General features: G+C 61.4%; 62 protein-coding genes (1 of these 62 running past the window's edge). 27 read left to right on the top strand and 35 right to left on the bottom strand.

The features are described 5' to 3' along the window. The 5 genes from NE584_RS09890 to NE584_RS09870 form a co-directional block, all read right to left on the bottom strand. Positions 1–258: the 5' portion of an ABC transporter ATP-binding protein gene (locus NE584_RS09890; protein ID WP_050625509.1), read on the bottom strand. 444 nt of this gene lie to the left of the window's left edge; the window shows 258 of its 702 coding nt (coding positions 1–258); the start codon lies at positions 256–258; its stop codon lies beyond the left edge, outside the window. Positions 259–268: 10 nt separating this feature from the next. Further along, positions 269–1126 (bottom strand): ABC transporter ATP-binding protein, encoded by an 858-nt coding sequence (locus NE584_RS09885; protein WP_050625144.1) that lies wholly within the window; start codon positions 1124–1126, stop codon positions 269–271. Beyond that, positions 1119–2195: a branched-chain amino acid ABC transporter permease gene (locus tag NE584_RS09880; protein ID WP_108981485.1), complete on the bottom strand. Its 1077-nt coding sequence runs from the start codon at positions 2193–2195 to the stop codon at positions 1119–1121. The genes NE584_RS09885 and NE584_RS09880 overlap by 8 nt, the downstream gene beginning before the upstream one ends. 10 nt (positions 2196–2205) lie before the next feature. Continuing rightward, complete coding sequence (locus NE584_RS09875) at positions 2206–3120, bottom strand: branched-chain amino acid ABC transporter permease (protein ID WP_256182710.1); 915 nt, start codon at positions 3118–3120, stop codon at positions 2206–2208. Between the two features lie 189 nt (positions 3121–3309). Continuing rightward, on the bottom strand, positions 3310–4518 hold the full coding sequence (locus NE584_RS09870; RefSeq protein WP_050625141.1) for an ABC transporter substrate-binding protein: 1209 nt from the start codon (positions 4516–4518) through the stop codon (positions 3310–3312). A gap of 97 nt (positions 4519–4615) precedes the next feature. On the opposite strand from NE584_RS09870, the gene NE584_RS09865 reads away from it, so the two are divergent. Beyond that, positions 4616–4867: a hypothetical protein gene (locus NE584_RS09865; RefSeq protein ID WP_133248247.1), complete on the top strand. Its 252-nt coding sequence runs from the start codon at positions 4616–4618 to the stop codon at positions 4865–4867. A gap of 96 nt (positions 4868–4963) precedes the next feature. Here the strand turns inward: NE584_RS09865 and acrA are convergent, their stop codons facing one another. The 3 genes from acrA to NE584_RS09850 are packed head-to-tail and all read right to left on the bottom strand — an operon-like array spanning position 4964 to position 8056. Further along, positions 4964–6073, bottom strand: coding sequence for an acryloyl-CoA reductase electron transfer subunit beta (gene acrA, locus NE584_RS09860; protein ID WP_050625140.1), 1110 nt, complete (start codon positions 6071–6073; stop codon positions 4964–4966). A 20-nt stretch (positions 6074–6093) separates the two neighbouring features. After that, positions 6094–6894: an acryloyl-CoA reductase electron transfer subunit gamma gene (acrB, locus tag NE584_RS09855; RefSeq protein WP_050625139.1), complete on the bottom strand. Its 801-nt coding sequence runs from the start codon at positions 6892–6894 to the stop codon at positions 6094–6096. A gap of 19 nt (positions 6895–6913) precedes the next feature. Next, on the bottom strand, positions 6914–8056 hold the full coding sequence (locus tag NE584_RS09850) for an acyl-CoA dehydrogenase (RefSeq protein ID WP_050625138.1): 1143 nt from the start codon (positions 8054–8056) through the stop codon (positions 6914–6916). Between the two features lie 552 nt (positions 8057–8608). Between NE584_RS09850 and NE584_RS09845 the strand changes: the two genes are divergently transcribed. Then, positions 8609–8800: a hypothetical protein gene (locus tag NE584_RS09845; RefSeq protein WP_256182709.1), complete on the top strand. Its 192-nt coding sequence runs from the start codon at positions 8609–8611 to the stop codon at positions 8798–8800. Positions 8801–8853: 53 nt separating this feature from the next. Here NE584_RS09845 and NE584_RS09840 read toward each other — a convergent pair whose 3' ends face one another. Both NE584_RS09840 and NE584_RS09835 read right to left on the bottom strand, forming a co-directional pair. Beyond that, positions 8854–9702 (bottom strand): 3-hydroxybutyryl-CoA dehydrogenase, encoded by an 849-nt coding sequence (locus NE584_RS09840; protein ID WP_050625137.1) that lies wholly within the window; start codon positions 9700–9702, stop codon positions 8854–8856. A 72-nt stretch (positions 9703–9774) separates the two neighbouring features. Next, on the bottom strand, positions 9775–10551 hold the full coding sequence (locus NE584_RS09835; protein WP_050625136.1) for an enoyl-CoA hydratase-related protein: 777 nt from the start codon (positions 10549–10551) through the stop codon (positions 9775–9777). Positions 10552–10841: 290 nt separating this feature from the next. Between NE584_RS09835 and NE584_RS09830 the strand changes: the two genes are divergently transcribed. Then, positions 10842–12377, top strand: a complete 1536-nt coding sequence (locus NE584_RS09830; RefSeq protein WP_077138788.1) for a polysaccharide biosynthesis C-terminal domain-containing protein — start codon at positions 10842–10844, stop codon at positions 12375–12377. Positions 12378–12419: 42 nt separating this feature from the next. Here NE584_RS09830 and NE584_RS09825 read toward each other — a convergent pair whose 3' ends face one another. The 8 genes from NE584_RS09825 to rpmG form a co-directional block, all read right to left on the bottom strand. Further along, positions 12420–12980: a flavin reductase family protein gene (locus NE584_RS09825; protein WP_050625135.1), complete on the bottom strand. Its 561-nt coding sequence runs from the start codon at positions 12978–12980 to the stop codon at positions 12420–12422. 150 nt (positions 12981–13130) lie between these two features. After that, positions 13131–13511 carry a 50S ribosomal protein L7/L12 gene (gene rplL, locus NE584_RS09820; protein ID WP_050625134.1) on the bottom strand — a complete coding sequence of 127 codons (381 nt, stop codon included), beginning with the start codon at positions 13509–13511 and terminating at the stop codon, positions 13131–13133. Between the two features lie 55 nt (positions 13512–13566). Continuing rightward, complete coding sequence (gene rplJ, locus NE584_RS09815) at positions 13567–14112, bottom strand: 50S ribosomal protein L10 (protein ID WP_050625133.1); 546 nt, start codon at positions 14110–14112, stop codon at positions 13567–13569. 282 nt (positions 14113–14394) lie between these two features. Further along, a complete protein-coding gene (rplA, locus tag NE584_RS09810) occupies positions 14395–15087 on the bottom strand; it encodes a 50S ribosomal protein L1 (RefSeq protein WP_050625132.1) in 693 nt (230 codons plus the stop codon). 14 nt (positions 15088–15101) lie between these two features. Further along, positions 15102–15527: a 50S ribosomal protein L11 gene (gene rplK / locus NE584_RS09805; protein WP_050625131.1), complete on the bottom strand. Its 426-nt coding sequence runs from the start codon at positions 15525–15527 to the stop codon at positions 15102–15104. A gap of 139 nt (positions 15528–15666) precedes the next feature. Continuing rightward, on the bottom strand, positions 15667–16191 hold the full coding sequence (nusG, locus tag NE584_RS09800; RefSeq protein WP_050625130.1) for a transcription termination/antitermination protein NusG: 525 nt from the start codon (positions 16189–16191) through the stop codon (positions 15667–15669). 12 nt (positions 16192–16203) lie between these two features. Next, positions 16204–16506, bottom strand: a complete 303-nt coding sequence (secE, locus tag NE584_RS09795) for a preprotein translocase subunit SecE (RefSeq protein ID WP_050625129.1) — start codon at positions 16504–16506, stop codon at positions 16204–16206. Between the two features lie 39 nt (positions 16507–16545). Next, positions 16546–16713 (bottom strand): 50S ribosomal protein L33, encoded by a 168-nt coding sequence (gene rpmG, locus NE584_RS09790; protein WP_008980220.1) that lies wholly within the window; start codon positions 16711–16713, stop codon positions 16546–16548. A gap of 378 nt (positions 16714–17091) precedes the next feature. Here rpmG and ruvX point away from each other — a divergent pair, with 378 nt between their 5' ends. Genes ruvX through NE584_RS09775 form a run of 3 tightly spaced genes read left to right on the top strand, consistent with a single transcriptional unit; the run spans position 17092 to position 18730 of the window. Then, positions 17092–17511, top strand: a complete 420-nt coding sequence (gene ruvX, locus NE584_RS09785) for a Holliday junction resolvase RuvX (protein WP_050625128.1) — start codon at positions 17092–17094, stop codon at positions 17509–17511. A 51-nt stretch (positions 17512–17562) separates the two neighbouring features. Continuing rightward, positions 17563–17850 carry a putative quinol monooxygenase gene (locus NE584_RS09780; RefSeq protein ID WP_187120357.1) on the top strand — a complete coding sequence of 96 codons (288 nt, stop codon included), beginning with the start codon at positions 17563–17565 and terminating at the stop codon, positions 17848–17850. A gap of 43 nt (positions 17851–17893) precedes the next feature. Next, positions 17894–18730, top strand: coding sequence for an EFR1 family ferrodoxin (locus NE584_RS09775; protein ID WP_108979474.1), 837 nt, complete (start codon positions 17894–17896; stop codon positions 18728–18730). Between the two features lie 766 nt (positions 18731–19496). On the opposite strand, the gene NE584_RS09770 is transcribed toward NE584_RS09775, so the two are convergent. Then, complete coding sequence (locus NE584_RS09770; protein WP_108979473.1) at positions 19497–20177, bottom strand: DUF2461 domain-containing protein; 681 nt, start codon at positions 20175–20177, stop codon at positions 19497–19499. Positions 20178–20213: 36 nt separating this feature from the next. After that, positions 20214–22154 (bottom strand): VanW family protein, encoded by a 1941-nt coding sequence (locus NE584_RS09765; protein WP_256182708.1) that lies wholly within the window; start codon positions 22152–22154, stop codon positions 20214–20216. Between the two features lie 327 nt (positions 22155–22481). On the opposite strand from NE584_RS09765, the gene NE584_RS09760 reads away from it, so the two are divergent. Then, positions 22482–23735, top strand: coding sequence for a 5-bromo-4-chloroindolyl phosphate hydrolysis family protein (locus tag NE584_RS09760; protein ID WP_256182707.1), 1254 nt, complete (start codon positions 22482–22484; stop codon positions 23733–23735). A gap of 36 nt (positions 23736–23771) precedes the next feature. On the opposite strand, the gene NE584_RS09755 is transcribed toward NE584_RS09760, so the two are convergent. From NE584_RS09755 to NE584_RS09740, 4 genes are all read right to left on the bottom strand, one after another. Next, positions 23772–24152: a sulfite exporter TauE/SafE family protein gene (locus NE584_RS09755; protein WP_256182706.1), complete on the bottom strand. Its 381-nt coding sequence runs from the start codon at positions 24150–24152 to the stop codon at positions 23772–23774. Next, positions 24140–24499 (bottom strand): sulfite exporter TauE/SafE family protein, encoded by a 360-nt coding sequence (locus tag NE584_RS09750; RefSeq protein WP_256182705.1) that lies wholly within the window; start codon positions 24497–24499, stop codon positions 24140–24142. The genes NE584_RS09755 and NE584_RS09750 overlap by 13 nt, the downstream gene beginning before the upstream one ends. Before the next feature lie 77 nt (positions 24500–24576). Beyond that, complete coding sequence (locus NE584_RS09745) at positions 24577–24840, bottom strand: metal-sensing transcriptional repressor (protein WP_050625120.1); 264 nt, start codon at positions 24838–24840, stop codon at positions 24577–24579. Then, positions 24837–27449, bottom strand: coding sequence for a heavy metal translocating P-type ATPase (locus NE584_RS09740; protein WP_256182704.1), 2613 nt, complete (start codon positions 27447–27449; stop codon positions 24837–24839). Before NE584_RS09740 ends, NE584_RS09745 begins: the two co-directional genes overlap by 4 nt. A gap of 453 nt (positions 27450–27902) precedes the next feature. Between NE584_RS09740 and NE584_RS09735 the strand changes: the two genes are divergently transcribed. The 3 genes from NE584_RS09735 to NE584_RS09725 are packed head-to-tail and all read left to right on the top strand — an operon-like array spanning position 27903 to position 29412. Further along, positions 27903–28250 carry an STAS domain-containing protein gene (locus tag NE584_RS09735; protein WP_050625118.1) on the top strand — a complete coding sequence of 116 codons (348 nt, stop codon included), beginning with the start codon at positions 27903–27905 and terminating at the stop codon, positions 28248–28250. Further along, positions 28247–28687, top strand: coding sequence for an anti-sigma F factor (spoIIAB, locus tag NE584_RS09730; RefSeq protein ID WP_050625117.1), 441 nt, complete (start codon positions 28247–28249; stop codon positions 28685–28687). Before NE584_RS09735 ends, spoIIAB begins: the two co-directional genes overlap by 4 nt. Beyond that, a complete protein-coding gene (locus NE584_RS09725) occupies positions 28684–29412 on the top strand; it encodes a sigma-70 family RNA polymerase sigma factor (RefSeq protein WP_050625116.1) in 729 nt (242 codons plus the stop codon). The genes spoIIAB and NE584_RS09725 overlap by 4 nt, the downstream gene beginning before the upstream one ends. A gap of 168 nt (positions 29413–29580) precedes the next feature. On the opposite strand, the gene NE584_RS09720 is transcribed toward NE584_RS09725, so the two are convergent. The 5 genes from NE584_RS09720 to NE584_RS09700 all read right to left on the bottom strand — a co-directional run bounded on the left by NE584_RS09720 (position 29581) and on the right by NE584_RS09700 (position 34107). Then, entirely contained in the window at positions 29581–30132 is a 552-nt protein-coding gene (locus NE584_RS09720; protein WP_256182703.1) for a hypothetical protein, read from the bottom strand. A 307-nt stretch (positions 30133–30439) separates the two neighbouring features. Next, the gene (locus NE584_RS09715; RefSeq protein ID WP_050625114.1) at positions 30440–31000 is read right to left on the bottom strand and encodes a hypothetical protein; all 561 of its coding nucleotides are present in this window, start codon (positions 30998–31000) and stop codon (positions 30440–30442) included. A gap of 174 nt (positions 31001–31174) precedes the next feature. Then, positions 31175–31882 (bottom strand): response regulator transcription factor, encoded by a 708-nt coding sequence (locus NE584_RS09710; protein ID WP_050625113.1) that lies wholly within the window; start codon positions 31880–31882, stop codon positions 31175–31177. Further along, positions 31875–33035: a DUF4118 domain-containing protein gene (locus NE584_RS09705; protein WP_050625112.1), complete on the bottom strand. Its 1161-nt coding sequence runs from the start codon at positions 33033–33035 to the stop codon at positions 31875–31877. Before NE584_RS09705 ends, NE584_RS09710 begins: the two co-directional genes overlap by 8 nt. Positions 33036–33147: 112 nt before the next feature. Further along, positions 33148–34107, bottom strand: a complete 960-nt coding sequence (locus NE584_RS09700) for an AEC family transporter (protein WP_256182702.1) — start codon at positions 34105–34107, stop codon at positions 33148–33150. 317 nt (positions 34108–34424) lie between these two features. On the opposite strand from NE584_RS09700, the gene pyrE reads away from it, so the two are divergent. The 7 genes from pyrE to NE584_RS09665 all read left to right on the top strand — a co-directional run bounded on the left by pyrE (position 34425) and on the right by NE584_RS09665 (position 40061). Then, positions 34425–35099, top strand: coding sequence for an orotate phosphoribosyltransferase (gene pyrE, locus NE584_RS09695; protein ID WP_108979466.1), 675 nt, complete (start codon positions 34425–34427; stop codon positions 35097–35099). A 198-nt stretch (positions 35100–35297) separates the two neighbouring features. Then, positions 35298–35987 carry a RadC family protein gene (locus tag NE584_RS09690; protein WP_050625109.1) on the top strand — a complete coding sequence of 230 codons (690 nt, stop codon included), beginning with the start codon at positions 35298–35300 and terminating at the stop codon, positions 35985–35987. Between the two features lie 104 nt (positions 35988–36091). Then, positions 36092–38065 (top strand): excinuclease ABC subunit UvrB, encoded by a 1974-nt coding sequence (gene uvrB, locus NE584_RS09685; protein WP_108979465.1) that lies wholly within the window; start codon positions 36092–36094, stop codon positions 38063–38065. A gap of 346 nt (positions 38066–38411) precedes the next feature. Continuing rightward, on the top strand, positions 38412–38579 hold the full coding sequence (locus NE584_RS09680; protein ID WP_256182701.1) for a hypothetical protein: 168 nt from the start codon (positions 38412–38414) through the stop codon (positions 38577–38579). A gap of 5 nt (positions 38580–38584) precedes the next feature. Then, entirely contained in the window at positions 38585–39028 is a 444-nt protein-coding gene (locus tag NE584_RS09675; RefSeq protein ID WP_256182700.1) for a hypothetical protein, read from the top strand. After that, positions 39028–39516 (top strand): Cys-tRNA(Pro) deacylase, encoded by a 489-nt coding sequence (ybaK, locus tag NE584_RS09670; protein ID WP_256182699.1) that lies wholly within the window; start codon positions 39028–39030, stop codon positions 39514–39516. Before NE584_RS09675 ends, ybaK begins: the two co-directional genes overlap by 1 nt. Before the next feature lie 71 nt (positions 39517–39587). Then, positions 39588–40061 (top strand): CPCC family cysteine-rich protein, encoded by a 474-nt coding sequence (locus tag NE584_RS09665; RefSeq protein WP_256182698.1) that lies wholly within the window; start codon positions 39588–39590, stop codon positions 40059–40061. On the opposite strand, the gene NE584_RS09660 is transcribed toward NE584_RS09665, so the two are convergent. Continuing rightward, the gene (locus tag NE584_RS09660; RefSeq protein WP_256182697.1) at positions 39994–40266 is read right to left on the bottom strand and encodes a hypothetical protein; all 273 of its coding nucleotides are present in this window, start codon (positions 40264–40266) and stop codon (positions 39994–39996) included. The genes NE584_RS09665 and NE584_RS09660 overlap by 68 nt on opposite strands. Before the next feature lie 83 nt (positions 40267–40349). Between NE584_RS09660 and NE584_RS09655 the strand changes: the two genes are divergently transcribed. From NE584_RS09655 to NE584_RS09645, 3 genes are all read left to right on the top strand, one after another. Further along, entirely contained in the window at positions 40350–40577 is a 228-nt protein-coding gene (locus tag NE584_RS09655) for a helix-turn-helix domain-containing protein (RefSeq protein ID WP_187120356.1), read from the top strand. 173 nt (positions 40578–40750) lie between these two features. Next, entirely contained in the window at positions 40751–43579 is a 2829-nt protein-coding gene (gene uvrA / locus NE584_RS09650; protein ID WP_256182696.1) for an excinuclease ABC subunit UvrA, read from the top strand. A gap of 204 nt (positions 43580–43783) precedes the next feature. Next, positions 43784–44329, top strand: a complete 546-nt coding sequence (locus NE584_RS09645; RefSeq protein WP_256182695.1) for a GNAT family N-acetyltransferase — start codon at positions 43784–43786, stop codon at positions 44327–44329. On the opposite strand, the gene NE584_RS09640 is transcribed toward NE584_RS09645, so the two are convergent. After that, complete coding sequence (locus NE584_RS09640) at positions 44292–44555, bottom strand: hypothetical protein (RefSeq protein WP_147577124.1); 264 nt, start codon at positions 44553–44555, stop codon at positions 44292–44294. The two genes, NE584_RS09645 and NE584_RS09640, sit on opposite strands and share 38 nt — an antisense overlap. 83 nt (positions 44556–44638) lie before the next feature. Between NE584_RS09640 and NE584_RS09635 the strand changes: the two genes are divergently transcribed. The 4 genes from NE584_RS09635 (at position 44639) to NE584_RS09620 (ending at position 48039) form a co-directional block, all read left to right on the top strand. Then, positions 44639–44854 carry a helix-turn-helix domain-containing protein gene (locus NE584_RS09635; protein ID WP_050625102.1) on the top strand — a complete coding sequence of 72 codons (216 nt, stop codon included), beginning with the start codon at positions 44639–44641 and terminating at the stop codon, positions 44852–44854. 77 nt (positions 44855–44931) lie between these two features. After that, the gene (locus NE584_RS09630) at positions 44932–45420 is read left to right on the top strand and encodes a small multi-drug export protein (protein ID WP_077138786.1); all 489 of its coding nucleotides are present in this window, start codon (positions 44932–44934) and stop codon (positions 45418–45420) included. Between the two features lie 46 nt (positions 45421–45466). Continuing rightward, a complete protein-coding gene (locus tag NE584_RS09625; protein ID WP_256182694.1) occupies positions 45467–45790 on the top strand; it encodes a hypothetical protein in 324 nt (107 codons plus the stop codon). A gap of 23 nt (positions 45791–45813) precedes the next feature. Beyond that, positions 45814–48039: an ATP-dependent RecD-like DNA helicase gene (locus NE584_RS09620; protein WP_256182693.1), complete on the top strand. Its 2226-nt coding sequence runs from the start codon at positions 45814–45816 to the stop codon at positions 48037–48039. 62 nt (positions 48040–48101) lie between these two features. Here the strand turns inward: NE584_RS09620 and NE584_RS09615 are convergent, their stop codons facing one another. The 4 genes from NE584_RS09615 to NE584_RS09600 all read right to left on the bottom strand — a co-directional run bounded on the left by NE584_RS09615 (position 48102) and on the right by NE584_RS09600 (position 50723). Next, entirely contained in the window at positions 48102–48359 is a 258-nt protein-coding gene (locus tag NE584_RS09615) for a hypothetical protein (protein ID WP_256182692.1), read from the bottom strand. A gap of 79 nt (positions 48360–48438) precedes the next feature. Continuing rightward, complete coding sequence (locus NE584_RS09610) at positions 48439–49092, bottom strand: TetR/AcrR family transcriptional regulator (RefSeq protein WP_256182691.1); 654 nt, start codon at positions 49090–49092, stop codon at positions 48439–48441. Between the two features lie 139 nt (positions 49093–49231). After that, positions 49232–49978: a hemolysin III family protein gene (locus NE584_RS09605; RefSeq protein WP_256182690.1), complete on the bottom strand. Its 747-nt coding sequence runs from the start codon at positions 49976–49978 to the stop codon at positions 49232–49234. 265 nt (positions 49979–50243) lie between these two features. Then, a complete protein-coding gene (locus NE584_RS09600) occupies positions 50244–50723 on the bottom strand; it encodes a TspO/MBR family protein (protein ID WP_077138784.1) in 480 nt (159 codons plus the stop codon). Between the two features lie 524 nt (positions 50724–51247). On the opposite strand from NE584_RS09600, the gene NE584_RS09595 reads away from it, so the two are divergent. The 3 genes from NE584_RS09595 to NE584_RS09585 all read left to right on the top strand — a co-directional run bounded on the left by NE584_RS09595 (position 51248) and on the right by NE584_RS09585 (position 54079). After that, entirely contained in the window at positions 51248–52300 is a 1053-nt protein-coding gene (locus NE584_RS09595) for an ABC transporter substrate-binding protein (RefSeq protein ID WP_050625504.1), read from the top strand. 80 nt (positions 52301–52380) lie between these two features. Next, positions 52381–53280: an ABC transporter permease gene (locus NE584_RS09590; protein ID WP_256182689.1), complete on the top strand. Its 900-nt coding sequence runs from the start codon at positions 52381–52383 to the stop codon at positions 53278–53280. Between the two features lies 1 nt (position 53281). Then, positions 53282–54079: an ABC transporter ATP-binding protein gene (locus tag NE584_RS09585; RefSeq protein ID WP_256182688.1), complete on the top strand. Its 798-nt coding sequence runs from the start codon at positions 53282–53284 to the stop codon at positions 54077–54079. Positions 54080–54119 lie beyond the last annotated feature (40 nt).

Raw genomic sequence — 54119 nt, 5'->3', positions numbered from 1 at the left:
CTGCCGGCCCTCCGGCACCAGAGCCAGGCCCTTGGTGATGATCTTATGGGCCGGGGTGCCCCCCAGGCGCTGGCCCAGGAACTCGATGGAGCCGGTATGGGAGGTGAGCAGACCTGCGATGGTCTTCAGGATGGTGGACTTTCCGGCACCGTTGGCGCCGATGAGGGTGACTACCTCCCCCTCATTTACCTGAAAGGAGACGTCTTTGATGGCATGGATGGCGCCGTAATAGACGTTGATGCCCTCTACCTTCAGCATGGCGTCCATATCAGGCCCCTCCTTTCTTTTTCTGACTGCCCAGATAGGCCTCGATGACCTTTGGATTGGCCTGGATGTCCTCCGCGGTGCCCTTGGCGATGATCTGTCCGAAGTTGAGGACACAGATGCCCTCGCAGATGCCCATGACCAGGTTCATGTCGTGCTCGATGAGCATAACGGCGATCTGGAAGGTGTCCCGGATCTTGACGATGTTCTCCATCAGCTCGGCGGTCTCGGAGGGGTTCATGCCGGCGGCGGGCTCGTCCAGCAGAAGCAGGGAGGGGTTGGTGGCCAGGGCCCGGACGATCTCCAGGCGGCGCTGTGCGCCGTAAGGCAGGGAGCCGGCCTGGTGGTGGGCCAGGTCCTGCATGTCGAAGATGGAGAGCAGCTCCATAGCGCTCTCTCGGGCCAGCTTCTCCTGCTTCCAGAACTTGGGGAGGCGGAGCACGCCGTCCCACATGGGGTAGCGGATCTGGTTGTGCAGGCCGATCTTCACGTTGTCCTCCACACTCAGGTTGGAAAACAGGCGGATGTTCTGGAAGGTGCGGGCGATGCCGGCCCGGTTGACTTGGGCAGTGCTCATGCCGTGGGTGTCCTTGCCATTGAGCAGGATGGTGCCCCGGGTGGGCTGATACACCTTGGTGAGCAGGTTGAACACCGTGGTCTTGCCCGCGCCGTTGGGGCCGATAAGGCCGGCAATCTCTGTGCGGCCGATGGTGAGGTTGAACTCATTGACAGCGGTCAGGCCGCCGAAGTCGATGCCCAGGTGCTGGCACTCCAGAACGGGGAGCTTGTTCACATCCCGCTCAGGAACGATGGAGTGGCTGGGGACGGGGACCATCTTGCCTTTCTTAAATTCCTTAGCCATTCTGAGCGCCTCCTTTCTCGGTGCCGCGGCCCAATATCTTCCGGCGCAGGGAGGAGAAAAACTCCTTGGAGCGCTCGTTGTTGGTGGCCAGCATGACCAGGATGAGCACGATGGCGTAGATCAGCATCCGGTAGTCATAGAAATCACGCAGTAGCTCGGGCAGGACATAGAGCAGGGCGGCAGCAATGACCGAGCCCCGGATGTTGCCCAGTCCACCCAGCACCACGTAGACCAGGATCAGGATAGAGGTATTGAAGTCAAACTTCTTGGCGGCGATGGAGGAGTAGTTCATGGCATAGAGGGCGCCGGCGGCTCCAGCCAGCACGGCGGAGGTGACAAAGGCCATCAGCTTGTATTTGGTGGCGCTGATGCCCACGCTCTCGGCGGCGATGCGGTTGTCCCGCAGGGCCATGATGGCCCGGCCGGAACGGCTGTTCACCAGGTTGAGGACCACGATGAGGGCTACCATCACCAGCAGAAAGCCTGCGGTGAAGGAGGAGAGCTTCACGTTGGCCGTGACTCCCATGGGTCCCTTCAGGATGGCCTTGCCGGTCTCAGACAGGTTGAGGGCCGCCTCACTGGAGGTGGAGAAGTGGAGGCCGTTCTCGTCTACGCCCACATAGAGGATGTTGATAATGTTCTTGATGATCTCGCCGAAAGCCAGGGTGACGATGGCCAGATAGTCGCCCCGCAGGCGCAGGACGGGGACGCCCACGATGACGCCGGCGATGCCGGCAAAGAAGGCGCCGATGAGCATGGAGACCAGCAGGCGCAGGGGGCCCATGGGGATCAGCTCCTGGAGGGAGATGGAGGCCACCACGCCGGAGAAAGCACCCACGCTCATAAAGCCGGCGTGGCCCAGGCTCAGCTCGCCGGAGATGCCCACCACCAGGTTCAGTGCCACAGCCATGGTGACATAGGCACAGATGGGGACCAACTGCCCCTGAAGGGAGGGGGAGAGCATCCCGCCGGCATTGAGAAGCTGAAGGATCACAAAGGCGGCAGCAACGATACAGTAGGTGAGGAGATTGCCGAAAAGGCGCTTGCGGCGGAGGGAACGTGTTTTCATATCGGTCACCTCACACTTTCTCGGGCACATACTTGCCCAGCAGTCCGGAGGGCTTGACCAGCAGCACCACGATCAGGACGGCAAAGACCACCGCGTCGGAGATGTTGGTGTTGAAGGCCTTGGCAAAGATCTCGATGATGCCCAGCAGGATGCCGCCCAGCATGGCCCCAGGGATGGAGCCGATGCCGCCGAAGACGGCGGCGGTAAAGGCCTTGATGCCGGGCAGGGCGCCGGTGGTGGGCATGAGGGAGGGGTAGGTGGAGCAGAGCAGCACACCGGCGATGGCTGCCAGGGCGGAGCCGATGGCAAAGGTCATGGAGATGGTGCTGTTCACGTTGATACCCATGAGCTGGGCAGCCGCCTTGTCTTCCGAACAGGCCCGCATGGCCTTGCCCATGCGGGTATGTCCGGTGAACCAGGTGAGCCCCAGCATAATGACGATGCAGGCGGCCACCGTCACCAGGGCCACGTGGGTGATGGTGAGCTGGCCGTCCAGCAGTTTGATAGAGCCGGTGCCCACTACGGAGGAGAAGGACTTGGGATTGGAGGTCCAGAGCAGCAGCGCGCTGTTCTGGAGGAAATAGCTCACGCCGATAGCGGTGATGAGCACGGCCAGGGAGGGCGCCTGGCGCAGCGGCTTATAGGCCAGCCGTTCGATGACCATGCCCAGGATGGTGCACACTACCATGGCCAGCAGCACGCCGGCCAGAGCAGGGACCACGGCGCCGGCCAGAGAGCCCTCCTCAAAGCTGCCGGACAGGCCGCTCATGGTGAAAAAACAGATATATGCCCCCACCATAATGACGTCTCCGTGGGCAAAGTTCAACATTTTGGCAATACCGTAGACCATCGTATAGCCCAGGGCAATGATGGCGTACACGCTGCCCAGACTGATGCCGTTGATGAGATTGTTGAGAATACTCAAGACCAGTCACCTCTTTTTCTTTTGCTGCGCAGATGCGCGCGAAAAACTGGACAGCATGGCGAAAACCTCTGCGGCAACGTCTGCCGCAGACGTTTTCGCCATGCGTGCAAGAATAAGGGACACGGGCTGCCGAGGGGACCCCGGCAGCCCGTTCCATGGATTTCCCGGGAAAAAGGGGAGTTCGGAAAATCAGCGGGCGACGTAGACGCCGTCCTGCACCTCGAAGACCAGGGGAGCCTTGGAGATCTCACCGGTGGCGGCCCAGGTCATACCGGAGCCAGTGAGTCCGTCTACGCTGAAGTCGGAGGAGGTGAAGGTGGAGATCAGGGCGGCGCAGATATCCTCGTGGCTCATGTCGGCGGTGACACCGGCCTTCTGGCAGGCCTCGTAGATGGCGTAGATGCAGTCATAGCCGTCAGCGGCGAACTGGTTGGGGATCTCATTGTAGCGCGTCTGGTACTCGGAGACGAAGCTGGCAGTGCGCTCGTCAGTGGCGGAGGCGTTGAAGGGGGTCATCAGCAGCAGGCCCTCCGCCAGGGAGGTGTCGAAGCCCTCGATGGCCAGGATGCCGTCCATGCCGTCGCCGCCCATGAAAGTCGGCTCATAACCCATGCTCTTGGCCTGATTCAGGATCAGGGAAGCGGGGGTGTAGTAAATGGGCATGAACACCAGCTCAGCGCCCCCGTCCTTGGCGGCGTTCAGCTGCACGGTGAAGTCGGTGTTGGTGTCATCGGGGAAGGTCTGCTCAGCCACGACCTCCAGGCCCACCTCGGCGGCCTGGGAGATGAAGCCCTGGGCGATGCCGGTGGAGTAGGCGTCGCCGTTGTTGTAGATCACAGCCACCTTGGTAGCCAGGCCATTTTCCGCCACATAGTTGGCAGCGGTGACGCCCTGGTCGGGGTCAGTGAAGCACATCTGGAAGACGTTATCCTTGCCGGCAGTGACGTCGGTGGAGGAAGCGGAGGGAGTCAGCTGAAAGTAGCGCTCGTTGAAGGTCTCAGCAGCCACGGAGACGCAGGGAGTGGTGGTGGTGCAGCCATAGACGATCTGCATGCCGTTGCCCTTCAGGGCGTTGTAGGCGTTGATGGCCTTCTCAGCGTCACCCTCGTCATCCTGAAACTCCAGGGAGAGCTGGATACCGCCCAGGGCGTTGATCTCGTCCACCGCGATCTCAGCCCCCTGCTTGGTGGCGATGCCATAGGTGGCGGCGGAGCCAGTCAGGGGGCCGATGCCGCCGATCTTGATTGCACCATCCGCACCGGCGGTGCTGGAAGCCGGGCTGGAAGCGGAGGAGCCGCCGGAAGGGGCGCTGGTGGTGCCGGAAGAGCCGTTGGAGCAGCCGGCCAGCAGGCCGACACACATCGCGCCGGTCAGGGCCATGGCAAGAAACTTTTTCATCTTCATAACCTCCTGTCAAATGGAAACAGAGGCGGGTCTGGAGCGGCCCGCAGACCTGAATAAAATAAGGGAATTTTCAGGTTTGGAGCCCATTATATTGGCAGGAAGGACAACTGTCAATGGGGAAAATACACAAGGCGGGGAGCGGATGGGATGGCTTCAAATGGTGATGGGGCGAAAAAAAGGAAGAAAAAGAAAAAATTTTTCAAAAAAAGCCCTGCACTTTGCGGAAAAACTGCAAATTTGCCGTCATGGAACAGGGAGAGGAGAGAAAGAATATAAAGTATGTTACATTTGGAACGGAAATTTCTTTGAAATCTATGGCGTCTCCCAAAGCTGTGCAAAATGACGGAAGAAAAAACGAAACATGCAAAAAAATAAGGCGAAATCGAAAAAGCGGGCTGCTCTCTTTAGAGAGCAGCCCGCAGAACGGTCAGAAAAGATATTACTTCGCAGCCTTGGCAGCCTTGATGGCATCGATGAGCAGGGGAGTGACCTTGAACAGGTCGCCGCAGATGCCGTAGTCCGCGACCTCGAAAATGGGGGCGGTGTCGTTCTTATTGACGGCAATGATGCACTCGGAATCCTGCATGCCGGCCTTGTGCTGGATGGCGCCGGAGATGCCCAGAGCAACATAGATCTTGGGGTGCACGGTCTTGCCGGTCTGGCCGACCTGGTGGTCAGCAGACATCCAGCCGGAGTCTACAACAGCACGGGAGGCACCCACGACGCCGCCGAGGACCTCGGCCAGCTCCTCGGCCAGCTTGATGCCGCCCTCCACATCCTTGCTGATGCCGCGGCCCACGGAGACGACCACGTCGGCACCGATCAGGTCCACCAGCTTCTTGGCGGCCTTGACCACCTCCACCACCTGGGTGTCCAGGTCGTCGGCGGACAGGGCAAAGCTGGGCTTAATGATCTCGCAGGCGTCAGCCTTGGCCTGGTCGAAAGCGGCCTTCTTCATTACGCCGGGACGGACGGTAGCCATGCAGGGACGGAAGCGGGGGCAGATGATGGTCGCCATCAGATGACCGCCGAAAGCGGGACGGGTCATCTTCAGGTTGGTGTCTTCCATGTCAAACTTGATTTTGTCCACGTCCAAGGTGGAGCTGTTGCGCAGGAAGTCCACATAGGTGTCCATGTCGATGTCCAGGTGGGTGCAGTCGGCGGTCAGGCCGGTGTGCAGGCGGGCCGCGCAGCGGGGACCCAGGTCACGGCCGATGTTGGTGGCGCCGATCAGCAGCACCTCGGGCTTGAACTCCTCCACCACGTCGCAGATGACCTTGGTGTAGGCGTCGGTGGTGTACTCCTTCAGCAGGGGGTGGTCACAGACATACACGCCGTCAGCGCCGTAGCCGCCCAGCTCCTTGGCGATGCCCTCGATGCCGTCGCCCAGCAGCAGACCGTACAGCTTGGTGCCGCGCTCGTCGGCCAGCTTGCGGCCCTCGGAGATCAGCTCGTAGGAGGTGGACATCATCTTGCCCTGGCGCTGCTCGCAGAAGACCCATACGCCGCCGGTGAAGGCAGCGATATCAGCACTATTAAAAGTAGACATATTCTTCATTCTCCCTTCTATCAGATGATATGCTTGGTGGCCAGAATGCCGGCCAGCTTATCGCAGGTGGCCTTGTCGGCGCCTTCCAGCATCATGCCGGCACCCTTCTGGGGAGGAGTGAAGGACTTGAAGATGTTCGTGGGGGAGCCCTTCAGGCCGATGGTGGTGGGGTCGATGAGGGGATCATCCTTCAGGGTCTCATAGCCAAAGACCTCATAGGGCTTGCTGTAGCACTCAAAGATGCCGGGCACGCTCATGTAGCGGGGGGTGTTCAGCTCCTTGATGCAGGTGATCAGGCAGGGGGTGTTGACCTTGATGGTCATGTAGCCGTCCTCCAGCATCCGCTTGATGGTGAGGGTCTCGCCCTCCTTCTGGATGTCGGCGGCGTAGGAGACCTGGGGGATGCCCAGCTTCTCGGCAATCTGGGGACCGACCTGAGCGGTGTCGCCGTCGATGGCCTGACGGCCGCAGAAGACCACGTCGTCGTCCTCCAGGCCGATCTTCTTGATGGCAGCGGCCAGGATCTGGGAGGTGGCGTAGGTATCGGAACCGCCGAACTCGCGGGCGGAGACCAGTACCGCGCGGTCAGCGCCGCGGGCCAGGATCTCACGCAGCATGCCCTCTGCGGGAGGGGGGCCCATGGAGATCACGACCACTTCAGCGCCGGTCTGATCCTTCAGAGCCAGAGCGGCCTCAACGGCGTTCAGGTCGTCGGGGTTGGTGATGGTGGCCATGGAGGCACGATTCAGGGTACCATCGGGATTGACCGCCACCTTACCGGAGGTGTCGGGGACCTGCTTGACACAAACAATGATTTTCATTTCGAAACTGCCTCCTATCTTATTTCACGCCCAGGTGATTGGCAATGACCATCCGCTGGACCTCGGAAGTGCCCTCATAGATCTCGGTGATCTTGGCATCGCGCATCATGCGCTCCACGGGGTACTCACGGGTGTAGCCGTAGCCGCCGAACAGCTGGACGGCGCGGCGGGTCACATCGCTGGCAGCCTCGGCGGCGAACAGCTTGGCCATGGCTGCGTCCATGGAGTAGGGCTCGTGGTTCTGCTTCTTCATGGCAGCGGAGTAGACCAGATACTGGGCGGCCTGCATGCGGGTGTGCATGTCAGCCAGCTGGAACTGGGTGTTCTGGAACTGGGAGATGCGGCGGCCGAACTGGACGCGCTCCTTGGTGTACTTGACGGCCTCATCCACGGCGCCCTCGCCCAGGCCAAGGGCCTGCGCAGCGATGCCGATGCGGCCGCCGTCCAGGGTCATCATGGCGATCTTAAAGCCCTGGCCCTCCTTGCCCAGAAGGTTCTCCTTGGGAACGATGCAGTCCTCAAAGATCAGGTCGCAGGTGGAGGAGCCGCGGATGCCCATCTTCTTCTCGTGCTTGCCGGTGGAGAAGCCGGGGAAATCCTTCTCCACGATGAAAGCGGAGATGCCGTGGTTGCCCTTGCTCTTGTCGGTCATGGCAAAGACCACGAAGGTATCGGCCACGTTGCCGTTGGTGATGAAGCACTTGGAGCCGTTCAGGACGTAGTGGTCGCCCTCCAGCACGGCCATGGTCTGCTGGCCGGAGGCGTCGGTGCCGGCATTGGGCTCAGTCAGGCCGAAGGCACCGATCTTCTTGCCGGAGAGCAGGTCAGGCAGATACTTCATCTTCTGCTCCTCGGTGCCGTGCTCAAAGATGGGGGCGCAGCACAGGGAGGTGTGGGCGGACACGATGACGGCGGTGGTGCCGCACACCTTGGCCAACTCCTCCACACACATGGCATAGGACAGCACATCGCCGCCGGCGCCGCCATACTGCTTGGGGAAGTAGATGCCCATCATGCCCAGCTTGGCCATCTTCTCCACGGTCTCCATGGGGAAGCGCTCCTCCTCGTCCAACTCCTCGGCGAGGGGCTTGACCTCAGTTTCCGCGAATTCGCGGTACATCTTGCGGATCATCTCTTGCTCTTTCGACAGATGAAAATCCATTTTTTCGTCCTCCTAATTTTATTTACTTGGAACAATCATGGAAGCCCTGTTCCGACTGCGCTGCCCGGCAGCCACCGTGCGCGATGTCCCGGAGCAGCAGGGCCGGACCACCTAGACAGGACATGCAAGCAAGACGGTGATCTGAGGTCCGCCGTTTTTTCCTCAGATCTCCGCCTCCCATGGGGGCTCAGCCGGGGCGCTCCGCCTTCTTTCGTTAGATTTTTAACAAAAGAAGACCAGAAAAAGCGCAACGACGGATAGGGACCCGTTGTTGCGGCGCCAATCAGGCTGCGATAGATAACTTCCTGTCCCTCAAATTATATCGTTTTTCCCATATGGGCGCAAGAAAAACAAATACGGTAAAATGTACAGTTTTTGCGACAAAATTTTGGGCAAAATGATGATATTTGCGGATATTGCTTGAAAGTATGCTTTTCTTGACCTTCAAAAAAGAAAAAAAGTAAAAAGGATAAGAAAGAATTATTAATTTGAACAAGAAAGAAGGGATTCCAATACAGAAGTGGTAAAGTTTTTAATTTTGCAAATCGATATGTGACATATATCTCCATTGCTCTGGGCCTTGTGTGCCTGGGGGTCTCCTCAACGCCGATGGGGAGGCAGTATGACAGCCTGAGAGGGGCCCCGGGGGCGGTGGACCAGCTCCTGATGCTGGCCGGGATGGCGCTGCTGGACGCCGCGTGGAGGCTGGAGCACAGCGGGTACAAGAAGAACAAAGGAAAATAGAAAAACGCCGGGGAGGAAAGCTTTCCTTCCCGACGTTTTTGTCAGCAGGCCGCTTACTTGGAGTAATCGTAGAAACCCTTGCCGGTCTTACGGCCCAGCAGGCCTCCACGGACCATCTTCCGCAGCAGCAGGGCGGCACGGTACTTGGGGTCGTGGGTCTCGGCATACAGGGTATCCATGATGGCCAGGCAGACGTCCAGGCCCACCAGGTCGCCCAGGGCCAGGGGGCCCATGGGGTGGTTGGCACCCAGCTTCATGGCAGTGTCGATACCCTCGGGGGTAGCCACGCCGGTCTCCACCAGACCGATGGCCTCGTTGATCATGGGGATCAGGATCTTGTTGACCACGAAGCCGGGGGCTTCAGCTACCTCCACGGCCTCCTTGCCGATGTCGGCGGACAGCTGGCAGATGGCGTCATAGGTCTCCTGGGAGGTGTGGACGCCCCGGATGACCTCCACCAGCTTCATCACAGTAGCGGGATTGAAGAAGTGCATCCCGATGAAGCGGTCGGCCCGCTGGGTGGCGGCGGCGATGGCGGTGATGGAGATGGAGGAGGTGTTGGTGGCAAAGATGGTGTCTGCCTTGCAGATGCCGTCCAGCTCCTGGAACAGGCTCTTCTTCACGTCCAGGTTCTCCACGATGGCCTCCAGCACCAGGTCGGCGTCAGCTGCGGCGGCCAGGTCAGTGGTGAAGGTCATGTTGCCCAGGATCTCGGCCCTCTTGGCCTCGTCCATCTTGCCTCTGGCCACCAGCTTATCCAGCGCGGCCACCAGCCGGCTGTGAGACTTCTCCGCCAGCTCATCGCTGATCTCCCGGACCACGACGGCATGGCCGCTGCGAGCAAAGGTGTGGGCGATGTCCAGGCCCATGGTGCCGCCGCCTACAACTACGATTTTTTTCATGACATCTCGATCTCCTTGTCTTTCAGAAGTGATATTGGGAAAGCGCCCTGCCGCTGGGGCGGCGGAACGGATTCAGCGGTTTTTGAAGGTGGTGATCTTCTCCTTGTTCAGGAAGGCGTGCATGGCGTCCTTCTGGTCCTCAGTGGAAAAGCACAGGCCGAAGGCCTCTGACTCAAAGGCGATGGCGGAGTTGATGTCGATCTGTTTGCCGATGCGGATGGCCTGCTTGGCCTGGCGGACTGCCACCTGGGGGCGGGAGGCGATCAGGTCGGCCAGCTCCAGAGCCTTGTCCAGCATCACGTCGGCAGGGTAGACATGCTTGACCAAACCGATCTGAAGGGCCTCTTGGGCGTCGATGGTGCGGCTGGTGAGCACCAGCTCCATGGCGGTGGACATGCCTACGATGCGCTGAAGGCGCTGGGTGCCGCCGAAACCGGGAGTGATGCCCAGCCCAACCTCAGGCATGCCGAAGGTTGCCTTTTCACTGGCTACCCGAATGTCGCAGGACATGGCCAGCTCACAGCCGCCGCCCAGGGCGAAGCCGTTGACTGCGGCGATCACCGGGCTGGGGAAGCGGGTGATGTGCATCATGGTATTGTTTCCATGATGGCTGAAGCGCTTGGCGTCGTCGGCGGTATAGTTGACCATCTCGCCGATGTCGGCACCGGCCACGAAGGAGCGTCCGGCGCCGGTGATAACGATGACGTGGACATCCTCCTGGGATTCTGCGCGCAGCAGGATATCGTCCAGCTGTTCGATGACCTCCAGGTTCAGGGCGTTCAGGACTTCCGGGCGGTTGATGGTGATGAGGCCCACGTGGCCGCGTTGCTCAAATTCTACAAAAGCCATAGGGGTATCCTCCTTTTTACAGTGTCTCATTCTTCTTCCAGAAAATCACGGGGATAAAGGGGGCGGGATCTCTTTCTTAATCGTACTATAAACGATTTCCCGGGCGGAAGCAAGGCGTCTGGTGACAAAGGTAAAGATACGCCAGTTTTTGGTCAATTCAGGCATGATTCTCCCCTGGAACGAGAGAAATATGTGAAAAAGATAACGAATTTCTTGCAGGAATGGCGGGGCGGCGGCGTGAATACAGTGAAGGGAGGACCGCCCGCTGGGGCGGGGAGGAGGGACTGGATTTGCTGCGTCACGATGAATGGTCCGCTGGAAGCAGCGCCCTGTTTCTGACCGCCTTGGCGGCGGTATCACAGGGGCTGTCGTTCTGTTACCGGGTGGCCCTGTCCCGGCTGGTGGGGGCGGAGGTGATGGGGCTGTATCAGCTGCTGATGCCGGTGTGCTCGGTACTGCTGTCCCTCACCGCTGTGGGGCTGACCGCAGCCATGTCCAACCTCAGCTCCCAGTATCTGGCCCTGGGAAACGGAAAGGGAGTGGCGCAGACCAGGCGGATGTGCCTCACCGCCCTGGGAGTGGGGCTCCTGCCGGTATCGGCGGCAGTGGTGGCCTTCTATGACCCCATCTCGGTCTATCTGCTGGGGGATGCCCGGACCCAGCTGGGGCTGATCCTGCTGCTGCCCTGCGTGGCTCTCACCGGGGTGGAGAACATCCACAAGCACTTTTTCTATGGGACCGGAGTGGTCCGCCCGCCTGCTGTCGTGGAGCTGATGGAGCAGTTCATCCGGGCGGCGGCGGTGCTGGGGCTGCTGGTGCTGTTTCTGCCCCAGAACCCAGAGCGGACGGTGGGGCTGATCGTCACCGGCATGGTGATTTGTGAGATCTTTTCCGCCGTGGCGCTGACAGTGCTCTACCGCCGGCGGATGGCGCGGATCGGCCGGACGGGGCCGGGGGAGCGGGGCGGGACTCTGGCCCGGCGGGTGACCTCCATCGCCGTCCCTGTGGGGGCCACCGCCCTGCTGGGTAATCTGATGTCGGCGGTGAACGCCGCCCTTATCCCACAGAAGCTTGTGGAGAGCGGCATGGACCGGGCGGCGGCCATGTCGGAGTTCGGCGTGGTGTGCGGGATGACCCTGCCCATGCTGGCCCTGCCCACTGTCTTTCTGGGGGCGCTGAATCTGGTGCTGGTCCCCAGGCTGGCCTACTCCACGGCACTGAACCGCCCGGAAGAGGTGAGGCGGCGGGCCGGGCGGGCCATGCTGGCGGTGTCGGTGCTCATTCTTCCCTCCATGGCGCTGATGGTGGTGCTTGGGCCGGACCTGGCCCGGATGATGTTCGGCCAGCCCTCGGCGGGGGAACACCTGCTCCCCCTGGCGGCGGCCATGGCGCTGAGCTGCTACCAGTCCACCCTTGGGGGTGTGCTCAACGGCGTGGGACGGCCGGGGAGCCACGCCATGGCGGACCTGATCTGTGACGGCATACAGCTGGCCTTCACCTTCACCGTGGGCCTCCCGGGGGTGGGCATCCGCGGCTTCGTGGCGGGGACTCTGGTCTCAGCAGCGGCGGGGGCCCTGCTCAACGGCTGGCTGGTGGTGCGTTACACCGGGCTGCGGCCCAGCCTGTTCCGGTGGGTCACCGCGCCGGGGCTGGCCGCACTGCTGGCGGCCCTGACCTCCAACCTCCTCTTTCGGTGGCTGAAGGACAGCGGCGTCTCCCTGCTGGCAGGCGGGGCGGCCAGCCTACTCTTCGGCGGAGTGCTGTATCTGGCCGCCCTGAGCGCCCAGGGAGTCTATCTCAGCCAGGTGTTCCGGCTGCGGAAATAGGGCGGCCGCTCCAGAAAGGGCCCCAAACCCCTCCCGGAGAACTCACTTTAGCCTTTTTCCATCCTGGAAAGCGCGGCCCACCTTCTCTCCCAGGGCCAGATAGTCGTGATTGACCGGGTCGAAGGAGATGGGGCGCAGCTTGGCGGGATCGATCTTCCCATCTTCCCCCAGGATGTACTCCTCGGCGCTGACGTTGATGATCTCCCCCAGGAGCAGCTCCGTCTCCTCGTCAAAGCTGAGGAACCGGCACTCCAGCGCCATTGGCAGTTCGTCAATGAGGGGGGCGTCCACAAACTGGCTTCTGGTGGTGTGGAGGCCGGCTCGGGCCAGCTTGTCAGGCACCTGGTTGGCGGACACGATACCCACATAGTCACACTCCACCACATGGTCCTCGTCCGCCATGCTTACAGTGAAAGCCTTTCGGGACAGAATGTTCTGTACGGTCTTGTGTCCCGCGCTTAGATACATAGCGACACGGTTGCTGTCGCTGATCCCGCCCCAGGCGGCGTTCATGGCATCTGGGGTCCCGTCCTCTCCATAGGTGGCGATGATCAGCACCGGCTGGGGATAGAGGTAGGGCTTGGGGCCAAAGTTTTTCCGCATGATGGATTCCTCCCATTATATTAAGATCGGGGATGCTGTGATAATACTAGGATAACACGAAACAGCGGCGGAGGACAGAGGGAGAAAAAGAAAAAACGGGCCCCGGGGCATTTTGCCCTGGGGCCCGTTGACTTCTGTTTTGGGAAAAGCTTACTTCAGCTCGACCTTGGCGCCGGCCTCTTCCAGCTTCTTCTTCAGCTCCTCGGCCTCATCCTTGGAGACAGCCTCCTTCAGAGTCTTGGGAGCGCCCTCGACCATAGCCTTGGCCTCAGCCAGGCCCAGGCCGGTGATCTCACGGACAGCCTTGATGACCTTGATCTTAGCGGCGGCGTCAAAGCTGGCCAGGACCACGTCAAACTCGGTCTTCTCCTCAGCAGCGGGAGCGGCAGCGCCGGCACCGGCAGCGGGAGCGGCCATAGCGGCGGCGGAAACGCCGAACTCGTCCTCCAGGGCATGCACCAGCTCGGACAGCTCCAGAACGGTCAGGCCCTTGACTTCCTCAATCAGAGCGGTAATCTTCTCGCTAGCCATAATGAATGTACCTCCTAAAAGTTGTTTTCAGTCAAAATGTTATGGGTGCCGATACTTACTCGGCGGGGGCGGCCTCGGGCTCGGCAGCGGCCTCTACGAAGCCGCCCTTCTCCTCGGCAATGGCCTTCAGGACGATGGCCAGGCTGGTGATGGGGGCCAGCATGGTGCCCAGGACCTGGGCCTGCAGGACCTCCTTGGAGGGCAGCTCGGCCATGGCGTTGATCTCATCCAGGGGAAGGATCTTGCCGTCCATGAAGCCGGCCTTGATGACGAACTTGGCGCCGTTGAACTGCTTGGCGAACTTGTTGATGACGCGCATGGGAGCGATGGGGTCCTCGTGGCTGATGGCGAGAGAAGTAGTGCCATTCAGGGAGTCGGACAGATCGCCCAGGCCGGCATTCTGAGCAGCAAAGCGGGTGAGGGTGTTCTTGACGACAGCGTACTCCACGTTGTTCTTGCGGAGCTCGTTGCGCAGAGCGGTATCCTCAGCCACGGTGATGCCCTTGTAATCCACCAGCACACCGCTGGCGGCGTTCTGCAGCTTTTCGGTCAGTTCAGCCACAATGGCTTTCTTCTGTTCCAGAACAGATGCGTTAGGCATTTTGGGTTCACCTCCAGAGAATAGTGGGAAACGCGAAAAAACGCTGTTTTCCGCGCCCAAAGCGTGAAAACAGCGTAAAAACACAATATGGATCATGTTTCTGGCTGCATCCTCGGCAGGACTTCCGCTTGCGCCGCCTGCTGTCTTTGAACGCAGATGATAGTATATCCGAAAAAGGAGGAAAAGTCAAGGACTTTTCCGAAAATTTAAAAAATCTGATGCACAGGGAAGAAAGCCTCCCCCGCAGTCCCCGGGAAACTGCGGGGGAGGGCAATCAGATGATCACATCAGCTTCGCGCCGTTGACTTTGACACCGGGGCCCATGGTGGAAGCCACCACGCAGCTCTTGATGTACTGGCCCTTGGCAGCGGCGGGCTTGGCCTTTACGATAGCGCCCATGATGGCGTTGAAGTTCTCGGAGAGCTTCTCAGCGCCGAAGGACACCTTGCCGATGGGGCAGTGGATGATATTGGTCTTGTCCAGGCGGTACTCCACCTTACCGGCCTTGATCTCGTTGACGGCCTTGGTCACATCCATGGTGACAGTGCCGGCCTTGGGAGAGGGCATCAGGCCCTTGGGACCCAGCACCTTACCCAGACGGCCCACCACGCCCATCATGTCGGGGGTGGCGACCACCACGTCGAAGTCGAACCAGTTTTCCTTCTGGATCTTCTCCACCAGGTCCATCTCGCCCACATAGTCGGCGCCGGCGGCCTTGGCCTCGTCCGCCTTGGCGGCCTTGGCGAAGACCAGCACGCGCTGGGTCTTGCCGGTGCCGTGGGGCAGCACGATGGCGCCGCGGACCTGCTGGTCGGCGTGACGGGAGTCAACGCCCAGCTTCACATGGAGCTCGACGGTCTCGTCGAACTTGGCGGGAGCGGTCTTGACGATCAGCTCCATGGCCTCATTGGTATCGTACAGAGCAGCGCGGTCGATCTGCTTGGCGCTCTCCTGATATTTCTTGCCTCTAAACATTGTTCACACCCTCCTTACTCGCCCACGACGACGCCCATGGAGCGGGCAGTACCGGCGATCATGCTCATAGCGGCCTCGATGCTGGCGGCATTCAGGTCGGGCATCTTGGTCTCAGCGATCTTGCGCACGTCTTCCTTGCTGATGGTAGCGACCTTGGTCTTGTTGGGCACACCGGAGCCGGACTCGATGCTGCAGGCCTTCTTGATGAGCACGGCGGCGGGGGGGGTCTTGGTGATGAAAGTGAAGGAACGGTCAGCGTAGACGGTGATGATGACGGGGATGATCATGCCCACGTCGTTCTTGGTCCGCTCATTGAATTCCTTGGTGAAAGCGGCGATGTTCACGCCATGCTGGCCCAGAGCGGGGCCAACAGGGGGGGCCGGCGTCGCCTTGCCGGCGGGGATCTGAAGTTTTACGTATCCAGTTACTTTCTGTGCCACGAAAGAGCACCTCCATATGAAAAATGTGGTTGGATATGGACCAGCTCAGGCCGTGCCCGGCGGGTCCAACTGGCGGGACGGACCGTTCCGTCCCTCCCACGGGCCGCGTCTGCACGCGGCAGGATTGTGTTTCGATGGGTCAGGCTTTAACAGGCTCCACCTGGTCCAGCTCCAGCTCCACGGGGGTCTCCCGTCCAAACATGGACACCACCACACGGACCTTGCTGCGGTCCAGGTCGATCTCCTCCACTGTGCCCAGGAAGGACTCCAGGGCGCCATCGGTGATCTTGACGCTGTCTCCCACCTCGTAGCCCACCACGATCTCGCGCTTCTCCACGCCCAGGGCGGCGATGTCACTCTCAGACAGGGGGATGGGCTTGTTGCCGGAGCCCAGGAAGCCGGTGACGCCGCGAATGTTGCGCACGATGTGCCAGCACTCGTCGGTCATGACCATCTTCACCAGCACATAGCCGGGGAAGACCTTGCGCTCCACCTCTTTGGGCCCGTTGTCTGTGATCTCGGTGACGGTCTCCAGGGGGATGCTGATCTCGTGGATCAGATCCTGAAGACCGCGGTTTTCCACGTACTTCTCAATGGTGGCCTTCACCGTATTTTCGTATCCGGAATAGGTGTGGACCACATACCACTGCGCGCCGTCAGACATATTCGCCACCTATCAGCGGAACAGGCCGAGCAGGAACTCGATCAAAGCGCCGGCCACCGCGTCAAAGAGCCAGATGAAGATGCCCACCACGATGACGCAGAGGATGACGATCCCGGTGTTGTTCATCGTCTGCTTGAAGCTGGGCCACTGGACCTTCTTCAGCTCGCTCTTCATGTCCTTGAGCCACTTGCCGATGCGGGCGAAAATACTGGGCTTCTTCTGCTTTTCAGGCTTCTTGTCCTTCTTCGCCTTGTCGGCCTTTTCGGAAGCGGAGGCAGAGCCCTGGCCCTGCTCCATCTTTTCGTTTTCAGACATTCAGTTACCCTTCTTTCCTTTCAGCCATCTGGAGACGCATTACTTCGTCTCGTTGTGGACGGTATGCTTTCTGCAGAAGGGGCAGTACTTGTTCAGCTCCAGACGGTCGGGGGTATTCTTCTTGTTTTTCATGGTGTTGTAGTTTCTCTGCTTGCACTCAGAGCACCGCAGGGTGATCTTGATGCGAGCACCGGCCTTGCTTGCCATATGTTCGGCACCTCCTTTAAGTATTGCGGAGAACGGCCGGTCCGGGCCGCCCCGCTGATGTGAGCCAACAGCAAAAAAAGCTGGATCAGGCTCTGAAAGCCGAATCCAGCCATACGAGACACAGCAGGGCTGTGTCTGACATGCTCACGGTGGGATCCGGCGATTGCCTCCCTGTGTCCCGAGAGATGGGGGAGGGGTGCCTGCGCATACACCGTAAAAATGCGCAGAACAAAAAAGCCCCTTTTCACAGGTAGTGTCACTATAACACAAGGAAAGCGCGGCGTCAAGAGGAAATTGGGCGGACAGGGTTGTTTTTTTGCGGGGAGTGCGGTATAGTACAGTTGACAAAAAAACGCGGAGCGGGAGAGGGGGGAGTTTATGCGGATCATGGCCATCGACTACGGCGATGCCCATACCGGCATCGCCATTTCCGACCCTACCGGCTTCCTCACCGGGACTACCACGACTATCCACAGCAGAAAGGCGGAGGAAGTGGCAGGAGAGATCGCCCGGCTGGTCCAGGAGCACGGTGTGGAGGAGCTGGTGATGGGGTATCCCCGGAACATGGACGGCACCGAGGGTCCCCGGGCGGAGCTGTACCGGGACTTCGCAGCCCTGGTGGAGGACACCGCGGGGCTCCGGCCCGTGCTCTGGGACGAACGGCGGACCACCGTGGACGCCCACCGTATCCTGTTTGAGGCGGGAAAAAACGCCAGAAAGCGAAAAAAGACGGTGGATGCGGTGGCGGCCTCCCTGATTTTGGAGGGATATCTGGATCACAGAAGGCTGCGGGGCTGAGGAGGCCTCTCAGCCCCCTATATTATGGACAGAAGAAAGGAGAATGATTCCATGGCATTTATTCTCAACGTGACCTATACCATGAAGCCCGGGCTGCGGGCGGAGTTCCTGCGGGAGGTGTCCGAGCACGGCATCCAGAAGGCGGTGCTGGCAGAGGAGGGATGCCTCCAGTACCAGTATTTTGAGGCTGTGGACGAACCAGACAAGCTGCTGCTGGTGGAGCGGTGGACCGAACGAAAGGCCCAGGAGGTCCATATGACTCAGCCCCATATGGTCCCCCTGAAGGAGATCAAGGAGCGCTGCGTGGCAGACAGCTTGGTGGAGAAATTTGATGCCTGACCCGCGGTAATGACGCAGGGAGAAAGACAAGGAGGAACAGAAAATGGAGATGCAACGCGTGTGGGCGGTCTATTTCAGCGGTACCGGGACCACGGAAAAAGTAGTGACCCGGATGGCGAAGATCGCGGCGGAGGATCTGGGGGCGGAGTATAAGACCTTCTGCTTCAACCTGCCTAAGGACCGGGAGGGGGAGCTGTCCTTCGGGCCGGGGGATCTGGTGATTTTCGGCACCCCGGTGTATGCCGGGCGGGTGCCCAATCTGCTGCTGCCCTATATCCGGGACAAGGTGAAGGGAAACGGGGCCCTGGCTGTGCCGGTGTCTCTGTTCGGCAACCGGAATTTTGACGACGGGCTGATCGAACTGCGCAACGTGCTGGAGGCGGACGGCTTTCACACCGTGGCGGGCGGCGCTTTCGTGGGGGAGCACTCTTTCTCCAGGACCCTGGGGGCGGGCCGGCCCGACGCCCAGGATATGGCACTGGTAGAGGAGCTGGCTCACAAGACGGCGGAGAAGGTGAAAGGTCTGGAGCGGGCCCCAGAGATCCCCGCCTATGTGGCGGGCTGTGACCCCATCCGTCCCTACTATACCCCCAGGGACCGCCACGGGGAGCCCATCAAGGACTTTTTGAAGGCCAAGCCGGTGACTGACTCGGACAAGTGCGTCAAGTGCGGCCTGTGTGCCCGTCTCTGCCCCATGGCAGCCATCGACCCCAACGACGTGTCCAGTGTGGTGGGGAAGTGCATCAAGTGCTGTGCCTGCGTGAAGAAGTGCCCCAAGGGCGCCAAGTACTTTGACCACGAGGGCTATCTGTACCATCAGCACGAGCTGGAGGAGCTCTATGCCCGGCGGGCGGACAGCGAGATCTTTATTGAGATGTGACGACAGCAGAGGAGAGCAGAAGAGTGCCATGCTGGACAAGTGTGTGAGTCATGCTGCACAGCCTGCAAAAAAGGCTTCACAGAGTTTGACATGTGCAGGTACAAAAAATCAAGTCTATTCGGAAAGTGACAGCACCACTTTTTCGACAAATCAGGGCCGGCGGAGCAATGCTCCGCCGGCCTTCCTCAGAGATACAAGAATAAAAAGAAATAACCCCTGACTGTTGCACCCTCGGTTCACTCACAGTCAGGGGTTATTTCTGTCCATTCTTGTTATCTAACATCAATTGTTTACCTCTCTTTCTACAGATTCGCGCGACCACGTTTTTTGCTCTTTAGCAGTCTCCGGAACACTGTTGCACAACCAGTTTCATTTTGCACCCAACGCTTCGGTGCTCCCTCATACATGAGGCATTGTCTGTTGGAACGTTCCTTTTCGCTTGCTGAGATGCTTTTTCTGTGGCAACGCGTGGGGCTCAGATGTCGTGCGCGCGCTTCGCTGAGATGCTGTTCTTTTGCTGACCACTGCCGGCATGGACTTCATCGCCTGGAACCGCTTACATCAGGAAAAGATTTGATGCATGTTACGCATCCCCTTGTCTGGGGGAGTGACATCTGATCAATCAGACTTCTTAAAACATTGGACTCATCCTTTCTGGCTATAATGTACCACAAAGACAGGCGGATGTCAAGAGGTTTTGTGGAAAAAATATAAAATTTTTCAAAAAGGATGCGGCCCCCGGGGGCTGTCCCAGGGGCCGCGGGTATCAGCGGGAGGCATCCGGGGCTGGGTCGCCACGGAGGGAGAGAAAGTAATCGTAGTAGGGCTTGAGGAAGCGGAAGCTCTCCTCCGCCTCCCCAGCCAGCTCGGGGGTGAACAGGGAGCCCTCGCAGTTGCGGTCCCAGGTCAGGGCGATGTTTTTCCGGTTGTACCAGGGAAAGAGCAGGGGGCCGGGGTCCCCTTTGGGGCGTTTGTACATCTCGCCCTCCAGCACAAATCGGTGCTGCCGGCTGAGCCGGCGGGCCAGCTTCTCCATAGGGGCCGGGTCCCGGTCGATGCGGGAGCGGAACTTGGCCATGGTGACGGGCTCGGCGCCGTAATAGCCCATCCCCAGGCTGTGATACTCCGGCGCGATCTCAAAATAGAAGGCGGGGACATGGGTCCACCCCTCCTGCTCGGGCCGGATGGTGAACCACAGGTGGTCCTTGTAGGGGCCGCGGCCGTGGAGCCGCCGTGCATCCCGGTAGATGCGGGAGACATGAAGGTTCAGCTGCTCCTTTGGATAGGCGGCGGTCATGGCGGCATGGACCTGGCGGCCCAGCTCCTGGAGGGGGGCGATGACCAGATCCAGATACTCCTGCTTGTGGGCCTCGAACCAGCTGCGCTCATTGTTGAATCGGACGCCCCACAGAAAATCCACGGCGCCCTGAGAAAAACCTTGAAACATAGGAAACGGACCTCTTCTGTATGGTAAGATATGTGCTCAATAGCCGGGCGGAAGCTTCCCGGCGGGGATCTCATACCCGTAGTGGTCCTCCTCCGGGGAGGACTGAGCGGGGCCGTCAGCCGCCCCGTCCCCTGTGTCGGGCGCGGGGATATCCTCCGTGGGAGCGGAGGAGCTGCTGCCGGACTCCCCGGCAGACGTCTCGCTGTCAGTTCCTGTGCCGGCGGCAGGCTCACCGCCGGTGCCTCCCCCGGACTCTGTTCCGGTCTGCGTCCCAGTGCTGGTGCCGGCCCCGGTCTCTGCCCCGGTTCCGGGCTGGGCGCCGGGCTTGGGGGGGACCCCGTCTACCCAGGTGGAGGGATCGCCGTCAGCGGGATTGTAGAGGATGGTGGTGGGGCGCATCTTATAGGTGCTGACCCCCAGATCCTGCTTCTCCACCAAGGTGCCGTCCTTCTCATAGATGACACGCCAGGCGCGGGCAGAGCGGCCGGTGTAGGCGTTCTGCTTGGCATCCACCTTAGTGGTGCCCTGTGGGATGGACTCGTCGGCCCGGTACTGGGTGGTGGGGGATACAAAGTCGAACTGGGTGCGCTCCGGCACGGCGTACCGGCCGTCCACATTGGTGCCGTAGAGCTTGACAGTGAGGTAGCGCAGGCCGTTCTTGTCGTAGCTCTCAGTGACGATCTTCACCGGGTAGTCGGTGTTGTTTTTGAAGCGGAAGTCGGACAGGCCGAAGTAGACGGTGGCGTCCATGCCGTCAGGGACGTAGCCCACGGAGTACATGTGGGCGTGGCGCTCCACGATCTCCAAGGTGGTGTGGAGGACGGCGTAGTAGATGGTGGAGGAGGTCTGGCAGATGCCGCCGCCGGTCTCGTCCACGGAGGCGCCGCCGGAGTAGACGGGAGCGGGGAGATAGCCCTTGTCGGCGGAACGGCTTCCGGTGGTGTTGTTGTAGGAGAATTCCTCGCCGGGCATCAGGATCACGCCGTTGCAGGCCTCAGCGGACAGCTTCACGTTGAACTTCCGGTTGGAGGAGCCGCTCACCTGGCTGGTACCCTGCCCCAGCAGGTCGGCAAAGAGCCGGTCGGCCAGTATCTCCTGGGTGATGTCGGGCTGAGTGACGGTGAGGGGGACCTCCACGGTCTCTCCCTCCTGGGCCTGCTGGAACAGGCGCTGGGCCTGGGCGGTGTCAAAGTCCACCCCCACGGTGTGGGGCAGCACCTCGCAGGTATCCGGATCGATGGCTGCGTTGGCCGCCTCAGCGTACAGCTCCCCGTGGATGGCCTGGAAGTCCGGCTCCTGAGGAGCGGAATCCAGGATGGGGAGCTGGACCGTGTCCGCCTGACCCTGGGCCAGGAGTTGAGCGTAGGCAGACTTCACCGCCTCCTCCGCTCCCTGGCGGTCCACCGAGCGGTGGGTGTGCCCCTTTACCAGGGTCAGGGTGCCCGCCTCCAAGTCTGCGGTGTAGCCATCCTCGCTGCCGCCGCTGCCCAGGGCACTGTCAGCGGCCTGGAGCTGGCGCTCCAGCTCTGTACGGCCCGCCTCTGTCAGTTGGACCTGATCGGCACCAAGGTCCTGGGCAGCGCCGAACAGGTGGCGCAGGTACTGGGCCCCCCCGGTGAAGAAGCTGCCGCGTCCCACAGACAGGGACGCCTGGGCCAGGGAGGCGGCGTCCACCTGAAAGGATGAGCCGTCCAGCGTACCGATATAGCCGTCGCAGCTCAGGCCCACGGCCCAGCCGGAGCCAGCCTGCTGGGCGACGGAAAGATTCTCGTTGATGGCCTGCTCCGCCTCAGCCTGGGTCATGCCGGACAGGTCCAGTCCGGCGGCGGTGACGTTGGGCAGGATGGTGTCCGAGGCGCTGACCCAGCCGCACAGGCCCAGGTAGGCGGCAAGGAGGACAGCCAGGATGGCGGCCGGGACCCAGACGGCTGGGCCGGGCTTTCCGCCGCTTTTTTTCTGTACACGTGCTCCGTCCATGAAAACTCCCCTTCCTGTCCCACTCAGCCCAAGAACCCACGGACAGGTCAAATAATTTCAGACTATATTATAGCATCCTACGTTTCAGAATGTAATTACAGAACAGTTACAGTTGACCGTCCAAATTTCCCCGGATTTCCTCAATTTTGAAAAATATTTTTAGGAGGTTTACTTTTCACCTTCCCGGCAGTATGATAGAATAGTGTATGTGGAAGAGAGAGGGCCAGACCCAGAAGAGAAATTTTCAAGGAATTTTAAGAAAAAATCAATGTTGTTTTGGGATGGGTCTGGTATTCTATACAGCAGAACACCAGGGGAGGCAGAATGATGGCATATTACGGAGATCAGGGAAATGAGAACTACGGCGGAAAATGGGAGCCCCGCAGGAGCTCTGGCGGAGGGATGAGTGACCTGCCGTACTGGATCTTGGCGCTGGTCTTTCTGTTTGCCTTCCCGCCGGTGGGCGTGCTGATGATCGCTCTGAGGCTCTTCGGCGGCGGGAAGCGCCGCGTGGCCCGGGGGCGCCATCCCTATTATATGCAGCGGGATGGGCAGGCCCCCGTGGGGGCCCGGACCACTGTCAGTGAGCCGGCACGGAGCCAGGAAAAGACCGGCCGGAGGGAGAAAAAGCGCCAGGAAGGGAAAGCGGAACAGGATATGTCCCCGGTGTGCCTGGACGTAGTGGAGAAGATGGCCAAGCGGGGCCGGAGGCTGATCCAGGTGGGCGGGATCATTACGGCGGTCTTCGCCTTCACGGTGCTGGCCTGCCTGGGTAATGCGTCCTACTGGCTCCTCCACGGCGACGCGATCTGGTTCTGGGACCAGCTGCTGAACGCCATCCCCCTGCTCTGCTTCCTGGGCGGCGGTGCCGGCGTGCTGTGGGCCGGCCTGCGGAAAAAGAAGCAGGTGCGCACCTACCGGAACTATCTGGCCATGATCGGCCGCCGCCAGACCATCTCCATCTCGACGCTGGCGTCCGCCACCGGTGCCTCCCCGGCCAAGGTGCGGGACTGCCTGGAGGATATGCTGGATGACGGGCTGTTCCCCCTGGGTTTCCTGGACTACGGCGGGGACCGGCTGGTCCTCTCCGGTGAGGGGCTGAACGACCCGGCCCCGGCACAGGAGGAAAAGACGGAGGAGAAGAAGGCTGCCCCGGTGGACGAGGAGAACGCGGTGCTGGCCGAGATCCGGGCGGTGAACGACTCCATCGAAGACGCGGCCCTCTCGGCGCAGATCGACCGCATCGGGGTCATCACCGCCAAGATCTTCGAGTATCAGAAGAGCCACCCGGAAAGGTCTGCCCAGCTCCATGCCTTTCTGAGCTATTACCTGCCCACAACCCTGAAGATCCTCCGGGCCTATGCCCAGCTGGAGTCCCAGGGCGTAGAGGGGGAGAACATTGCCGCCGCCATGAGCCGGATCGAGGGGATGATGGGCAAGGTGGTGGAAGGCTTCGAGAAGCAGCTGGATCAGCTCTTTCAGGGGGATGCTATGGACATCACCACCGACGTGGCGGTTCTGGAGCAGATGCTCCAGAAGGATGGACTGTCCTCCTCCGGCGGGATGCAGATTGGAATTTGACTGATTCAAAGGCCGCGGGGATCTTCCCCGCGGCCTTCACGTTTCTTCTTTTACCCGACCGAACAGCTCGGACAGGCCGATGAGGATGAGAAAGCCCCCAAAGAGCTTTCGGAGCAGGTCCACGTCCAGGGCTGTGGCGGCCCATGAGGCCAGCGCGGCGCAGAGCAGGCCGGCGGAGATGGCAGGGAACAGAAGCCCCTTTTCCACATATCCGTTTTTCAGGTGGGCGGGCAGGGCGGTGAGTCCGGCGGGGAGAAAGTACAGCAGATTGATGCCCTGAGCCAGGTGCTGGTCCAGTCCGGCCAGGGTGGTCATATAGACCAGCAGAAGGGTGCCGCCCCCCACGCCGAAGCCGGACAGGACCCCGGTAGCCGCCCCCACCAGCAGGGGGATCAGCCAGCCGCTCACAACAGACACCTCAGGCCGCCCCAGATGAGCAGGGCCTCGAAGCCCCGCTTCAGCCACGGGAGCCGGACGCCCTTGAACAGCCGTCCTCCGGCCCAGCCGCCCACAGTGCCGCCGATGAGATAGGGCAGGGCGGCGGAGAGATCCAGTCCGCCCCGGAGGAGATAGACGGCTGCCGACAGGGCGCACAGGGGCAGGATGACCGCCACTGAGGTGGCAAAGGCCCGCCGCTGATCCAGTCCGCACACCCGGGTGAGCATGGGGACCAGCACCGAACCGCCGCCCCCGCCGAAAAAGCCGTTGGTCAGCCCGGCTGCCGCCCCGGCAAGCACGGACTTCCAGGTAGATTTATGCTTCAAAAAAACGCCCCCTTGCCGGTCTAGTGTGCCAGGCAGGGGGGCGTTTTATCCATTTTGCCTGCCGGGGGAGCGGGATCTCAGTCGGCCAGCTTATCCAGCAGGGCGGCCAGCTCCTCCAGCTTGGGGGCGGGGTCCCCGCTGTCCACGGCCTCCCGCACGCAGCAGTTCATGTGTGCCTTCAGTACCAGGCGGTTGGCTTTTTTCAGAATGGACTGGGTGGCCATCAATTGGTTGGAGACGTCCAGACAGTACCGGTCCTCCTCCACCATCTTCAGGATACCGTCGATCTGGCCACGGGCCGTTTTCAGCAGCCGGGCGACCTGGGCGTGGTCCGCTTTCACTGAATGGACACCACCTCGTATCCGGCCTCAGTGACTGCGTCGGTGAGGGACTGGTCGCTCACCGCACCAGTGAGGGTGACTGTGGCGCACTTGCCCTCCAGGTCGGCTTTGACGGAGGCCACCCCCTCCAGGGTGCCCAGGGCTTTCTCCACGTGGGCGGTGCAGTGGGCGCACATCATGCCGTTGATCATGATCTTCTTTTCCATCGTTTCATTCGCTCCTTTTCGTTCTTCCTGATGTTGTGGTTCATATGTGGGCTGCTCCGAGGGGTCAGGGACAGGCTGGACCGGGCAGGTGCCGCTGGGGCAGGGAACAGGGGAGGCAGGGACGCTCTTGGGCTTGAAGAACCGAAGACGCAGGGCGTTGGTCACCACGCATACCGAGCTCAGGCTCATAGCGGCAGCGGCGAACATGGGGTTGAGCATGACATCCGTCCACCCCAGGGCATAGAACAGGCCGGCGGCCAGGGGGATGCCCAGGCTGTTGTAGAAAAAGGCCCAGAATAGGTTCTGCTTGATGTTGCGGATGGTGGCCTTGGACAGTTCCACCGCAGCGGCAGCGTCCAGCAGGTCCGACTTCATCAGCACGATGTCGGCGCTCTCGATGGCCACGTCGGTGCCAGCACCGATGGCCAAGCCCACGTCGGCCCGGGCCAGCGCCGGGGCGTCGTTGATGCCGTCCCCCACCATGGCCACCTTCTTGCCCTGATCCTGGAGCTGCTTCACCTTGCGCTCCTTGTCCTGGGGGAGCACCTCCGCCATCACCTGGGAGACGCCCAGCTGTGCGCCGATGGCGCCGGCGGTGCGCTGGTTGTCGCCGGTGAGCATGATGACGTCGATCCCCAGCCGCCGGAAGGCGGCTACCGCCTGGGCGCTGGTAGGCTTGGGGGTGTCGGCCACAGCCACCAGGCCAAGCACCCGGTGCTCGTCGGCAAAGTAGAGGGGGGTCTTGCCCTGGGCGGCCAGCTCCTCGGCCCGTGCGGGGAAGGAGCCCAGCTCCACCCTGGCCTCCTCCATCATGGCGCGGTTGCCGCCCATGCAGGTGCGGTCTCCCAGGGCGGCCCGGACGCCCCGGCCGTGGACGGCGGTGAACCCGCCCACTGAGGTGATGGGGAGGCCACGCCTTCTGCTCTCCTCCACGATAGCGGCGGCCAGGGGGTGCTCCGAGGGGCCCTCCAGGCAGGCGGCCAGGATGAGCAGGCCTTCCTCGTCCATGTCCTCGCCCGGCAGGATGTCGGTGACCACCGGCCTGCCCTGGGTCAGGGTGCCGGTCTTGTCCAGTACCACGGTATCCACCAGATGGAGGGTCTCCAGGGCCTCAGCGGATTTGATGAGGATGCCCTGCTCCGCTCCCTTCCCGGTGCCCACCATGATGGCCACGGGGGTGGCCAGACCCAGGGCGCAGGGGCAGGAAATGACCAGCACGGCCACGCCCGCGGTGAGGGCGGAGGTGGCGCTGCCAGTGGCGAACCACCAGGCCCCGGCAGCGATGGCGGCGATGACCATGACGGTGGGGACAAAGACGCCGGCCACCTTGTCGGCCAGCTTGGAGATGGGGGCCTTGGAGGAGGAGGCTTCCTCCACCAGCCGGATCATCTGGGCCAGGGTGGTGTCCTCGCCCACCCGGCTGGCCTCAAAAACGAAGTAGCCGGAGCGGTTGATGGAAGCGGCGGCCACCTTGTCCCCGGGGCCTTTGTCCACGGGGAGGGACTCGCCGGTGAGGGCGGATTCGTCCACGGCGGAGCTGCCCTCCACAATGACACCGTCCACCGGGATGGACTGGCCGGGGCGGACGGCTACCCGGTCGCCCACCCGGACCTCCTCCACCGGGATCTCTGCCTCGGCCCCGTCCCGCAGGACGGTAGCCGTCTTGGGGGCCAGGTCCATCAGGCGGGAGATGGCCTGGGAGGTCTTGCCCTTGGAGCGGGTCTCCAGGAACTTGCCCAGGGTGATGAGGGTGAGGATCATGCCGGCGGACTCGAAGTACAGGTCCATATGGTACTGCTCCACCCGGGCCATGTCCCCGTGGCCCAGGCCGTAGCCGATCTGGTAAATGGCAAAGACGCCATAGATCACAGCCGCGATGGAGCCCACAGCGATGAGAGAGTCCATATTGGGGCCGCCGTGGAGCAGGGAGCGGAAGCCGTTTTTGTAGTACTTGTCGTTGATATACAGGATAGGCAGGGTGAGCAGGAGCTGGGTAAAGGCGAAGGATATGGCGTTCTCGTGACCCACCAGGAAAGCGGGGAGGGGGGCGCCCATCATGTGCCCCATGGAGATATAGAACAGGGGAATCAGGAAGAGAAAGGAGAGGATGAGGCGGCGCTTCATAGAGGAGAGCTCCGCTTCCATCTGGGCCTCCGGCCTCTTAGCGGCTCCCCGGGCTGGGACCCCAGCCTGGGCGGGCAGGGAGGCGCCGTATCCTGCCTGGACCACCGCCTGGATGATGCTTTCGGGGGCAAGGGCGGCCTCGTCGTACTCCACATTCATGGAGTTGGTCATCAGGCTGACCTCCGCCCTGCGTACGCCCTCCAGCTTGTTCACCGCCTTTTCCACATGGGCGGAGCATGCGGAGCAGGTCATACCGGTGACGTCAAATTTCTGTTTCAAGGGAAACACATCCTTTCAGAGGAGGGCTCCGCCCATGGGCGCCCCAGCGCCCCGCCGCCGAAGCGGCGCAAATTCGGAGCGGAGCAAATGCGATACACCCCCCTGGGGTGGGGTATCTTCAGCATAGCGCGGGGGAAGAAGTTTGTCAAGGCTTATCATGGAGATTTTTTGAGATTTTATGCAGGAGAGCCCCTGCTCTGCGGGAAGCAGAACAGGGGCTCTCAAAATTCAAAATAGAAGGAAAGAGGAGGCTCCTCATAGCTGATGGTATAAAACCCGTCTATGTGAAACGTGATTGTTTCTTGTATGGTATCAGATGGGAGGGGTGAGGTCAAGGACAAACATGGATTTTCTTCCCAGCCTCGACAGCTTATGCCCGGTTTTGCAGGGGGCTTGTCCTATAATCTCCTCATATCACCCGGCAGAGAGGACCGGGCCAAGGAGGAAGTCTGAATGACCGTAGATTGCGTGTCCGAGGGGCGGACCCTGACAGCGGCGGTGCGGGGGGAGCTGGATCACCACCGGGCCAAGGAGGTGATGACAGAGCTGGATGAACAGATCGACATGGCTCTGCCCCGGCGGCTGACTCTGGACCTGTCAGGCCTGAGCTTTACGGACAGCTCGGGCATCGCAGTACTGATCCGGGTCAGCCGGCGGATGGAGCAGATCAAGGGCGAGCTGATAGTGCGGGGCGTGCCTCCGCAGCCGTGGAAGGTGTTTCAGGCGGCCGGCCTGCACAAGCTGATCCGATTTGAACAGGAGGAGCCCGCCGCGGCGGGGGAGGAGGACGTACATAAATGAAGGTGGAAAATTACGCCGCGCTGGAATTTCCCAGCCGGTCAGCCAACGAGGGGTTTGCCCGGGCGGCGGCGGCCTGCTTTGCTGCCCAGCTGGACCCCACGCTGGAGGAGATCAACGACATCAAAACCGCCGTGAGCGAGGCAGTGACCAACGCCATCGTCCACGCCTACCCGGACCGGCTGGGCAAGGTGGCCCTGAAGCTGCGTCTGAAGGAGGGCGGCATCCTGGAGATCTTGGTGCGGGACTGGGGGGTAGGCATCGCGGACGTGGAGCAGGCCCGGACCCCGCTGTTTACCACCGGGAGCGAGGAGCGCTCCGGGATGGGCTTTACCATCATGGAGAGCTTCATGGACGTGGTAAAGGTGCGCTCTACCCCGGGGAAGGGGACCCAGGTGACCATGCGGAAGCGGATCTCCCCCCGCATAGGCGGACGATGAATGGCACGCCAACGGCTCCAGAGCTGCTGGAGGCGGCCAGACAGGGGGACAACCGGGCCTGTGAGCAGGTGTTGGAGGAAAACGCCGGCCTGATCTGGAGCATTGTGCGGCGGTATTACGGACGGGGCGTGGAGCCGGACGACCTGTACCAGCTGGGCTGTCTGGGCTTTTTGAAGGCGGTGCGGGGCTTTGACCCATCCTTCGGGACCCAGTTCTCCACCTATGCGGTGCCCAAGATCGCGGGGGAGATCCGGCGTTTTCTCCGGGATGACGGCACTGTGAAGGTGAGCCGGGGCATGAAGGAGCGGGGGGCCGCAGTGTGGGGCGCCCGACGCCGGCTGGTGGCCGAGATGGGACGGGAGCCCACCCTGTCAGAGCTGGCGGCGGAGACCGGCCTGACGCCAGAGGAGATCGCAGCGGCGGAGACCGCCTCTGACGCAGTGGCATCCCTCCAGGCGGAGACAGGAGAGGGCGGATTGACCCTGGAGGGGATGCTGGGCACCGGCGGGATGGAGGAGGACGTGGTGGAGCGGCTGACCCTCCGTTCCGCCATGGAGGAGCTGCCGGAGCGGGAACGGCAAGTGCTGCTGCTGCGCTATTACAAAAACCTCACGCAGATCCAGTGTGCCAGAGTCCTGGGGGTCTCCCAAGTCCAGATCTCACGGTTGGAGCGGCGGGCGGTGGACCGGCTGCGGAAGATCCTGTGCGAGGAAGAAGTGTTCTGAGACTTCTCTGCCCCAGACCGGGCAGAAAAATAATGGGATGCAGGCTGCGGAAAAAGTCCCTGGAGGACTTTTTCCGCAGCCGTAAATACTCCGGGCCCGTACCATCTCTGGTACGGGCCCGGAGTATTTACGGAATAATTTTAGGAAATGATGTCTGGAGCTCCAGGGTCAGGCGAGGGCGGAGATGACGGCGTCCGGGTCGCTGACGTGAAAAAACAGCAGGCCCACCACACGGTCGTTGCCCTTCTTGATGCCCATCACAGCGTTGGCGCGGCTCTTGCCGGCCTCACGGCCGATGGCTGCGTTGAAGCAGACGTTGCCGGCACCGCCGTCGCGGCACTCCACCGCACAGGTCACCTTCTGGTCACGGGGCATGGTCATCACGTTGGATTTGACCACAGCGATGATGCGCTGGTCGGTGATGGCATAGATGGTCTTCTGCTCCAGCAGCTTCTTGTCCAGATAGGGACGGACGGCCACCGCCAGCGGGATGCCGATCATGGGCACCAGGCCGATCAGGATGATCCCGATGCTCTTATTGTCCGCGATGGCGAAGGGGAGGAAGACACCGAAGGAAAACAGGGTCATGACGGCGGTGATGATCCAGGCCACATACTGGGAGACACGGTCAGGGGACCGGAGGAGCTTCGTCTTGGTGGGTCGGCCGAACCAGAGGACCTTCTCGTTGTCCCGCAGAGTCTTTTGGAGGATCTGTTCCATAAATATGTTACTCCTTTCATAAATAAGAATGAATTCTTATCTTGATAAAAGATTACCACAACATTTATAAAAACGGTATAAATAGGGGGTATATTGACGTTAAGAAAGCGAAAAAATAAAAAATAGAATCAAATAAATGATGTAAAAAATAAAAGAATACCGCCTCCCCTTTGGCGGAAGGGGAGGCGGCGGATCGGCCGGGCGGTGAGCCGGTATGGGGCGGACGTTTAGGAGAGAGAAACGCCCGCTCCCTCACCACACGGAGAAGAAAAACCGAACCAGAGAAAAGTGAGAAAACTCCGGCCGTTTAGGAGAGATATCCAAGCAGGGATTCTGGCTGAGGGATGTGGAAGAACAGCAGGCCGGGGACGCCGGACTGGGCAGGACTGCCGCAACGGACCCCCAAAATGGCGTTGTCCAGCATTTTGGAGGAGGACTGGCCCACCGCTTCACAGAAGCAGAGGTTGCCGCTCTCCCCGTCCCGGGCTTCAATGGAGTGGGTGAGGATGCGGCCCAGGGGAATATACATCAGGTTGTTCTTCACCAGAGCCAGCACCCGGTAGTTGGTGATGGCGTAGATGGTGTCATGCTCCAAGCTCCACTTGTCCAACAGGGGGCGGATGGAGATCATGGCGGGGAGGAAGGCAGCGATCATGAGGATCACGGTCAGATCGGTGACGGCCTGATGAGTGCGGAGGAAAAAGGGGATCAGACCGCCCAGGATCACGGCCAGCGCCGCGGAACAGAGGACCCAGGTCAGGAGCAGAGAAGTACGGGAGGGGATGGACATCAATTTGAAAGGGGAGGGACGGCCGCTCCAGCGGACAATCTCACCGTCCAGAAGCACTTCCTGTAATCTCTGTTCCATGATGTGGGCTCACTTCCTCAAATTCTCTTCTGTCTGTTATTATAGCCTCTGGGCTATAAAATGGGTGTTAAACTGAAACAGAGGGTCGCTAAATAATTGTTAAGAAAAAAACAGGGGAGAAAAACAGCACCTCCGGAGCCTTAGCCTCCGGGGGTGCTGATGTGTATGGAAGGCTCAGCTGTCCTCCAGCATCCGGTATCCGATGCCCAGTTCTGTCAGGATGTATTTGGGCTCGGAGGGGTTTTCCTTCAGCTTGCGGCGGATGTTGGCCATGTTGACCCGCAGGATCTGGTTGTTGCTGCCCTCGTAGGGGCCCCAGACATGCTTGAGGATGAAGTCATAGGTGAGCACCTTGCCGGCATGGAGACAGAGCAGCTCCAGGATCTTGAACTCGTTCTGTGTGAAGTGGATCTCCTCGCTGCCCACGAAGACCTGGTGGCGTGCAGTGTCCACGACTAGGTCTTTGACCTGATAGCGGTCCTTCTGCTCGCCCTGGCTGAGGTTGATCCGGTCGGCCCGGCGCAGGGTGGTTCGGATGCGGGCCAGCAGCTCCGGAACGCCGAAGGGCTTGACCACATAGTCATCCGCCCCCATGTCCAGGGCTTTGACCTTCTCAGACTCCCGATCCCGGGCGGAAATGATGATGACAGGCACCTCCTGGGGCAGTCCGCTGAGTTCCTTGAGCACGTCCAGTCCGTCCATGTCGGGCAGGCCCAGGTCCAGAAGCACCAGATCGGGACGGTGGGAAAAGAATAGGCTGAGAGCCTCCTTGCCGGTGGTGGCGGACATGGCCTTGTAGTCGTTGGCGGTCAGAGCGCGGCAGATGAAGTTGCTGATGGTGCGCTCATCTTCTACGACCAGGATCAAACGTTTTTCACTCATATGCTTTCTCCTCCATGGGAAGGCCGAAGCGGAAGACCGCTCCGCCCTCAGGGTCATTTCCGGCGGCGAAGAAGCCGCCGTGGGCTTTGATGATGCTCTGGCAGACGGACAGGCCGATGCCCATGCCTCGGGTGGAGTCGCCTGACAGGTCCCGGGGGAGGGGACGGCCGGACTGGACTGCCTGCATGATGTCAGGAGACAGTCCAATGCCATGGTCCCGGACCTCCACCACCGCCCACTCCTCCTGGCGGAACAGGTGGAGCTGGATGTGCTGAGTGTCCCCGGAGTGGCGGACCGCGTTTTCCAGCAGATTGACGATGACCTGCTTGATGAGCATGGGCTCCATGGGCAGGAACAGGATGTCCTCTGAGAGGTCCAACTGCACATTGGCGTCCGGGAAACGGCGGCGGGTAGTGAGCACCGCGTCCCCCGCCACCTCCTCCAGCATCTCCTCCCGCTTCTTCAAAGGGACAGAGGCGTCCTGGATACGGGTGATGGACAGCAGATTCTCCACCATGGTGGTGAGAGCTTCGGCGTCGTTTTTGATGTCGTTGAGCAGGGAGACATCCTTCTCACTGCGGGGCTCCTCGCTGGACAGCAGTACCGCGGCCGCCCCGGAGATAGCAGTCAGAGGGGTGCGGAGGTCGTGGGAGACGGAGCGAAGGATATTGCTGCGGATGGTCTCCCGGGCGGCCTCCAGCTGAATGGCATTCTTTTCCTGGTTCAGACGCTCGTTCAGCTCATACAGGGCCTTGGTGTTCTGCTCCCGCTGTTCCGCCTCCAGGGCCTGGAGCTTGATCCGGGAGGTGAGGGTGCAGATGATGATGGCGATGGCCGTCATGCTCAGCATGGCCACCGGGTATCCGGCATAGCTGAGAGAGAAGGCGGAGTAGGGGTACATAAAATAGTAGTTGATACAGAAAGAGCTGAACAGAGAGGCCAGGATACCATAAAAATATCCAGTGGTCAGCCAGGATACGAATGTGACGGCCAGCACATAGACCAAGGCGGAGTTGTTCTCCACGCCGAACTGAAACAGCAGCCGGCTGAGGTAGTATGCCCCGGCCATGAAAAAGGCGGTGATCAGAAAATTCATCACGCCCCGCGGGACAATGGCGGTCAGATCATGGAGCTTGGCTTTCCATTCTTTCAAAAGGAGCCCCCCTTCCAGCGGCCGGTCAGAGGATGACACGACTCTTGTATTCTTAGTCCCATTATAATAAGGAACGGCCCGGCCTGCAAGCAGAAAATGAGGGCGTCCTCCTTCAGGACCAGAGGAGGGGAAGGAGGCACACATAGAGGACAAACAGGGCCATACCTATGACTGCGTTGATGGCGAAGGCGTTGCTGGCGATCTGGGAGTCCTCCAAAGAGCCATACTCCGAGATGTAGGCGTTGAGGATGACGGAACCGTGCTGGGAGATCAAGGTAAAGAACGCGGCATTAAAATAGAAATCCTGCCCCACCATGGGGTCCATCAGGAAAAATTTAACCCCATAGCTGACGGAGAAGATCAGAAGATAGCGCCAGGCGACCAGGCGCAGGCTCTCCCGGATCTTGTCCGGATTGTCCATATGGATCCGGTAGCCCACTGTGATCAGGATCAGGGTGGAGCTGATGCCGCCCAGCTTGGAGATGGTGTCGATCACGCCGCCGCCCAGGTCTGTGGCGGAAACGGCGTCCCGTATACCCAGAAGCTGAAGTGCCAGGGCCAGGAAGATCATGACAAACAGTGGAGATAAAAGGTTTTTTCCGATTTGACGCGGTCCGGCGGTCTCTCCCTTTAGATAGATCCGGGCGACCGGCATGAAGACTAGACCGATAAACAGCTCATGCCCCACTCCCATGCTGGTGAGATACCCCATATTTTCCAGGCCGAACACAGTGGAGAAAAGAGGAATGGCCATGAAGCCGAAGGCAAAGGCACAAGGATAGAGGGGAGCGAAGCGGCGTTTGAAATGGAACAGGCGCGCGGTGAGAAAGCCCAGCCCCAGGAGCAGAAGCTGGATCAGAAAGGTGCAGGCGGCCAGCCCAAAATGCTCGGGGCGCAGATCCAGCCCAATAAAGGTGGTGAAGATGGTACAGGGGATCAGATAATCTGAGACCAGCTTTGTCACACCCTGAACGGTCTCTTCCGAAAAATAATGGCGTTTTTGGAGCCAAAAGCCAAAAATAATGAGCAGGATAACAGGGAGAACGCTGCGGATCAGATGTTCCGGCTGCATGATACGGTATCCTTTCAGATGTCAGCACAAAGTATGAGGCGTCCCGGCAGAAAACAGAATGGGGAACGGACAGGCCCGACCCTGGGGATTCGGATATGCCTGCTGTCTGAAAATTATAACACACAGAACAGATGCTGTCACCAGTATTTCACAGGGAGACAGGCGGAACGGAAAAAACTTTCCGGGCTTCCACAGGATGGAGTTCTTGTACCTGAGCAAAAAAAGTGGTATAATAATACGATTTCCCCCAAGAGATCAGGCCCGTCGGGGCGGCGGGCCTGACAGGGGAGGACAATGAATGGAATGAGGGATTTTGTATGACCTACAAGGAAGAATTTATCACGTTCATGGTGCGCTCCGGCGTGCTCACCTTCGGGGACTTCACCACCAAATCCGGCCGCAAGACCCCCTATTTTGTCAATACCGGAAACTACAAGACCGGTGCCCAGGCGGCCAAGCTGGGGGACTACTACGCTGCCTGTATCCAGGAGCACATGCCAGACGGCATTACCTGCCTGTTCGGACCGGCCTACAAGGGCATCCCCCTGGCGGTGTCTGCCGCCGCCTCCCTGTACCGCAATTATGACCGGGATCTGCCCTACTGCTTCAACCGCAAGGAGGCCAAGAACCACGGCGAGGGCGGTTCCATGGTGGGCTACAAGCCCCAGGACGGGGACGACGTGGCCATCGTGGAGGACGTAGTCACCGCCGGCACCGCCGTGCGCGAGTCCATCGAGCTGTTCAAGCATGTGGCCGACGTGAACATCAAGGCCCTGTTCGTCTCGGTGGACCGGATGGAGCGGGGCACCCGGGAGTGCTCCACCCTGGATGAGCTGCGCCAGGACTACGGCATTCAGGTCTTCCCCATCGTCACCGTGCGGGAGGTCATCGCCTTCCTCCACAACAACTCCATCGACGGCAAGGTCTATATCGACGACGAGATGAAGGCGAAAATGGAAGCCTATCTGGAGGAGTACGGGGCCAAGGGCTGAGCCAAAAAATTCCCCGTCCCCTCGGAGAGCGGAGGGAGCCTCCGGGGGGAACTGGTGCCCCCCGGAAAACGCGGCGCGCGAATGCGCAAAGCGGTCCCCGCAGGGACCGCCCGTGTTTTGAATGGAAGCCTATCTGGAGGAGTACGGGGCCAGGGCCTGAGCACGGCAAAAGAGGACAGAGAAAGAGAGGGAGCAGGGATGGCGGAGAGGCGCAGATCCATCCATACAGGGCACCGGCAGCGGGTGAAAGATGAATTCTCCGCCCGGGGACTGGCGGGCTGGCCGGACCACCGGGTCCTGGAACTGCTGCTGTACTACGCCATCCCCCAGGGGGATGTGAACGGGCTGGCCCACGAGCTGGTGGAGAGGTTCGGCTCGCTGGCGGGGGTGCTGGACGCCGCGGAGGAGGAGCTGTGCCGGGTGCCCGGAGTGGGGCAGCACACCGCTGTCCTGCTCAAGCTGATCCCGGCGGCAGGGGCGCGCTACCTCCAGAGCCGGGCGGACCTGGGGGAGCCGGTGCGCCGGACGGAAGACGCCTACGCACTGCTGGAGCCCTACTTCTTCGGGGCCAGGAACGAGATGATCTACCTGCTTGCGCTGGATGGGAAGAACAAGCCTCTGGGGGTGCGGAAGGTGGCAGAGGGCAGCATCTGCGCCGCCAACATCAATCTGCGCCGGATCATGGAGGAGGCAGCCGCCCTCCGGGCGCCCCAGATCTATCTGGCCCACAACCACATCAGCAACCTGGCCTTCCCCTCCCCGGTGGACATCTCCACAACTCAGACCATGCGGACGGCCCTGGCGGGGGTGGGCATCGAGCTGCTGGACCACCTGGTCTTTGTGGACGGGGATATGGTGTCCATGCGGGACAGCGGGATGATGAAGTGATGCCTGGGCCCTGTCCCTCTGTGGACAGGGCCTTGACTTAGAACATTTGTTTTATTATAATAGGGCGGACGGAGAGCGGCCCGGGAGGAACAGGAGGGACGGCCATGCCCAGATTTGAAGTGGTTTCAGAATACACCCCCAGCGGGGATCAGCCGGAGGCCATCGAGGCCCTGGCCAGCGGACTGGAGATGGGGCTGGACGAGCAGACGCTGCTGGGCGTCACCGGCTCGGGCAAGACCTTCACCATGGCCAAGATCATCGAAAAGGTCCAGCGGCCCACCCTTGTGCTGGCCCACAACAAGACCCTGGCCGCCCAGCTGTGTGCCGAGTTCCGGGAGTTCTTTCCCCACAACGCGGTGGAGTACTTCGTCTCCTACTACGACTACTACCAGCCGGAGGCCTATATCCCCCACACAGACACCTTCATCGAAAAGGATTCCGCCATCAACGAGGAGATCGACCGGCTGAGGTTGTCCGCCACCGCCTCCCTGATGGAGCGGAGGGACGTGATCGTGGTCTCCTCCGTCTCCTGTATCTACGGTCTGGGCGAGCCGGAGGACTTCGCCAAGATGATGGTCTCCCTGCGGGTGGGGGCCACCCTGGAGCGGGACGAGCTGCTGAAAAAGCTGGTGGCCATCCGCTATGAACGCAACGATATCGCCTTTGACCGCAACATGTTCCGGGTCCGGGGGGACACGGTGGAGATCTGGCCCGCCTATTGGAAGGACACCGCCCTGCGGGTGGAGTTTTTCGGGGACGAGATCGACCGCATCAGCGAGATCAACGTGGTCACCGGCACCCCCATCCGCCGGCTGAACAACATCCCCATCTGGCCGGCCACCCACTATGTCACCCCCAAGGAGAAGATGGACGCCGCTATCCAGGAGATCTACAAGGAACTGGAGGGGCGGGTGGCCTTCTTCGAGGGAGAGGGCAAGCTGGTGGAGGCCCAGCGGCTGAAGCAGCGCACCATGTACGACGTGGAGATGATGCAGGAGCTTGGCTACTGCTCCGGCATCGAGAACTATTCCCGGGTCATTGAGGGGCGGCCCGTGGGCTCGCCCCCCCACACCCTGCTGGACTACTTCCCCAAAGACTTCGTCCTCTTCATCGACGAGAGCCACGTCACCCTGCCCCAGGTGCGGGCCATGTATAACGGGGACCGGGCCCGAAAGACCACCCTGGTGGATTACGGCTTCCGGCTCCCCTGCGCCTTTGACAACCGGCCGCTGAAATTTGAGGAATTTGAAAAGCGGCTCAACCAGGTGGTCTATGTCTCAGCCACCCCGGGGGAGTATGAGCGCACCCGCTCGGGCCAGATCGTGGAGCAGGTGATCCGGCCCACCGGGCTGCTGGACCCCAGGATCGAAGTCAGGCCGGTGGAGGGCCAGATCGACGACCTGATCGGGGAGATCAACCAGCGCACCCAGCGGAGCGAGCGGGTGCTGGTCACAACCCTGACCAAGCGGATGGCGGAGGACCTGACCGCCTACCTCCAGAACGCGGGCATCAAGGTGCGCTATATGCACCACGACATCGACACCATCGAGCGGATGGAGATCATCCGGGACCTGCGGCTGGGCACCTTCGACGTGCTGGTGGGAATCAATCTGCTCCGGGAGGGCCTGGACCTGCCCGAGGTCTCCCTGGTGGCCATCCTGGACGCGGACAAGGAGGGCTTCCTCCGGTCCGAGACTTCCCTCATCCAGACCATCGGCCGGGCCGCCCGGAACGCCGACGGCATGGTGGTGATGTACGCGGACACCATCACCCCCTCCATGCGCCGGGCCATCGACGAGACGGAGCGCCGCCGGGAGAAGCAGGACGCCTTCAACAAGGCCCACGGCATCGTCCCCAGAACGGTCATCAAGTCGGTGCGGGAGCTGCTGGAGATCTCCGCCACGTCGGAGGACGTGGCCTCCAACCAGCGCCAGGGCAGGGTCAAGGCCATGACCAGGCAGGAGAAGGCCGCCGAGATCGCCCGCCTGGAGAAGGCCATGAAAGAGGCGGCCAAGATGCTGGAGTTCGAGCTGGCGGCAACTTTGAGAGACCAGATCATCGAACTGCGGGGGAAGTGAGAAGAATTCTATGGAGCTGCTCCCGAAACGGAAGCCGAACCGTTTGACCGGATACGATTACAGCCAGCCGGGGTGTTATTTCATCACCATTTGCACAGCTGGGCGGCAGCCAATTTTGCGTAGGGGCGCACAGTGTGCGCCCGCATCGGAAATTCCGCCTCTCACAGAAATCGGGGAAATTACGGAACGGGCAATTCAAAGTATTCCAAATCATTATCCGTATGTTTTTGTGGAAAAATATGTAGTCATGCCCAATCATATCCACCTTATGTTGCGTATCGAGGGAACCGGGCGCACACTGTGCGCCCCTACTCCCGTCGGAGCGGTTCCCCGGATCATCAAAGCAATGAAAGAGACGGTCACCAAATGTGCCAGGTCTCCCGTCTGGCAAAAGGGCTATCACGACCACATCGTCCGCGGCGAGGCGGACTATCTCCGCATTTGGAACTACATCGACACGAATCCTGCCAAGTGGCGGGAGGACTGTTACTACTGCCAGAATGAGGGAGTGTAGTTACTGTGGAACACACCTATCTGCTCCGTCCCGGCCGCTGGCGGGCGGAGGGGACCTACTACGACGAGACGGGCCGCTCCTTTCCCCTGGCCGGGGAGACAGAGCTGGTCCAGGAGGGGGCGGAGCGGCATCTGGACGGCTGGATGGAGGTTTCCGGGCCCGCTCCGGTCCGATTCACGAACCGCTATGTCATCCGGGAGACGGACCGCCCCTTTACCCTGACCTGGCAGTCCTTCAACCCAGTGCTGGGCGTGCTGGAGGGTACTTTCGAGCTGGCGGGAGAGAGTATCCTGTCCCGCTATGTCTCACGGGACCGGGTGTACTCCGGCTGTGAGGTACTGACCCTCCAGGTGGACGGCAGCTATCACAACGCGGGCGTGTCTATGAAGAACGGACGGCGCATGTCCGCCTGGACCGCCGTGCTGAGCGAGGAGAGGGGAAGGACATAATGGCTAAGGCAAAAGAGGAAAAAACCAACGTCATGCGGGTCCTGGACCAGAAGAAGATTCCCTACACCCCCCACGCCTATCCCCACGGGGACGGCGAGGCCCCCGACGGGGTGACGGTGGCCCGCTCCCTGGGGCAGGACCCGGAGCGGGTCTTCAAGACGCTGGTGACCCGGGGGGCATCCGGGGGATACTACGTCTTTGACATCCCGGTGACGGACACGCTGGACCTGAAAAAAGCGGCTAAGGCGGTGGGGGAGAAGTCCATCGCCATGCTCCACAGCAGGGAGCTGCTCCCCCTGACCGGCTATGTCCACGGGGGGTGCTCCCCCATCGGCATGAAGAAGCAGTTCCCCACCGTCTTCCATGAGACGGCGGAGATCCTGGACACCATCATGGTCTCCGCCGGAAAGATCGGCTTCCAGGTGGAGCTGTCCCCTGCGGACCTGATCGAGCTGGTGGGCGGGAGCACGGAAGACGTGACGGTGTGAGGGAAAGGGACTGATATACGCAGACGTCCTGCAATCGGCAGGCTGTGACCGCTTTGTGAGGAGGGGATAAGATGGAGCAGCAGGAAAAGCCGCCCAAGTTTCTCTATCTCCCAGAGGTCAAGAATGACCATTTCATCATCGGCGGGGCGGATGACCGCCCCGATGCGTCCGTACCGGGATCAGAGCCGGGGCCGGGACTTGAGGAGCCCACGGGTATCTACCCCTGCCCGTGCTGCGGGTATCTGACCTTTCCCGCCCCCAAAGAGGAGGCCATAGCCTACATCTGCCCGGTGTGCTTCTGGGAAAACGACGTGTTCGACCCGGGGGAGGACGATCCCAGCGATGAGAACCGCGGCCTGCCCCTCCGCCAGGGCCGGGAGAACTACCGGCGCTGGGGCGCGGTCCGCCCCGACCTGGTTGTCCACGCCCGCCCGCCCAGGCCGGCGGAGCGGCCGAAAGAAATACCGGCCCCCCGGCTTACTGCTTCTCCTGGAAGCGGGACAGCTCCCGGGAGAGGGAAAGCCCCAGGTCCAGGCCCAGCGTGAAGGCGTGGCAGGCCTGGAAGGAGGCTAAGATCTCCATGCTGTCAGTGAGATGGAAGAGCAGATCCTGGTCGGCCTCGGAACAGGAGCGGACCTTCTCCTGGGCCTGCTCCAGCCACTCCAGAAGCCCGTCCTCTGTGGGGGAGCGGGGCTCATAGGGGAATTTTTGGATGACCAGCTCATAGAGCAGGGAAAGTGTGTCATACATAGATTACCACCCAAAAGTAATAATTTAATTATGACTAAATTATAGGCGAATTTAGAATTGGTGTCAAGAGGGAGATTGGCAGGATGGAAAAGATCATGCTGCCCCTGGGGCGGCGGCTGAAAGAACTGCGGAAAGAAAGAAAACTCAAACAAAAGGAAATGGCCCGGTTTTTGGAATGTACAGACCGAAATTATCAGAAAATGGAGTACGGAGAGATTAACGTTCCCGGACTGACACTGATCAAACTGGCGGACTTCTTTCAGGTCAGCCTGGACTACCTGGTGGGCCGCAGCGACGACCGGGAGCAGTAAAAAAGATCCCCGCCCCCCGCCGGGCGGGAAGAGCAGGGAAAAGCCGGGGGGCTGATCTTGGCGGGCGTGTGCCTGATCCTCTGTAGAATGAACATTCAAGCCATTTCCCAGTCAAACATCGCCCACAGTGTCATCTGCCTGCGCATACAGGCGTTACCAAAGGAGAAACCAAAATGCACAGTCATATTTTTGTCAAGGGCGCCCGGGTGAACAACCTGAAAAACATTGATGTGGACATCCCGCGGGACAAGCTGGTGGTCCTCACCGGGCTGTCCGGTTCGGGAAAATCCTCCCTGGCCTTCGACACCATCTATGCCGAGGGACAGCGGCGGTATGTGGAGTCCCTCAGCTCCTACGCCCGCATGTTCCTGGGCCAGATGGAGAAGCCCGACGTGGACTATATCGACGGGCTCTCACCCGCCATCTCTATCGACCAGAAGACCACCAGCAAGAACCCCCGCTCCACTGTGGGCACCGTGACGGAGATCTATGACTACCTCCGTCTGCTGTGGGCCCGGGTGGGCACCCCCCACTGCCCCATCTGCGGCAAGGAGATCAAACAGCAGACCATCGACCAGATTATCGATCAGGTGATGGCGCTGCCCGAGGCCACCCGCATCCAGATCATGGCCCCGGTGATCCGAGGCAAGAAGGGGGAGCACGCCAAGATCTTCGAGGATGCCCGCAAGTCGGGCTACGTCCGCTGCCGGGTGGATGGCATCGCCTATGATCTCAGCGAGGAGATCAAGCTGGAAAAGAACAAGAAGCACGACATTGAGATCGTGGTGGACCGTCTGGTGATCCGGGAGGACATCGCCCGCCGTCTTACAGATTCGGTGGAGACCGCCGCCTCCCTGGCGGGGGGGCTGGTGATTGTCAACGTGGTGGGGGAGGACCGGGATATCCTGTTTTCCCAGAACTACGCCTGCGAGGACTGCGGCGTCTCCATCGAGGAGCTCACCCCCCGCATGTTCTCCTTCAACAACCCCTTCGGCGCCTGCCCCACCTGCACCGGCCTGGGCAGCCAGATGAAGATCGACCCGGAGCGCATCATCCCCAATAAAAACCTGTCCATCATTGAGGGGGCCATTACCGCCTCCGGCTGGAGTAGCATCAAGTCGGACGGCATCTCCCGGATGTACTTTGACGCCCTGGCCAAGCGGTACAAATTCAAGCTGAACACCCCGGTGAAGGACCTGCCTCCGGAGGCGCTGGACGCCATCCTCTACGGCACCAACGGGGAGAAGCTGACCCTCTACTACGACCAGCCCCGGGGGAAGGGGACCCTGTATCAGGCGTTTGAGGGTATTGTCAACAACCTGGAGCGCCGCTACCGGGAAACTCAGTCCGACTCTGTAAAGCGCGAGCTGGAGGAGTGCATGAGCGAGTGCCCGTGTCCCACCTGTAAGGGCCGCCGCCTGCGCAAGGAGTCTCTGGCGGTCACCGTGGGGGGGATCGATATCGACGCCTTCACCCACAAATCAGTGGACGACGCCCTGGAGTTCGTGGATCAGCTGACCCTGACTGAGACCCAGATGCGCATCGCCCAGCGGATCCTGAAGGAGATCCGGGAGCGGCTGGGCTTCCTGCGGTCGGTGGGGCTCCAGTACCTGACCCTGTCCCGCAGCGCCGCCAGCCTGTCCGGCGGCGAGAGCCAGCGCATCCGGCTGGCCACCCAGATCGGCTCCTCTCTGATGGGAGTGCTGTATATTCTGGACGAGCCCTCCATCGGCCTGCACCAGCGGGACAATGACATGCTGCTGGAGACTATGAAGCACCTGCGGGACCTGGGCAACACCCTGCTGGTGGTGGAGCACGATGAGGACACCATGCGGGCCGCCGACTATATCGTGGACGTGGGCCCCGGGGCCGGCGTCCACGGCGGACAGATCGTGGCCTGCGGCACAGCGGAGGAGATCATGAACACCCCCGGCTCCCTCACCGGCGACTACCTCTCCGGGCGGCGGAAGATCCCGGTGCCGGAGCAGCGCCGGAAGGGGAACGGAAAGTACCTGAAGGTGCTGGGGGCGGCGGAGAACAATCTGCGCCACATCGACGTGTCCTTCCCTCTGGGGACCTTCACTGCGGTGACCGGCGTGTCGGGCAGCGGAAAGTCCTCCCTGGTCAACGAGATCCTCTATAACCGGCTGGCCTGCGACCTGAACCGGGCCAAGACCCGGCCGGGCAGACACGACGGCCTGGAGGGGGAGGAGTTCCTGGACAAGGTCATCAACATCGACCAGTCCCCCATCGGGCGCACGCCCCGGTCCAATCCGGCCACCTACACCGGGCTGTTCAACGACATCCGGGACCTGTTCGCCTCCACCCAGGACGCTAAAAGCCGGGGCTACGGCCCGGGCCGCTTCTCCTTCAATGTGCGGGGCGGCCGGTGCGAGGCATGTCAGGGGGACGGCCTGCTGAAGATCGAGATGCACTTTCTGCCGGACATCTACGTCCCCTGCGAGGTGTGCAAGGGCAAGCGGTACAACCGTGAGACCCTGGAGGTGCGGTATAAGGGGAAAAATATCTATGAGGTTCTGGAGATGACAGTGGAGGAGGCCCTCCCCTTCTTCGAGAACCTGCCCCGGATCTACGGGCGGCTCAAGACCCTGATGGATGTGGGGCTGAGCTATATCAAGCTGGGGCAGTCCTCCACCGAGCTGTCCGGCGGCGAGGCCCAGCGGGTCAAGCTGGCCACCGAGCTGTCCAAGCGCTCCACCGGCCAGACCATCTATATCCTGGATGAGCCCACCACCGGCCTGCACAGCTATGACGTCCACCGGCTCATCGAGGTGCTCCAGCGTCTGGTGGAGGCGGGCAACACCGTGGTGGTCATCGAGCACAACCTGGATGTCATCAAGACCGCCGACCATGTCATCGACCTGGGCCCCGAGGGGGGCGACGGCGGCGGCACCATCGTCTGCACGGGCACGCCGGAGGAAGTGGCCGCCTGTGAGCGGAGCTACACCGGGCGGTATCTGAAAAAGATGCTGGAGCGGTGAGGGCGCGTCCTTCTGCCTGGGCCAGACCAACAGAACGGACAGGCCGCGGGTCCCTGCGTGAGAATCGGAAATAAATGCGCCCCCGCAGAGCCGGATGCCCCCAGCGGGCCGGACGGCCCCCTATATACCCATCATAATATATAACGCGCGGAGCGCTCCGGCGGCCTTTGCCGGAGCGCCGCAGAAAATCAGGAGGAGGATCCTATGGAACACATCCGAATCATCGCCCCGGGCGATCCTGGCTTCGACTGGCTCTATGACCTCTATATGCAGAGCTTTCCCGTCCACGAGCAGCGCCTTCGGGAGCGGCAGGAGGGGGTGCTGGGCCATCCGGAGTACCACTGCGACCTGCTCTGTCAGGGGGAGACACGGGTGGGGCTGTTGATGTGGTGGGCCGGGCCCGGCTTCCGCTATGTGGAGCATTTCGCCATCGCCCCGCAGCTGCGGGGCCAGAGCTGGGGCAGCCGGGCACTGCGTGAGTTCCTGGCGGAGGGAGACCCGGTGGTGCTGGAGATCGATCCTCCGGAGGACCCGGTATCCCGGCGCAGGAAGGGCTTTTACGAGGGGCTGGGCTTTGTCTCCAACCCATGGCCCCACATCCATCCCCCTTACCGCCTGGAGTTCTCCGGCCACGCCCTGGAGGTGATGACCTTCCCCGGCGGCTGGGACGAGGGACAGTACCGGCGCTTTGCCCGATATCTGGACGAGACGGTCATGGCAGACCGCCCTCAGAAGGTGGCGGGGGCGTAAGTGGTCCATCCTCCAGGTCCCGGGCCAGCGCCAGTCCTGTCCGTAGTCCCAGACGGAAGCTGCGGAGGGCGTAAAAGCGGTTGAGCTCTTCCAGCTGTTGCTGGAGAAAGGGGTCCAGCACGCTTCGGAGCAGGTCGGCCCGGCAGGCAGTCCCGAAATCTGGGGGCTGAGAGGAAAGGGTAGTTTTGATATAGTGCTCATAGAACCAAGATAGAAAGTCTTCCATATCAAATCAGCGTCCTTCAAACACATCATATTGCGATGTTATTATAATACATTATTTAATAATGTGTTAAGAGGAGATTAAAAATGACAGAAGTGATCCTTCCGGGGCTGGCGGGCCGGCTGAAGCCGCTGCGAAACGAAAAAAAGATGACCCAGAAAGAGATGGCCGCTCTGCTGGACTGCACAGAGGGACATTATCAAAAGATCGAGTATGGAAAGATCAATCTCTCTGCCCTCCAGCTGATGGAGCTGGCCGACTTTTTCGGCGTCACCACCGATTATTTGCTGGGCCGGGATTGACGGATGGACCGGTATCGTGTAAATTGGTTATCAGCTTGCCGCGGCGCGGCAAAATACGGATTTGACAGGAGACCAGAATGGATCTTTTTCAGTGGCTGACCGACACTACAGAGGGGAAATGCCTGTTCACCACCCTGGTGTCTATGATCCCCATCATCGAGCTGAGAGGGGGCATCCCCTTCGGCGTGGCCCTGGGCCTGCCCTACTGGCTGGCCTTTCCCGCCGCGGTAATCGGGAACGTGATCCCCGCCCCCTTCATTATCGTGTACATCCGCCGCATCTTCGCCTGGATGCGCAGACATCTGCCCCGCCTGAACAGCATGGTGGACAAGCTGGAGGAGAAGGCCCACCTGAAGGGACAGAAGGTGCGGCGCTACCAGTATCTGGGCCTTTGGATCTTTGTGGCAATTCCCCTGCCCGGCACCGGCGCATGGACCGGCTCTCTGGTGGCCGCCTTTCTGAACATGCGGCTGAAACAGGCACTGCCCGCTGTGGTGCTGGGGGTGATGACGGCGGGGTGCATCATGACTGCTCTGACCCACGTGGGCATCAATCTGTTCGCCTGAACCCCGGCGGCGCTTCCGGCATAGGATGGGCCGGAGGTGAGCCTGCATGGAATATGTGTGGGAGATCGTGCTGACCGTCCTGTGCCTGATGGGGCTGGGCCTGCTGGTCTGGTGCCTGCTGGGGCGGCTGGTGTGCCCGGTCCCCGGGCAGGAGGTCCTGGCCGTCCTGGAGGGGCAGGGGGACGGAGGGGGGCTGGAGCAGAGCGTCCGCGCCCTGATGTGGCTGAGGAGCCTGGGCCTGCTGCACTGCCCGGTGGTCATCGTGGACCTGGGGCTGGACCGGGAGGGCCTGGCGGTGGCCCAGCGGCTCGCCCTGCGCTGGCCGGTGGTGGACCTGTACCGCCCGGAGGATGGGGCGGAGGCGCATTGATACAAGAGAGGAGGTGCCCAAAATTGGAGGACGGCAGAGAGCTGGAACTGGTGGAGGGCACCGTGGCCTCTTTGATCTTTCAGAATGAGGAGAACGGCTACACCATCCTCCGGCTGGAGCGGGGGGGCGAGGAGTTCACCCTGGTGGGGGAGATGCCCGGCGTCTCCCCCGGGGAGTACCTGTCGGTGCAGGGGCGCTGGGTGCGCCACGCCACCTACGGCGCCCAGTTTAAGGCGGAGATCGTGGAGCGCCGCCTGCCCCAGAGCCTGAAGGAGGTCTTCCACTACCTGGCCTCCGGCGCAGTGAAGGGGGTGGGCAAATCCACTGCCCGCCGCTTGGTGGAGGAGTTCGGAGAGGACGCCCTCCGGGTGATGGAGGAGGAGCCGGAGAAGCTGGCCTCCATCAAGGGGATCACCCCCAAGCGGGCCCGGCAGATCAGCGAGTCCTTCCGCCAGCAGATGGGGATGCGGAGGCTGATGGAGTTTTTGGGGGAACACCAACTCCCGCTGACCCTGGGGACCGCCCTGTACCGGGCCTATGGGGATGTGGCACTGGAGGTGCTGCGCTCCAACCCCTATCTGATCGTGGGGGAGGAGTTCGGTGTAGAGTTTTCCCAGGCGGATCAGCTGGCCCTGTCTCTGGGGGTGGGGGGGGAGGACCCCCAGCGCCTGGAGGCGGGGCTGCTCTTTGAACTGGCCCACAACCTGAACAATGGACACAGCTTCCTGCCCCGGCGCAAGCTGATAGAGGCCACCGCCATCCTGCTGGACGTGTCCGGCGGCCTGCTGGAGCCCTGCCTGGAGGCCCTGGCCGGCCGGGGCGAGGTGGTCTGCGAGGCAGTTGCGGGGGAGGATGGGGTATATCTGCCCGCCCTTTACGATGCGGAGTGCTATGTGGCCTGGCGCGTCGGGGAGATGAGCCGGTCCGAGCTGCTCCCGCCGGACGACCTGGACAAGCTGATTGCCCGAATCCAGCGGGACCAGGGAATCCGTTACGCACCCCAGCAGCGGGAGGCAGTGGAGCTGGCAGCCTGCCGGCAGGTCATGCTCCTCACCGGGGGGCCGGGTACCGGTAAGACCACCTCCCTGCGGGGGGTGCTGGCCCTGTTCGAGACCCTGGGGCTGGAGACCGCCCTGGCGGCCCCCACTGGCCGGGCGGCCAAGCGGCTGGGGGAGCTGTGCGGTACGGAGGCATCCACCATCCACCGCCTGCTGGAGACCGGCTTTGACCCCCACAGCGGGCGTCTGGTCTTCAGCCACGGGGAGGACGACCCTCTGAAGGCGGACGCCGTCATCGTGGACGAGACCTCCATGGTGGATGTGCCTCTGATGGCGGCGCTGCTGGCCGCCCTGCGCAATGACTGCCGGCTGGTGCTGGTGGGAGACCCGGACCAGCTACCCTCCGTGGGGCCGGGGAATCTGTTCGGGGACCTGATCCGCAGCGGGACTGTGCCCACCGTGCGGCTCACCCAGATTTTCCGGCAGGCGGCCCAGAGCGCCATCGTCCGCAACGCACACCTGGTGAACGCGGGGGAGATGCCCGACCTGCGGAAGAACGATAACGACTTCTTTTTCCTCTCCCGCCGGGACCCTCAGAGCGCGGCGGAGACCATCGTGGACCTGTGCCGCCGGCGCCTGCCGGAACGGATGGGGATCCCGGCGGACCAGATCCAGGTGCTCTCCCCCACCAGGAGGCGGGGGACGGGCACCTCCGCCCTGAACCAGGCCCTCCAGGCGACGCTGAATCCGCCCTCGGAGGAGAAGGGGGAGCGGCGCTTCGGCGACACCCTCTTCCGGGAGGGGGACCGGGTGATGCAGGTGAAAAACAACTACGACATCCTCTGGAGGGAGGACGGGGGCGCGGCCTCCGGGATGGGGGTGTTCAACGGAGACATCGGCCGCATCCAGTCCATCGACCCGCGGGGGGAGTGCATCACCGTGGACTTTGAGGGGCGGATCGTAGAGTATTCCCCGGACATGCTGGGAGAGCTGGAGCCTGCCTATGCCGTCACGGTCCACAAGGCCCAGGGCAGCGAATACCGGGCGGTGATCCTGGCTGCCCTGGATGGGGCCCCCATGCTGCTCACCCGGGGCGTGTTGTACACGGCCATCACCCGAGCCCGCAGCCTGTTCATTGTGGTGGGGGAGGAGAGCGTGGTGGCCCGCATGGTGGCTAACAACCGCCAGACCCGCCGGTACAGCGGCCTGCGGGCCCGCCTGGCGGGGGAGACAGCGTCGCTCCCCCTGTGACTGAAAAGCGCCAGCCTGCCAAGTACGGCAGGCTGGCGCTTTTCCCCGAGAGAATGGATGACTCATTTCCGGCGGAGGAACAGGATGCGGGCGGCCTCCGCCAGGAGGACCAGGCTACCGGCGGCCAGGCATACCCTGGCCGCCGCGGCACGGCCCTCCTGAGCCAGGGGCACGGCCTTGGCGATGAGTCCGGCGCCGGTGAGCAGGGAGAGGGCCCCGCCCATGAGCCGCACCGGGCGGTGCTCCCAGGCCCGGTTCATGGAGCGGTCAAATCTGCCGGCAGCCCCTTCCACCAGCTGTTCCAGTCTTTCTTCCGTCATAGGGATACCTCCTTATACATTCGTTCTGATTGTATGTATATTTGCAAAATCAAATGCCCCAGGGGGCATCTGATGGAAGCTAGGTCCGTTCCTCCCCGTACAGCACAGCGCCCATGGCGGAGAAAGCAGCGGAGACCTGGTCGTTGATCAGGGGGAGGCCGATGCTCTCCAGCATGGTGCTCACACAGGCAACCTTGCGCTGAAAATCGGGGCCCGTGGACGAAAAGACCAGAGGGCTGAGCAGGAGGTTGGTAAAGACGGCCACAACCTCTGCCGCGATTTGAGGCGAGTCCACAGTGATGGAGCCGTCCGACACCCCTTCCTCCAGAAAGGTGCGAGTCATAGGGACGACGGAGGTTCGGCAGCTGAGCAGGTAGGCACAGACCAGCTTGGGGCTTTGGTAAAAGGTCCGGGAGAGCATGCGGTACATCTGGAGCTGCTCCCGGTTGGAGACGGAGGCAATGATGAGCCGCTGTAATTTCTCCAACCCGTTCCGGGAGGTGTCCTCCTGGATCTCAAGGCAGGGGACCGTCTCGTGGAACATATAGGTGGTGACGGCATCCAGCATCTCCTCCTTACCGTGGAAGTGGTGGTAGATGGCTCCCCTGGTCAGGCCGCAGGCTTCTGCGATGTCCTGCAAGGTGACATGCTCATAGCCGTGCTCCAGAAACAGCCGCTTAGCGGTGTCCAAAATGGCCTTTTCCGTCACTTCCGGGTACTTATTCCGCGGCATGGTTTGTGCCTCCTGATAGATACGTAATGTATGTATCTGTAGAATAGCACAGAACGATCCTGCTGTCAACCCCCTGGCGCGAAGCTGAAAAAACTCCCGGCCATTCCATGGCCGGGAGGATCCGGTGTTTCAGGGAGGGTCACAGGGGAGCGACCACGGAATACATCAGGATAAAGTGAGACACGCTGCCCAGGACGATAAAGACGTGGAAGATCTCGTGGCAGCCAAAGCGGGGGTTGTTCCGGCCGGGCCACTTGACCGCGTAGAGCACCCCGCCCACGGTGTAGAGCACTCCGCCGGCGATCAGCCAGAACATGCCCGCGGCGGGCAGGACGCGGGAGAGAGGGGCGATGGCGAACAGAGCCATCCAGCCCATGGCCAGGTAAATGACGCTGGTGAGCCAGCGGGGGATGTCCAGCTTGGCGATGGTGAGGATGATCCCCGCCGCCGCACACAGCCAGATGGCCAGCAGCAGGGGGCCGCCCACGCCGCCCCAGAGGACGGTCATGCAGATAGGGGTGTAGCTGCCGGCGATCAGCAGGTAGATGGAGCAGTGGTCATATTTCCGCAGGGCCAGCCGGCCCCGGACTGTGGTGTTGACGCAGTGGTACAGAGTAGAGGCGGTGTAGAGGCCGATCATGGACAGCCCATAGACCAGGAAGGCGGAAAATTTGATCCAGTCCTCCAGCCCGGCGGCCCGGACCAGAAGAAATACCGTGCCCACCAGGGCCAGCACCGCGCCTGCCCCGTGGGTGATAGCGGACCAAGGCCGCAGGCCGTCATAGGGGTCCCGGCGGGGTCTGGGAGCCTGCTGATGGCGGGCGGTGAGCGGGGCGGAGCGGGTGATATCCGGTACCACAGAGGGATTATAAGCAGGTTCGTGCATAGAGAGCTCCTTTCCAGGAAGGCACATCTGTTCTTGCGTATCATTAGTATAACACCAAACGGGCAAAATATCAATATAAAAATTACTAAATATAGTATTAAAAATTATATCTGAAATGCGGAAAATTACAGGAGCCCGCCGGCGCCGAATCGCTGGACAAGGTCAGGATATGCGGAAAGGGCGAAACTATGAGAAGAAGTGGAAGAAAAAACCTTGGGTCTTTTCAAGAATCTGAGAGCTCCGGGTTATGAGCCCGGAGCCTTTTTCAACGTGGATTGAGCAGCCAAACACCCCAATTGAGATAGGCCGCAAAGGTCACCCAGAGGAGATACGGGACTTGCAGCCACCCGGCGGTGCAGTCCACCTGAAGGAAGGACAGCAGCATCCACAGGATCAGGGCCCAAAGCACTGCCAGCCAGACAAGGGCAAAGCCGAAATTCTGGAACTGAAAGAAAATGATGCTCCAAAAGAAGTTGAAAGCGAGCTGGACTAGGAAGAGCAGCAGGCTGCGGGACCGGAGACCGGAGGGGGGCGCCAGATAGACCCGGGCCGCGCCAATGCCCATCAGGGCGAACAGGATCACCCATACGATGGGAAACACGATGCTTGGCGGGGAAAGAGGAGGCTTGGTGATGACCTGGGAATAGAGCTGTGTACCGTCCCTGGTCAGCCAGCCGGCCAGGCCGCCCACCGCCTCGGTGAAGAGGACCCAAGTCCCATAGGTCCCCCATAGATGCTTCTTCATTTTCATCACCCATGGACAGCATATGTGAAATCGGAAATTTTATGTGTTCGGACCGGGGCGGCTGATAGGGAGGGCTCCGGCGGCCCGCTCCCAGCCTGTGGAAAACGGAGGTCCAGAAAAAAGGGGTTGACAAGTGGGAAAGGGGCGGCTATAATAAGCCCAACAAATCAATCAGCAGAAACCTGCGAGGAAGATGAGTAGCCAGTGGGCAAACCTTCAGAGAGTCCTGGGGGGTGGGATCAGGGCGGGGCGCAACTGTGTGAATGGACTTCCGAGGGCGGCTTGAACGGCTTTGGCTCAGTAGATGCCGACGGGGACCCACCCGTTATCCATCGGGCACGCGTGATGGCGCGTGAAGCGAGCGGACGTTTACGTCAATTTGGGTGGTATCGCAGGAGTGCAGCTCTTGTCCCATGTGGGATGAGGAGCTGTTTTTTTATTGGCTGCGCTCCCAAGTCAAGGCCGCCGGCACCGGCCCCTCCATCGCCCACCCGAACAAATTTTGTTTTTTGGAGGAAAACACGATGAAAAAGCATGACATGATGAAGAAGTTTACCGCTGCCGCCCTGTCCCTGACCATGATGGCCGGCCTGGCCGCCTGTTCCGGCGGCAGCAGCTCCGCCTCCTCCGGCGCCGCCCCTGCCCCGGCCGTTTCCGGCTCCGAGACCGGCGGCACCGCCATCAAGGTGGCGGTAGTGAAGCAGATGGACCATGCCTCCCTGGATGAGATCGCCAACGCCATCACCGCCCGGCTGGACGAGATCGCCGCCGAGCAGGGCATCACCATCGACTACGGCCAGGTGTACAGCGGCCAGGGGGACGAGACCATCCTGAACCAGATCGGCGCCCAGGTAGTGGCCGATGGTGTGGACGTCATCATTCCGGTGGCCACCACCGCCGCCCAGCTGATGACCGTGGCCGCCGAGGGCACCGGCATCCCAGTGGTGTACGCCGCCGTCAGTGACCCGGAGCAGGCCGATCTGCTGGACCTGGACTATGTCACCGGTATGAGTGACGCCCTGAACACCCAGTTCATCCTGGACATGATGCTGGCCCAGGACCCGGAGGTGCAGACTGTGGGCCTGCTCTACTCCCTGTCTGAGCCCAACTCCACCAAGCCCATTGCAGAGGCGAAGGAGTATCTGGACGGCAAGGGCATCGCTTATAAAGAGTACACCGCAAACAGCGTAGATGAGGTCATCGCCGCGGCCGGGACGCTGATCGCCGACGGCGTGGACGCAGTCTTCACCCCCACCGATAACAAGATCATGGAGGCCGAGCTGGCCATTGCCCCCGAACTGGCGGAGGCGGGCATCCCCCACTACACAGGCGCTGACTCCTTTGTCCGCAACGGCGCTTTCACCACCTGCGGCGTGAACTATACCGACCTGGGCACTCAGACCGCCGACCTGGCCTATCAGGTGGCGTCGGAGGGCATGGACGGCATGGAGGACTACTATCTGGTGGAGGGCGGCATCATCACCGTCAACACCGAGACCGCCCAGACTCTGGGCGCGGACTACTCCATGTTCAGCGACATGGGCCAGGTGGTGGAAGTGGCCACCACCGAGGACTAAGCACGCCCTGACCGCACAATACCGCCAGTCCCTCCGGCAGGACGCCGGAGGGGCTTTGGCCTGAAAGGACGGAACCCGCTATGCTCTATATTCTCCAGACAGCCCTGGAACTGGGCCTGTTGTACGCACCGGTAGCCCTGGCTCTGTTCCTCAGCTACCGCATCCTGGACATTGCCGATCTCACCACCGATGGGGCTTTCACCCTGGGGGCGGCCGTGTCGGTGACAGTGTGCATCGCAGGCCACCCCGTCTTGGCGGTCCCTGCCGCCATGGCTGCCGGGGCGGCGGCAGGCTTTGTGACCGCCTTCCTCCAGACCAAGATGGGGGTGCCCTCCATCCTGGCGGGCATCATCACCAACACGGGGCTCTACACCATCAACCTGATGGCCATGGGGTGGACCTCCACCGCCAGCCTGCTCCGCCAGGACACTATTTTCCGCATGTTCCAGGCTACCGGTATCGGCGGAGCCTGGAGCGAGATCCTGCTGGGCGGGGTGCTGACGGTGGGGGCGGCCCTGCTGCTGGTGGCTTTCCTGGGGACCCGGCTGGGCCTGTCCATCCGAGCCACGGGGGACAATCGGGACATGGTCAGGGCCTCCTCCATCAACCCAAACTTCACCATCACCGTGGGGCTGTGCATCGCCAACTCCCTCACTGCCTTTTCCGGCGCTCTGGTAGGCCAGTCCCAGCGCAGCGCCAACGTAAACATCGGCACCGGAATGGTGGTCATCGGGCTGGCCTGCCTCATCATCGGTGAGACGGTGCTGGGCCGTGGCTCCATGCTGCGGGGGGCGCTTTCCGTCTTTGTGGGCAGCATCCTCTACCGGATCATCTATGCGGCGGCCCTCAGCTCCAGGATCATCGAGGCTATGAAGCTGCTGACCGCCATCCTGGTGGCGCTGGCCATCGCGGCGCCCACCCTCAAGCAGTGGGCTGCCTTCCAGAAGCGGAAGGCGGAAATGAGAAAGGGGGGACGCTGAGATGCTGGAACTTGCGTGTATCTCCAAGACCTTCAACCCCGGAACGGTGAACGAGAAGAAGGCGCTGAGCGGAGTTGCCCTCCGTCTGGAGAAGGGGGACTTCGTCACCATCGTGGGCTCCAACGGCGCGGGTAAATCCACCCTCTTCAACGCCATCGCGGGGGCCTTCTATGTGGATGAGGGCGCCATCCGCCTGGCGGGGGAGGACATCACCTTCAAGCCGGAGTACAAGCGCAGCCGGGAAATAGGGCGGCTGTTTCAGGACCCCATGCGGGGGACGGCGCCTCATATGACCATCGAGGAGAACCTGGCCTTGGCCTATCTGCGCACTGCCAAGAATCAGAACGCTTTTTTCAGCCGGACCAGCAAAGCGGAGAAGCAGTTCTTCCGGGACCGGCTGGCCCTGCTGGATATGGGGCTGGAGGACCGGATGAAGCAGCCCGTGGGGCTGCTGTCCGGCGGACAGCGTCAGGCGCTTACCCTGCTGATGGCCACGCTGGTCCCGCCCAAGCTGCTGCTGCTGGACGAGCACACGGCGGCCCTGGACCCCTCTACAGCAGAGAAGGTGCTGGGCCTGACCCGGGAGATCGTGGCGGAGCATCATATCACCACCATGATGGTGACGCACAACATGAAAAATGCTCTGGAGCTGGGCAACCGCACCCTGATGATGGACAGTGGAAGGGTCGTGCTGGACATTGGGGGGGAGGAGCGGAAGGGCCTGACGGTGGAGGACTTGCTGAAGCGGTTCAAGGCTGGGGCCGGCAGGGAGCTGGACAACGAATGGAAAAGCCGTTGAGCTGGATGATGTAGGGCTGATACACGGAGAACACGTTGAT

The organism is Clostridium sp. DFI.5.61 (assembly GCF_024462915.1).
GTDB classification, from domain to species: Bacteria; Bacillota; Clostridia; order Oscillospirales; family Oscillospiraceae; genus Lawsonibacter; species Lawsonibacter asaccharolyticus.
Note: the sequence above shows the minus strand (reverse complement) of the source record. Positions and strands in the feature narration are given on the sequence as shown.

Bases quoted from the DNA above. Each gene is read 5' to 3' on its own strand.
- NE584_RS09885 (WP_050625144.1), bottom strand. From the start codon at position 1,126: ATGGCTAAGGAATTTAAGAAAGGCAAGATGGTCCCCGTCCCCAGCCAC.
- NE584_RS09880 (WP_108981485.1), bottom strand. From the start codon at position 2,195: ATGAAAACACGTTCCCTCCGCCGCAAGCGCCTTTTCGGCAATCTCCTC.
- NE584_RS09870 (WP_050625141.1), bottom strand. From the start codon at position 4,518: ATGAAAAAGTTTCTTGCCATGGCCCTGACCGGCGCGATGTGTGTCGGC.
- acrA (WP_050625140.1), bottom strand. From the start codon at position 6,073: ATGTCTACTTTTAATAGTGCTGATATCGCTGCCTTCACCGGCGGCGTA.
- acrB (WP_050625139.1), bottom strand. From the start codon at position 6,894: ATGAAAATCATTGTTTGTGTCAAGCAGGTCCCCGACACCTCCGGTAAG.
- NE584_RS09850 (WP_050625138.1), bottom strand. From the start codon at position 8,056: ATGGATTTTCATCTGTCGAAAGAGCAAGAGATGATCCGCAAGATGTAC.
- NE584_RS09840 (WP_050625137.1), bottom strand. From the start codon at position 9,702: ATGAAAAAAATCGTAGTTGTAGGCGGCGGCACCATGGGCCTGGACATC.
- NE584_RS09835 (WP_050625136.1), bottom strand. From the start codon at position 10,551: ATGGCTTTTGTAGAATTTGAGCAACGCGGCCACGTGGGCCTCATCACC.
- NE584_RS09825 (WP_050625135.1), bottom strand. From the start codon at position 12,980: ATGCGGAAAAACTTTGGCCCCAAGCCCTACCTCTATCCCCAGCCGGTG.
- rplL (WP_050625134.1), bottom strand. From the start codon at position 13,511: ATGGCTAGCGAGAAGATTACCGCTCTGATTGAGGAAGTCAAGGGCCTG.
- rplJ (WP_050625133.1), bottom strand. From the start codon at position 14,112: ATGCCTAACGCATCTGTTCTGGAACAGAAGAAAGCCATTGTGGCTGAA.
- rplA (WP_050625132.1), bottom strand. From the start codon at position 15,087: ATGTTTAGAGGCAAGAAATATCAGGAGAGCGCCAAGCAGATCGACCGC.
- nusG (WP_050625130.1), bottom strand. From the start codon at position 16,191: ATGTCTGACGGCGCGCAGTGGTATGTGGTCCACACCTATTCCGGATAC.
- secE (WP_050625129.1), bottom strand. From the start codon at position 16,506: ATGTCTGAAAACGAAAAGATGGAGCAGGGCCAGGGCTCTGCCTCCGCT.
- rpmG (WP_008980220.1), bottom strand. From the start codon at position 16,713: ATGGCAAGCAAGGCCGGTGCTCGCATCAAGATCACCCTGCGGTGCTCT.
- ruvX (WP_050625128.1), top strand. From the start codon at position 17,092: ATGCGGATCATGGCCATCGACTACGGCGATGCCCATACCGGCATCGCC.
- NE584_RS09780 (WP_187120357.1), top strand. From the start codon at position 17,563: ATGGCATTTATTCTCAACGTGACCTATACCATGAAGCCCGGGCTGCGG.
- NE584_RS09775 (WP_108979474.1), top strand. From the start codon at position 17,894: ATGGAGATGCAACGCGTGTGGGCGGTCTATTTCAGCGGTACCGGGACC.
- NE584_RS09770 (WP_108979473.1), bottom strand. From the start codon at position 20,177: ATGTTTCAAGGTTTTTCTCAGGGCGCCGTGGATTTTCTGTGGGGCGTC.
- NE584_RS09765 (WP_256182708.1), bottom strand. From the start codon at position 22,154: ATGGACGGAGCACGTGTACAGAAAAAAAGCGGCGGAAAGCCCGGCCCA.
- NE584_RS09760 (WP_256182707.1), top strand. From the start codon at position 22,482: ATGGCATATTACGGAGATCAGGGAAATGAGAACTACGGCGGAAAATGG.
- NE584_RS09735 (WP_050625118.1), top strand. From the start codon at position 27,903: ATGACCGTAGATTGCGTGTCCGAGGGGCGGACCCTGACAGCGGCGGTG.
- spoIIAB (WP_050625117.1), top strand. From the start codon at position 28,247: ATGAAGGTGGAAAATTACGCCGCGCTGGAATTTCCCAGCCGGTCAGCC.
- NE584_RS09725 (WP_050625116.1), top strand. From the start codon at position 28,684: ATGAATGGCACGCCAACGGCTCCAGAGCTGCTGGAGGCGGCCAGACAG.
- NE584_RS09720 (WP_256182703.1), bottom strand. From the start codon at position 30,132: ATGGAACAGATCCTCCAAAAGACTCTGCGGGACAACGAGAAGGTCCTC.
- NE584_RS09715 (WP_050625114.1), bottom strand. From the start codon at position 31,000: ATGGAACAGAGATTACAGGAAGTGCTTCTGGACGGTGAGATTGTCCGC.
- NE584_RS09710 (WP_050625113.1), bottom strand. From the start codon at position 31,882: ATGAGTGAAAAACGTTTGATCCTGGTCGTAGAAGATGAGCGCACCATC.
- NE584_RS09700 (WP_256182702.1), bottom strand. From the start codon at position 34,107: ATGCAGCCGGAACATCTGATCCGCAGCGTTCTCCCTGTTATCCTGCTC.
- pyrE (WP_108979466.1), top strand. From the start codon at position 34,425: ATGACCTACAAGGAAGAATTTATCACGTTCATGGTGCGCTCCGGCGTG.
- NE584_RS09690 (WP_050625109.1), top strand. From the start codon at position 35,298: ATGGCGGAGAGGCGCAGATCCATCCATACAGGGCACCGGCAGCGGGTG.
- uvrB (WP_108979465.1), top strand. From the start codon at position 36,092: ATGCCCAGATTTGAAGTGGTTTCAGAATACACCCCCAGCGGGGATCAG.
- NE584_RS09680 (WP_256182701.1), top strand. From the start codon at position 38,412: ATGAAAGAGACGGTCACCAAATGTGCCAGGTCTCCCGTCTGGCAAAAG.
- ybaK (WP_256182699.1), top strand. From the start codon at position 39,028: ATGGCTAAGGCAAAAGAGGAAAAAACCAACGTCATGCGGGTCCTGGAC.
- NE584_RS09665 (WP_256182698.1), top strand. From the start codon at position 39,588: ATGGAGCAGCAGGAAAAGCCGCCCAAGTTTCTCTATCTCCCAGAGGTC.
- NE584_RS09660 (WP_256182697.1), bottom strand. From the start codon at position 40,266: ATGTATGACACACTTTCCCTGCTCTATGAGCTGGTCATCCAAAAATTC.
- NE584_RS09655 (WP_187120356.1), top strand. From the start codon at position 40,350: ATGGAAAAGATCATGCTGCCCCTGGGGCGGCGGCTGAAAGAACTGCGG.
- uvrA (WP_256182696.1), top strand. From the start codon at position 40,751: ATGCACAGTCATATTTTTGTCAAGGGCGCCCGGGTGAACAACCTGAAA.
- NE584_RS09645 (WP_256182695.1), top strand. From the start codon at position 43,784: ATGGAACACATCCGAATCATCGCCCCGGGCGATCCTGGCTTCGACTGG.
- NE584_RS09640 (WP_147577124.1), bottom strand. From the start codon at position 44,555: ATGGAAGACTTTCTATCTTGGTTCTATGAGCACTATATCAAAACTACC.
- NE584_RS09635 (WP_050625102.1), top strand. From the start codon at position 44,639: ATGACAGAAGTGATCCTTCCGGGGCTGGCGGGCCGGCTGAAGCCGCTG.
- NE584_RS09630 (WP_077138786.1), top strand. From the start codon at position 44,932: ATGGATCTTTTTCAGTGGCTGACCGACACTACAGAGGGGAAATGCCTG.
- NE584_RS09625 (WP_256182694.1), top strand. From the start codon at position 45,467: ATGGAATATGTGTGGGAGATCGTGCTGACCGTCCTGTGCCTGATGGGG.
- NE584_RS09615 (WP_256182692.1), bottom strand. From the start codon at position 48,359: ATGACGGAAGAAAGACTGGAACAGCTGGTGGAAGGGGCTGCCGGCAGA.
- NE584_RS09610 (WP_256182691.1), bottom strand. From the start codon at position 49,092: ATGCCGCGGAATAAGTACCCGGAAGTGACGGAAAAGGCCATTTTGGAC.
- NE584_RS09605 (WP_256182690.1), bottom strand. From the start codon at position 49,978: ATGCACGAACCTGCTTATAATCCCTCTGTGGTACCGGATATCACCCGC.
- NE584_RS09600 (WP_077138784.1), bottom strand. From the start codon at position 50,723: ATGAAGAAGCATCTATGGGGGACCTATGGGACTTGGGTCCTCTTCACC.
- NE584_RS09595 (WP_050625504.1), top strand. From the start codon at position 51,248: ATGAAAAAGCATGACATGATGAAGAAGTTTACCGCTGCCGCCCTGTCC.
- NE584_RS09590 (WP_256182689.1), top strand. From the start codon at position 52,381: ATGCTCTATATTCTCCAGACAGCCCTGGAACTGGGCCTGTTGTACGCA.
- NE584_RS09585 (WP_256182688.1), top strand. From the start codon at position 53,282: ATGCTGGAACTTGCGTGTATCTCCAAGACCTTCAACCCCGGAACGGTG.